52 protein-coding genes, 2 tRNA genes and 1 pseudogene (2 of these 55 running past the window's edge) are annotated in these 57,671 nt (G+C 68.3%); 25 read left to right on the top strand and 30 right to left on the bottom strand.

Annotation, left to right across the window (positions count from 1 at the left end; translation table 11 throughout):
- Nucleotides 1-262 carry the 3' portion of a pyridoxal phosphate-dependent decarboxylase family protein gene (locus GH2_RS14740; protein ID WP_066169491.1) on the top strand. It extends 1,214 nt beyond the left edge of the window, so the window shows 262 of its 1,476 coding nt (coding positions 1,215-1,476); its start codon lies off the left edge, out of view; the stop codon is at nt 260-262.
- A 36-nt stretch (nt 263-298) separates the two neighbouring features.
- Here the strand turns inward: GH2_RS14740 and GH2_RS14745 are convergent, their stop codons facing one another.
- The 3 genes from GH2_RS14745 to GH2_RS14755 form a co-directional block, all read right to left on the bottom strand.
- On the bottom strand, nt 299-1,441 hold the full coding sequence (locus tag GH2_RS14745) for an acyl-CoA dehydrogenase family protein (protein ID WP_066169492.1): 1,143 nt from the start codon (nt 1,439-1,441) through the stop codon (nt 299-301).
- A 258-nt stretch (nt 1,442-1,699) separates the two neighbouring features.
- Nucleotides 1,700-2,896, bottom strand: a complete 1,197-nt coding sequence (locus tag GH2_RS14750) for a L,D-transpeptidase (RefSeq protein ID WP_066169633.1) — start codon at nt 2,894-2,896, stop codon at nt 1,700-1,702.
- Between the two features lie 245 nt (nt 2,897-3,141).
- Nucleotides 3,142-4,422 (bottom strand): NAD(P)/FAD-dependent oxidoreductase, encoded by a 1,281-nt coding sequence (locus GH2_RS14755; protein ID WP_066169494.1) that lies wholly within the window; start codon nt 4,420-4,422, stop codon nt 3,142-3,144.
- A gap of 134 nt (nt 4,423-4,556) precedes the next feature.
- On the opposite strand from GH2_RS14755, the gene GH2_RS14760 reads away from it, so the two are divergent.
- Together GH2_RS14760 and GH2_RS14765 are read left to right on the top strand one after the other, a co-directional pair.
- Nucleotides 4,557-5,417 (top strand): LysR family transcriptional regulator, encoded by an 861-nt coding sequence (locus tag GH2_RS14760; RefSeq protein ID WP_066169495.1) that lies wholly within the window; start codon nt 4,557-4,559, stop codon nt 5,415-5,417.
- Nucleotides 5,418-5,476: 59 nt separating this feature from the next.
- Complete coding sequence (locus tag GH2_RS14765; RefSeq protein ID WP_244885396.1) at nt 5,477-6,487, top strand: iron-siderophore ABC transporter substrate-binding protein; 1,011 nt, start codon at nt 5,477-5,479, stop codon at nt 6,485-6,487.
- A 4-nt stretch (nt 6,488-6,491) separates the two neighbouring features.
- On the opposite strand, the gene GH2_RS14770 is transcribed toward GH2_RS14765, so the two are convergent.
- The 5 genes from GH2_RS14770 to GH2_RS14790 all read right to left on the bottom strand — a co-directional run bounded on the left by GH2_RS14770 (nt 6,492) and on the right by GH2_RS14790 (nt 9,718).
- Nucleotides 6,492-7,505: a hypothetical protein gene (locus GH2_RS14770; RefSeq protein WP_066169500.1), complete on the bottom strand. Its 1,014-nt coding sequence runs from the start codon at nt 7,503-7,505 to the stop codon at nt 6,492-6,494.
- 148 nt (nt 7,506-7,653) lie between these two features.
- Entirely contained in the window at nt 7,654-8,472 is an 819-nt protein-coding gene (locus GH2_RS14775; protein WP_066169501.1) for an SGNH/GDSL hydrolase family protein, read from the bottom strand.
- 13 nt (nt 8,473-8,485) lie between these two features.
- The gene (locus tag GH2_RS14780) at nt 8,486-9,055 is read right to left on the bottom strand and encodes a TetR/AcrR family transcriptional regulator (RefSeq protein WP_066169502.1); all 570 of its coding nucleotides are present in this window, start codon (nt 9,053-9,055) and stop codon (nt 8,486-8,488) included.
- Nucleotides 9,056-9,287: 232 nt separating this feature from the next.
- Nucleotides 9,288-9,360, bottom strand: a tRNA-Lys gene (locus GH2_RS14785).
- Nucleotides 9,361-9,496: 136 nt separating this feature from the next.
- Nucleotides 9,497-9,718 carry a DUF3618 domain-containing protein gene (locus tag GH2_RS14790; protein ID WP_066169504.1) on the bottom strand — a complete coding sequence of 74 codons (222 nt, stop codon included), beginning with the start codon at nt 9,716-9,718 and terminating at the stop codon, nt 9,497-9,499.
- A gap of 116 nt (nt 9,719-9,834) precedes the next feature.
- On the opposite strand from GH2_RS14790, the gene bcp reads away from it, so the two are divergent.
- Both bcp and GH2_RS14800 read left to right on the top strand, forming a co-directional pair.
- The gene (bcp, locus tag GH2_RS14795) at nt 9,835-10,308 is read left to right on the top strand and encodes a thioredoxin-dependent thiol peroxidase (protein WP_066169506.1); all 474 of its coding nucleotides are present in this window, start codon (nt 9,835-9,837) and stop codon (nt 10,306-10,308) included.
- 21 nt (nt 10,309-10,329) lie between these two features.
- A complete protein-coding gene (locus tag GH2_RS14800) occupies nt 10,330-10,965 on the top strand; it encodes a TetR/AcrR family transcriptional regulator (protein WP_066169508.1) in 636 nt (211 codons plus the stop codon).
- Between the two features lie 109 nt (nt 10,966-11,074).
- Here GH2_RS14800 and acpS read toward each other — a convergent pair whose 3' ends face one another.
- Together acpS and GH2_RS14810 are read right to left on the bottom strand one after the other, a co-directional pair.
- Nucleotides 11,075-11,473, bottom strand: coding sequence for a holo-ACP synthase AcpS (gene acpS, locus GH2_RS14805; protein WP_066169509.1), 399 nt, complete (start codon nt 11,471-11,473; stop codon nt 11,075-11,077).
- Nucleotides 11,470-20,730 (bottom strand): type I polyketide synthase, encoded by a 9,261-nt coding sequence (locus GH2_RS14810; protein ID WP_066169511.1) that lies wholly within the window; start codon nt 20,728-20,730, stop codon nt 11,470-11,472. Before GH2_RS14810 ends, acpS begins: the two co-directional genes overlap by 4 nt.
- Before the next feature lie 342 nt (nt 20,731-21,072).
- Here GH2_RS14810 and GH2_RS14815 point away from each other — a divergent pair, with 342 nt between their 5' ends.
- The 4 genes from GH2_RS14815 (at nt 21,073) to GH2_RS14830 (ending at nt 23,579) form a co-directional block, all read left to right on the top strand.
- On the top strand, nt 21,073-21,861 hold the full coding sequence (locus GH2_RS14815; RefSeq protein WP_066169514.1) for an LppX_LprAFG lipoprotein: 789 nt from the start codon (nt 21,073-21,075) through the stop codon (nt 21,859-21,861).
- A gap of 43 nt (nt 21,862-21,904) precedes the next feature.
- Nucleotides 21,905-22,294: a DUF4189 domain-containing protein gene (locus GH2_RS14820; protein WP_066169516.1), complete on the top strand. Its 390-nt coding sequence runs from the start codon at nt 21,905-21,907 to the stop codon at nt 22,292-22,294.
- A 116-nt stretch (nt 22,295-22,410) separates the two neighbouring features.
- Nucleotides 22,411-22,836, top strand: a complete 426-nt coding sequence (locus GH2_RS14825) for an HIT family protein (RefSeq protein WP_066169517.1) — start codon at nt 22,411-22,413, stop codon at nt 22,834-22,836.
- Nucleotides 22,833-23,579: an NAD-dependent deacylase gene (locus GH2_RS14830; protein WP_066169519.1), complete on the top strand. Its 747-nt coding sequence runs from the start codon at nt 22,833-22,835 to the stop codon at nt 23,577-23,579. Before GH2_RS14825 ends, GH2_RS14830 begins: the two co-directional genes overlap by 4 nt.
- Here the strand turns inward: GH2_RS14830 and GH2_RS14835 are convergent.
- Nucleotides 23,572-24,567: an ABC transporter permease gene (locus tag GH2_RS14835; protein ID WP_239588986.1), complete on the bottom strand. Its 996-nt coding sequence runs from the start codon at nt 24,565-24,567 to the stop codon at nt 23,572-23,574. The genes GH2_RS14830 and GH2_RS14835 overlap by 8 nt on opposite strands.
- Nucleotides 24,568-24,673: 106 nt before the next feature.
- Here GH2_RS14835 and GH2_RS14840 point away from each other — a divergent pair, with 106 nt between their 5' ends.
- On the top strand, nt 24,674-25,285 hold the full coding sequence (locus tag GH2_RS14840; RefSeq protein ID WP_244885397.1) for a TetR/AcrR family transcriptional regulator: 612 nt from the start codon (nt 24,674-24,676) through the stop codon (nt 25,283-25,285).
- Nucleotides 25,286-25,673: 388 nt separating this feature from the next.
- Here the strand turns inward: GH2_RS14840 and GH2_RS14845 are convergent, their stop codons facing one another.
- Nucleotides 25,674-27,452, bottom strand: coding sequence for a DEAD/DEAH box helicase (locus tag GH2_RS14845; RefSeq protein ID WP_066169520.1), 1,779 nt, complete (start codon nt 27,450-27,452; stop codon nt 25,674-25,676).
- Nucleotides 27,453-27,593: 141 nt separating this feature from the next.
- Here GH2_RS14845 and GH2_RS14850 point away from each other — a divergent pair, with 141 nt between their 5' ends.
- From GH2_RS14850 to GH2_RS14860, 3 genes are all read left to right on the top strand, one after another.
- The gene (locus tag GH2_RS14850; protein WP_174545350.1) at nt 27,594-29,381 is read left to right on the top strand and encodes an AMP-dependent synthetase/ligase; all 1,788 of its coding nucleotides are present in this window, start codon (nt 27,594-27,596) and stop codon (nt 29,379-29,381) included.
- Between the two features lie 84 nt (nt 29,382-29,465).
- Complete coding sequence (gene opgC / locus GH2_RS14855; protein ID WP_084247519.1) at nt 29,466-30,704, top strand: OpgC domain-containing protein; 1,239 nt, start codon at nt 29,466-29,468, stop codon at nt 30,702-30,704.
- Nucleotides 30,643-31,884, top strand: coding sequence for a trans-sulfuration enzyme family protein (locus tag GH2_RS14860; protein ID WP_372434584.1), 1,242 nt, complete (start codon nt 30,643-30,645; stop codon nt 31,882-31,884). Before opgC ends, GH2_RS14860 begins: the two co-directional genes overlap by 62 nt.
- 270 nt (nt 31,885-32,154) lie before the next feature.
- Here the strand turns inward: GH2_RS14860 and GH2_RS14865 are convergent, their stop codons facing one another.
- Nucleotides 32,155-32,379 (bottom strand): hypothetical protein, encoded by a 225-nt coding sequence (locus GH2_RS14865; RefSeq protein ID WP_066169525.1) that lies wholly within the window; start codon nt 32,377-32,379, stop codon nt 32,155-32,157.
- Between the two features lie 114 nt (nt 32,380-32,493).
- Nucleotides 32,494-33,996 (bottom strand): DUF7782 domain-containing protein, encoded by a 1,503-nt coding sequence (locus GH2_RS14870; protein WP_066169528.1) that lies wholly within the window; start codon nt 33,994-33,996, stop codon nt 32,494-32,496.
- A gap of 32 nt (nt 33,997-34,028) precedes the next feature.
- Here GH2_RS14870 and GH2_RS14875 point away from each other — a divergent pair.
- The 3 genes from GH2_RS14875 (at nt 34,029) to GH2_RS14885 (ending at nt 34,969) form a co-directional block, all read left to right on the top strand.
- Nucleotides 34,029-34,111, top strand: a tRNA-Leu gene (locus tag GH2_RS14875).
- Nucleotides 34,112-34,340: 229 nt separating this feature from the next.
- Complete coding sequence (locus tag GH2_RS14880; RefSeq protein ID WP_066169529.1) at nt 34,341-34,550, top strand: hypothetical protein; 210 nt, start codon at nt 34,341-34,343, stop codon at nt 34,548-34,550.
- A 14-nt stretch (nt 34,551-34,564) separates the two neighbouring features.
- Nucleotides 34,565-34,969 carry a Rossmann-fold NAD(P)-binding domain-containing protein gene (locus GH2_RS14885; RefSeq protein WP_066169531.1) on the top strand — a complete coding sequence of 135 codons (405 nt, stop codon included), beginning with the start codon at nt 34,565-34,567 and terminating at the stop codon, nt 34,967-34,969.
- 343 nt (nt 34,970-35,312) lie between these two features.
- On the opposite strand, the gene GH2_RS14895 is transcribed toward GH2_RS14885, so the two are convergent.
- The 3 genes and pseudogenes from GH2_RS14895 to GH2_RS14905 all read right to left on the bottom strand — a co-directional run bounded on the left by GH2_RS14895 (nt 35,313) and on the right by GH2_RS14905 (nt 37,537).
- Nucleotides 35,313-35,972, bottom strand: coding sequence for a pentapeptide repeat-containing protein (locus GH2_RS14895; RefSeq protein ID WP_066169533.1), 660 nt, complete (start codon nt 35,970-35,972; stop codon nt 35,313-35,315).
- Entirely contained in the window at nt 35,921-37,120 is a 1,200-nt protein-coding gene (locus tag GH2_RS14900; RefSeq protein WP_066169534.1) for an RNA polymerase sigma factor, read from the bottom strand. The genes GH2_RS14895 and GH2_RS14900 overlap by 52 nt, the downstream gene beginning before the upstream one ends.
- An 11-nt stretch (nt 37,121-37,131) precedes the next feature.
- Nucleotides 37,132-37,537 (bottom strand): annotated as a pseudogene (locus GH2_RS14905) (YciI family protein).
- Nucleotides 37,538-37,719: 182 nt separating this feature from the next.
- Between GH2_RS14905 and GH2_RS14910 the strand changes: the two are divergent.
- Genes GH2_RS14910 through GH2_RS14920 form a run of 3 tightly spaced genes read left to right on the top strand, consistent with a single transcriptional unit; the run spans nt 37,720 to nt 40,459 of the window.
- Nucleotides 37,720-38,361, top strand: coding sequence for a phosphatase PAP2 family protein (locus GH2_RS14910; RefSeq protein ID WP_157086101.1), 642 nt, complete (start codon nt 37,720-37,722; stop codon nt 38,359-38,361).
- A 2-nt stretch (nt 38,362-38,363) separates the two neighbouring features.
- Entirely contained in the window at nt 38,364-39,080 is a 717-nt protein-coding gene (locus GH2_RS14915; protein ID WP_066169537.1) for a response regulator transcription factor, read from the top strand.
- Nucleotides 39,077-40,459 carry a sensor histidine kinase gene (locus GH2_RS14920; protein WP_066169539.1) on the top strand — a complete coding sequence of 461 codons (1,383 nt, stop codon included), beginning with the start codon at nt 39,077-39,079 and terminating at the stop codon, nt 40,457-40,459. The genes GH2_RS14915 and GH2_RS14920 overlap by 4 nt, the downstream gene beginning before the upstream one ends.
- A gap of 117 nt (nt 40,460-40,576) precedes the next feature.
- Here the strand turns inward: GH2_RS14920 and GH2_RS14925 are convergent, their stop codons facing one another.
- Together GH2_RS14925 and GH2_RS14930 are read right to left on the bottom strand one after the other, a co-directional pair.
- Nucleotides 40,577-42,304 (bottom strand): ABC transporter ATP-binding protein, encoded by a 1,728-nt coding sequence (locus GH2_RS14925; protein WP_066169541.1) that lies wholly within the window; start codon nt 42,302-42,304, stop codon nt 40,577-40,579.
- Nucleotides 42,301-44,865 carry an ABC transporter ATP-binding protein/permease gene (locus GH2_RS14930; protein ID WP_066169543.1) on the bottom strand — a complete coding sequence of 855 codons (2,565 nt, stop codon included), beginning with the start codon at nt 44,863-44,865 and terminating at the stop codon, nt 42,301-42,303. Before GH2_RS14930 ends, GH2_RS14925 begins: the two co-directional genes overlap by 4 nt.
- A gap of 136 nt (nt 44,866-45,001) precedes the next feature.
- Here GH2_RS14930 and GH2_RS14935 point away from each other — a divergent pair, with 136 nt between their 5' ends.
- Nucleotides 45,002-45,394 carry a transcriptional regulator gene (locus GH2_RS14935; RefSeq protein WP_066169545.1) on the top strand — a complete coding sequence of 131 codons (393 nt, stop codon included), beginning with the start codon at nt 45,002-45,004 and terminating at the stop codon, nt 45,392-45,394.
- A 29-nt stretch (nt 45,395-45,423) separates the two neighbouring features.
- A complete protein-coding gene (locus GH2_RS14940) occupies nt 45,424-45,795 on the top strand; it encodes a DUF3817 domain-containing protein (protein ID WP_066169639.1) in 372 nt (123 codons plus the stop codon).
- Between the two features lie 7 nt (nt 45,796-45,802).
- Here the strand turns inward: GH2_RS14940 and rdgB are convergent, their stop codons facing one another.
- Nucleotides 45,803-46,417, bottom strand: coding sequence for an RdgB/HAM1 family non-canonical purine NTP pyrophosphatase (gene rdgB / locus GH2_RS14945; RefSeq protein WP_066169546.1), 615 nt, complete (start codon nt 46,415-46,417; stop codon nt 45,803-45,805).
- Complete coding sequence (gene rph / locus GH2_RS14950; RefSeq protein WP_066169548.1) at nt 46,414-47,172, bottom strand: ribonuclease PH; 759 nt, start codon at nt 47,170-47,172, stop codon at nt 46,414-46,416. Before rph ends, rdgB begins: the two co-directional genes overlap by 4 nt.
- 225 nt (nt 47,173-47,397) lie before the next feature.
- Between rph and GH2_RS14955 the strand changes: the two genes are divergently transcribed.
- The gene (locus tag GH2_RS14955) at nt 47,398-47,676 is read left to right on the top strand and encodes a helix-turn-helix domain-containing protein (protein WP_084247520.1); all 279 of its coding nucleotides are present in this window, start codon (nt 47,398-47,400) and stop codon (nt 47,674-47,676) included.
- A 177-nt stretch (nt 47,677-47,853) separates the two neighbouring features.
- Here GH2_RS14955 and GH2_RS14960 read toward each other — a convergent pair whose 3' ends face one another.
- The 9 genes from GH2_RS14960 to clpS form a co-directional block, all read right to left on the bottom strand.
- Complete coding sequence (locus GH2_RS14960; RefSeq protein WP_066169552.1) at nt 47,854-48,627, bottom strand: cyclic nucleotide-degrading phosphodiesterase; 774 nt, start codon at nt 48,625-48,627, stop codon at nt 47,854-47,856.
- Nucleotides 48,628-48,732: 105 nt separating this feature from the next.
- Nucleotides 48,733-49,536 (bottom strand): glutamate racemase, encoded by an 804-nt coding sequence (gene murI / locus GH2_RS14965; RefSeq protein ID WP_066169554.1) that lies wholly within the window; start codon nt 49,534-49,536, stop codon nt 48,733-48,735.
- The gene (locus tag GH2_RS14970) at nt 49,533-50,162 is read right to left on the bottom strand and encodes a rhomboid family intramembrane serine protease (protein WP_066169557.1); all 630 of its coding nucleotides are present in this window, start codon (nt 50,160-50,162) and stop codon (nt 49,533-49,535) included. The genes murI and GH2_RS14970 overlap by 4 nt, the downstream gene beginning before the upstream one ends.
- Before the next feature lie 22 nt (nt 50,163-50,184).
- Nucleotides 50,185-51,171 carry a PLP-dependent cysteine synthase family protein gene (locus GH2_RS14975; protein WP_066169559.1) on the bottom strand — a complete coding sequence of 329 codons (987 nt, stop codon included), beginning with the start codon at nt 51,169-51,171 and terminating at the stop codon, nt 50,185-50,187.
- 4 nt (nt 51,172-51,175) lie between these two features.
- Entirely contained in the window at nt 51,176-51,448 is a 273-nt protein-coding gene (locus tag GH2_RS14980) for a MoaD/ThiS family protein (protein WP_066169562.1), read from the bottom strand.
- Between the two features lie 14 nt (nt 51,449-51,462).
- On the bottom strand, nt 51,463-51,918 hold the full coding sequence (locus tag GH2_RS14985; RefSeq protein WP_066169563.1) for a M67 family metallopeptidase: 456 nt from the start codon (nt 51,916-51,918) through the stop codon (nt 51,463-51,465).
- Nucleotides 51,919-51,971: 53 nt separating this feature from the next.
- Complete coding sequence (locus GH2_RS14990; protein WP_066169565.1) at nt 51,972-53,057, bottom strand: P1 family peptidase; 1,086 nt, start codon at nt 53,055-53,057, stop codon at nt 51,972-51,974.
- 3 nt (nt 53,058-53,060) lie between these two features.
- Nucleotides 53,061-53,708 (bottom strand): oxidative stress transcriptional regulator AosR, encoded by a 648-nt coding sequence (gene aosR, locus GH2_RS14995; protein ID WP_066169567.1) that lies wholly within the window; start codon nt 53,706-53,708, stop codon nt 53,061-53,063.
- Nucleotides 53,708-54,010, bottom strand: coding sequence for an ATP-dependent Clp protease adapter ClpS (clpS, locus tag GH2_RS15000; protein ID WP_174545351.1), 303 nt, complete (start codon nt 54,008-54,010; stop codon nt 53,708-53,710). The genes aosR and clpS overlap by 1 nt, the downstream gene beginning before the upstream one ends.
- Between clpS and GH2_RS15005 the strand changes: the two genes are divergently transcribed.
- The 3 genes in view from GH2_RS15005 to GH2_RS15015 are tightly spaced (each overlapping or abutting the next) and all read left to right on the top strand, a layout consistent with a single transcriptional unit that may run on beyond the window.
- On the top strand, nt 54,009-55,367 hold the full coding sequence (locus GH2_RS15005; RefSeq protein WP_066169570.1) for a nicotinate phosphoribosyltransferase: 1,359 nt from the start codon (nt 54,009-54,011) through the stop codon (nt 55,365-55,367). The two genes, clpS and GH2_RS15005, sit on opposite strands and share 2 nt — an antisense overlap.
- Nucleotides 55,364-55,960 carry an isochorismatase family protein gene (locus tag GH2_RS15010; protein ID WP_066169571.1) on the top strand — a complete coding sequence of 199 codons (597 nt, stop codon included), beginning with the start codon at nt 55,364-55,366 and terminating at the stop codon, nt 55,958-55,960. Before GH2_RS15005 ends, GH2_RS15010 begins: the two co-directional genes overlap by 4 nt.
- On the top strand, nt 55,957-57,671 hold the 5' portion of the coding sequence (locus tag GH2_RS15015; protein WP_066169573.1) for an ATP-dependent DNA helicase. It continues 286 nt past the right edge of the window; the window shows 1,715 of its 2,001 coding nt (coding positions 1-1,715); its start codon is at nt 55,957-55,959; its stop codon lies beyond the right edge, outside the window. Before GH2_RS15010 ends, GH2_RS15015 begins: the two co-directional genes overlap by 4 nt.

Raw genomic sequence — 57,671 nt, forward strand, 5'->3', positions numbered from 1 at the left:
GACCGCGTCCGCAGCCGACGCATTGCGCGAGCTGGGCGCTGCGTTCGCGTCGGGCGCGGTCTCGGTCGCCGACGCGCTCGCCCTGGACTCGGCGACGACCGAAGCGGTGCTGGTCAGCGCGGGAATCGATCCGCACACCGATCCCGCCGAGGCGTCCGACGCCCTCGACATCGGCGCGGTGATCGCCGCGATCGATGTCCTCCCCCGACCCGTCGCCGCGAAGATGCTCGCCGAGTTCCTGGCGGCGTTCACCAATCCCTGATGGTGCGAGAACCAACGTGCCGCCAGGAGTCGATCGTCACAGCGAGCGCGAGATGATCTCCTTCATGATCTCGTTGGTACCGCCGTAAATCATCTGGACGCGGTTGTCCGCCCACATGCGAGCGATCGGGTACTCGTTCATGTAGCCGTAGCCGCCGAACAGCTGGAGGCAGGTGTCGGCCACCTGCATCGCGCGCTCGGTGGTCCACCACTTCGCCATCGCGACCGTGGGGATGTCGAGCTCCCCGCGCAGATGCTTCTCCATGCAGTCATCGAGGAAGGTACGGGCGACGCGCGCTTCGGTCGCGACCTCGGCGAGCTTGAACTTGGTGTTCTGGAACCCGAACACGGGGCGACCGAACGCGGTGCGCTCCTTGGTGTATTCGAGGGTCTTCTCCAGCGCTACCTCCATGCCTGCGACCGAGGCGACGGCGATGATCAGGCGTTCCTGCGGGAGCTGGTTCATCAGCTGAGCGAAGCCCTGGCCCTCTTCGGTTCCGAGCAGGTTGGCCTGGGGCACACGAACGCCGGTGAAGTTCAGTTCCGCGGTGTCCTGGCCTCGCATGCCGACCTTGTCGAGGATGCGGCCGCGGCTGAACCCCTCGCGCTCGGTCTCGACGAGGATCAGTGAGATCCCCTTGGCGCCTTCGGAGGTGTCGGTCTTGGCGACGACGATCACCAGGTCGGCCTGGCCGCCGTTGGTGATGAAGGTCTTGGAACCGTCGATGACGTAGTCGTCCCCGTCCTTGACCGCCTTCGTCTTGACGCTCTGCAGGTCCGATCCGGTGCCGGGCTCGGTCATCGCGATGGCGCCGACCACGTCACCGGACGCCATCTTCGGCAGCCACTGCTTCTTCTGCTCCTCGGTGCCGTAGGCGAGGATGTAGTGGGCGATGATGCCGTTGTGCAGGCTCTGTCCCCAGGACGAATCGACGATGCGCGCCTGCTCCTCGATCAGCACGGCCTCGTGCGCGAAGGTGCCGCCACCGCCGCCGTATTCCTCCGGGATCGACATGCACAGCAGGCCCACCTCGCCCGCCTTCTTCCAGAGCTCGCGGTCGACGTGATGCTGTTCGATGTAGCGTTCGGTGCTCGGAGCAACCTCTTTCTCACAGAACGCGCGCGCCATCTCGCGCAGCGCGGTGAGGTCGTCGGTCTCCCACGAAGGACGTTGTGCCATGTGTTGCGCTACCTATCTCGTATGTCAGTCAACGATGGAAGTCTTTCCACTTCTCCCGTGACTATACAGTCGTATCGGAGTTGTCTGTCCGGCGAGCTTACCATCGGCCGATGGCATCGTCGCGACGACTCCGTCGCGCACACCGCACAGCAGAACGCACCGCTTCCGATTCGCAGACTCGGTGCGGACCGAGTGCGAGATCGAAAGCGGTGCGTACTTGTTTGAAGCGGGTGCCGACTCCAGCGAGAGCCGATCAGATCAGGCGTTGCCCTTCGACCACGTCGACCACGGGATGTTCCAGTCACCGAGGCCGTCGGTGCCGGGCAGATCCGGTCCGATCGTGTTCTTCACCGTGACCGGGTCGCCACGCAGAGTGTTCTGCATAACCCAGAGAGCGTTGTCCGGGCTGAGGTTCAGACAGCCGTGACTGGTGTTCGTATTGCCCTGGGCCCAGACCGACCACGGTGCGGAGTGCAGGTAGATGCCGCTGTAGGACATCTGCGTCGCGTAGTCCACCGGTGTCCGGTAGCCGTCGGCCGAATCGGTCGGCACGCCGTACGTCGACGAGTCCATGATGATGTGCTCGAGGCGGTCACCGATGATGTAGACACCGTTGTCGGTCGGCGCAGCCTCCTTGCCCATCGACGTCGGCATGCTGCGGACCACCTTGCCGTTCAGTTTGACGGTCACCATCTTGGTGTTGTCGTCCGCGAACAGTTCCATGTGACGACCGACGGTGAACGACGACGACACGTCCTTCTGGCCGAACAGTCCGTCGCCCAGGTCTATGCCGAAGGTCTTCACCTTGACACTGACCTTGGTGCCGGGCTTCCAGAAGTTCTCCGGACGCCAGCGGACCTCGCGGTCGCTGATCCAGTAGAAGGCACCCTTGACGTTGGGCGTGGTGGTGACGGTGATGGCATCCTGTGCGGCCTTGCGGTCCGGAATCGACTCGTCGAATCGAACGCCGACCGGCTGCGCCACACCGACGGTCGCACCGTCCGGCGGGCTGATGTACGCCATCGTGACGTTGTTCGGCGCACGCGTCCGGAAACTCGTGGTGCTGCTCGTCTTGCCGCCCACGCCGATCGCGTCCGCGGTGACCGAGTACTGCTTGCCGTAGCCGAACGGCTCAGCGCTGGTCCACTTGGTGCCGTCCTCGCTGTAGGTGCCCTTGATCGGGGTGCCGTCCGAGGTCGGGATGTTGACGTTGGAGATGGCACCTTCGGTCGCGGTCACCACCACCGAGCGACCCGGCTGGACACCGACCTCGCCCTTCGTGAGCGGGTTGCCCGCATCGTCGGTGATCGCGATCGCAGGCTTGATCATGTCGCCGAACTCGCCGTTGGCGTGAACGGTCTCGTCATATCCGCCACTGCACGACGAGAGCAGCACGATGGCAGCCAGGAAAGCGAAGAGCGTCGTAAACTTCGCCCCCACTCGGCGACCACGCATCTGACGAAAACGCATTGTTCTCCCAAGAATTCACTCATCAGGCCCGCCACAAAGCGGACCCAGTTCCGTTTCGATTGTACGGAACACGGTCACCACGCTCCACATCGACGCGTGTGGAGCGACACACATCATTCACGCGAACGACCCGATCGCCGGAAACCGCAGGAGACTCGCCCACAACGCCGCACGCACCGACCCTGAACGTGCAGTTCAGAGTCAGTGCGTGTCCAGCGCCCAACGCGATCTCAGGCGGCCGTCGTCTGCGCTTCACCGTGATCGTCCTCACCCACGGCCATCGCGTCCACAGGTACGGTAACGACCTCGTCGAATCCCGGACGAGCCGTGCCCAGGAACGACCGGCACCACGAGACCACGGCGCCGACGCGGTTGCGAAAGCCGACCAGATAGAACAGGTGGACGCCCAACCACGTGAACCAGCCGAGAATGCCGGTCAGCTTGATCCCGAACGGCGCATCGACGACGGCGTTGTGCCGGTTGACGACAGCCATGCTGCCCTTGTCGAGGTAGCGGAACGCCGTGCCGCGCGGCGTGGCGCCGCGCACCATGTCGGCCGCGTGCCGTCCCTGCTGCATGGCGACCGGGCTCTGCCCGGGGTAGTTGTTGAGGCTGGTCATGTCGCCGATCGCGAATACATCGGCACAACCTCCGACCGTGAGGTCGGGATTGATGAGCAGGCGCCCGGCCCGATCGGTTTCACAGCCGGTCGCTTCGGCGATCACGCCGGCCAGCGGCGTCGCCTTGACTCCGGCCGACCACACGACGGTGCGTGCGTCCAGGACACGCTGCTGCCCGTCGACCGATCGAACGGTGACCGAGTCGGTCTCGATGTCGGTCACGAAAGTATCGGTGAGGACGTCCACGCCCGCCTTCTCCAGGGTCTTGCGCGTGAACGTCGACAGGCGTCCGCCGTAGACGGGCAGGAGATCGCCCGCACCCTCCACGAGGTAGACCTTCGCGGGAGCGTCGGTGAAGTAGCGGGCACCGAGTTCACGGATCTGGCCGGCCACCTCGACGCCGGTGGCGCCGCCGCCGACGACGACGAACGTGTGCGCCGCCTCGTCCGTCTGAGTGGTGAAGCAGTCGAGGAGGTGCGCCCGCAGGGCGACAGCGTCGTCGAGCGTCTTCAGCGAGAACGTGCGGTCGGCCCATTCATCGTGACCGAAGTAGCCCTGGTTCGCGCCCGCTGCGACGATCAACGACTCGTAGCGCACCTGCTCGTCGCCCTGGTCCGTCTCGACGGTCAGCACCTTGGCAGCGGCGTCGACCGCGGTCACCCGACCGTGCATCACGCTCACCGACTCCTTGTCGGCCAGCACGTCGGCGATCGGCGGGGCGATCTCGTCGGCGGAGAGGACGCCGGTCGCGACCTGGTAGAGAAGCGGCTGGAACAGGTGTTCCGGGGTGGCAGAGATCAGAACCGTCTCCACCTCCGACTTCGCGAGTTGCTTGGCAGCGGCCAAGCCGCCGAATCCCGAGCCGATCACGACAACGTCGGTGGTGCGCATGTCTCTCATTCCTTCTCGATGCAGGTCGCAGTGGTTGCATCAATTACTGTGCCAACTGCAACCGACGTCATCAATCCCGTTGACCACCGGTTTTCAGATCATATTTATCTGTTTCTCTCATATATAGTGGGAACGTGGAGTTTCGTCAGCTCGAATACCTCTCGGCCGTCGCGGAGACCGGGAGGTTCTCCAAGGCCGCCGAGCGCTGCTTTGTCTCACAGTCGGCGATCAGTCATCAGATCGCCGCCCTCGAACGCGAGCTCGAGGTGGTGCTGTTCGACCGATCCACGCGCCGGGTGGAGCTGACCCAAGCCGGCGAGATCCTCCTGCCCCGCGCCCGGGAGCTGCTCCGGCTGCGCGACGACGCCGTCGCCGCCGTGCGCCCACAACCCGATCGCGTCCGCATCGCCGCCAACATGTCGTTCGCCAACGCCGCACTCACCGCGGTGTCGGCGATCCGCGATCGCCATCCCGCCGCCGAGATCGACTTCTTGATCAAACCCTTCGCACAGCGGATCGACGCGGTCGCGACCGGCGAGGCCGACCTCGCATTGATTCGGGGACGCCTCGAGTTCGACGGCCTGTATCTCGACCCCCTGTGGATCGAGCAGCCGGTCGTCGCCTTCAGTCCGCGCCACCCGTTGAGCAAGCTCGGTCGCCCGCCGACACCGGCCGAGCTGGCGCACTACCCGTTGATCCTGCCGCCGGTGGAAACGCAGCGGCTGCTGCACAATCTCGTCGACCGCGTGTTTGCCAAAGCCGGGGTCACCGCCGTTCTCGGTCCGGAGATCCGCGAAGGGCACCCGGTCTCGTTCGCACTGATCAACAACACCGAGTCGTGGACGCTGCTGTACGACGATCTGAAACAGCCCGGCATCATCTGCCGCCGCAATCCCGCCTTCACGCTGACCGTCTCAGCCGCCCTACGCGTCGACGCCGCGCCCAATCCCCTCGTCGCCGACCTGCTGACCGAACTGTCGGGCGGCTATCGCTGAACACTTAGGCCAGGTTAACCTTTCTTTGGATCTGCTTTCCTAAGGAAGGAATACGTTTCGTGAGAATCACGAAGGCCGCGGCCGCACTGATCACGCTCGTGATCGCCCTCACCGCGTGTGGCGGCGGGGGTACCGACTCCGGAGCCGACGGCGACGCCGACGCCGGTTACCCCGTGTCGATCACCTCCGCACTCGGAACCACGACCATTCCGTCGAAGCCCGAACGCGTCGTCACCCTCGGCTGGGGCAGTACCGAAGCCGCTGTCGCGCTCGGCGTGGTGCCCGTCGGCATGCGCGACATGAGCTCCGACAGCGGGACCGTCGACGGCATCCTCCCCTGGGTCAAGGACGAGTTGAAGGGGCAAGAACCCACGCTGCTCGCCGAGAAGAGCGACTCGATCCCCTACGAGCGGATCGCCGCCCTGCGCCCGGACCTCATCCTGTCGGTGCAGTCCGGACTCACCGCCGACCAGTTCGCGCGTCTCACCGAGATCGCACCGACGGTCGCACAACCGGGCAAGGCCTGGCAGACCAGTTGGCAGGATCAGACCACGATCGTCGGTCAGGCACTCGGCAAGTCCGACGAGGCCGCCGAGCTCGTCACCGAAGGTGAGAAGCGCCTCGCCGATGTGAAGGCGGCGCATCCGGAGTTCGCAGGGAAGACCGTCGCGTCGGTCAGCGTCACCGCCGCCGGCAGCGTCGGCTACTACTTCGACACCGATCCCCGGGTCAAGATGCTCGCCGCCATGGGCTTCGATCCCCTTCCCGCGTTGACGCAGCTCCGCGAGTCCGCGCCGGAGGGCACATTCGCCGCACAGGTCAGCTGGGAGAACGTTCCGAAGTACTCCCCCGACGTGCTCACCGCGTGGTTCCTGGACAGCGGAATGCAATCCGACGCGGAGGGCAACCCGGTATTCCGCAACCTCCGCGCGGTGCAGCAGAGTTCCTACGTTCCGATCGTCGATCCTCCGTTGGTCTTCGCCGTGAGTTCGCCCAACGTCCTCAACCTTCCGTGGATGCTCGACCGCTACGTCCCGAAGCTGTCCGACGCCGCGAAGGCCGTGCGCTGACCCGCTAGGCTGCGTCGACGCGCTGTACCGCTCGTCGACGTCGCCACGACACGGCGCCCCAACCGAGGGCCGCGGCCGCGAACAGACCCAGCGCGGTCGCGGCCGCGGCGACGACGCCTCGACCGATCCGGTTCGCGTGGTCGAAGACGTACGCCGGTTGCGCATTCTCGGTGATCAGCGAGTCGTCGGCCGAGGAGAGATTGTTCGAGACGGTCGCGAGCGCGATCTTCAACTGCTTGACACCACCGCTCATCGACGCCGCCGCTTTCTCGGTATCGCTCTTCGCGGCCGACAACTTCGTCAAGCCTTCGCTCAGCTGGTTCGCAGCCGTGCGAGCCTGCGCGATGGCACCGTCGATCTCCCGCGCCGCAGGTCCCGTCGCGTCAGTCGCCGCCTGCAGTTCGGTGCGCAGCGGGCCGAGGTCGCCCAACTGCGCCGCGATGTCCCGGCTCGCGGCCTGGAGCGATCTCAACTGCGCGATGGTCTTGTCGGCACCGGGTGCCTTGCTATGGGTGAGACCGTCGATCACGGGTGTCACCAGTTCGTCGATGTTCTTCGCCGAATCGGCGAGCTTCGCCGCCTCGTCGAGCCCCTTGGTGACACTGCCGCCCAACTGCTGGATCTGCGTGGCGGCCGTCTGGAGCTGTGGTGCACCGGACAGCCCCGTCGACATCTGCTTCGCTGCCGTCGCAGCGGTGTCGATGGACCGGAAGGTCGGTTCGATGCTCGAGATCACCGTGGCGATGCCTGCGGTGCTGCTGTCGACCGCCGTCGACATGAGATCGATCATCGTCTTGGCCGACGCGACCGAGTCCTGCGCCGACGCCACTTGGTCCGGGCTCAGGTCCACCGCGGGCGGTCGCACCGTGGGCGCGGTGTTCAGGAACACCACGCCGCCGGCGAGAACACCGATCAACAGGGCTGCGACGACGGCAACGCCGCCCAGAATCCACCGACCGCCGCGGCGCGGCGAGTCTCGGCCGGGTTCGTCGACCGTCTCCGATGGATCCTCGCTCATCGATTCCGCTCCTTCGCCAGCCATCAGCGGCCCGCCGGGCGGCAAACCGCCGCCGACACTATCGAGGCAATCTGAGGATTTCTGGCAGCCGAGCTGAGAGAAGACCCCTGTTCGACGGTGCCGGGCGGGCGGGCGGACTGTCGTGCCGCTACGCCTTCGCGGCGAAGGCCTCAGCGATGAGACCGGCCGAGTACTTGCGGCCTGCGATGGTCGGATGCATGGCCAACGCCTCGTCACCGGGGCCGATGCCGAGCACGGACACATGGCGCTTGCCGTCGGGCGCACACATCGAGTTGGTTCCGTCCTGCCACTTGTTCACCATCGTGAACCCCGCACGGTGCGCAGCCTCGGCGACTTCGTCGTTGAGCCGGTACTGAATCTCGTTGCCGAAATCAACGGCGTCCTGTCCCAGCGTCGTCTCGACGAAACAGCCCCGCGCCTTCTGCGGATACAGGCGCAGATAGCCCAGCACGACGACGTGGGCGTTGGGCGCCGCCCGTCGGACCGCGGCGTACACCTCGTCCAAATGACCACCGAGCTCGTCGAGCTTGGCGTGCGCAGCCCGGCGAGCCGCCGGCGTGCACGTCGCCGAGGTGATGGTGCAGTTCGTGATGAGGTCTGCGTAGAAGTCGTTGTCGTTGCCGCCCGTTGAGATCGAGATGTACTTGGTCGCAGGCGACAACTGCCCTGCGGCCTTCGTCACCAGGTCCGACGACGTGCCGCCGCAGGCGAGGTCCTTGAACGTGGTGCCCGGCATCTGTCGAGCCACCAGATGTCCCACGTCGTCGGTCGCCTGAACGCAGCCGGTACCCATCGCGGTCGTCGTGTACGAGCCGACAGAGATGAACGAGTCACCGAGCGACACGTAATCGGCCGGATCAGCGGCGGACGTCGGCGCGACGACGAGGGTCGTCACTACTGCCGCCACGGCCGCGACTGCCGCGAACGCGATCTTGCGAATTCTCATGATCTCTTCCTTCTCACTGGTGGGGTTGCGGGGCCGTGATGGCCGCCTGAATGCGGACAAGTCGCTCGATGAACGCCGCCGGGTCGGGCGCATCGTCTCCGGCCTCGACCAGCCAGCGCACCGCCGCTGTCGTCGTGGCATCGGTGAAGTAGTCGGCGACCTCGGTCTCCGTTGACCCGACCGCGCCGAACTGGGCATTCGCCGCTGCGGCGCTCGCGGAGCGGAACAACTCGCACACCGCGTCGTGTGCCGAGTACGCGCACGAGCCGGTCAGGAGCGCCCGATAAAAGCGGTGATGCTCGGCGAGGTGACCGGCCGCCGCACCCATCGACGTCAGTGGCGCCGTACCCGCCTCGACGCCCTGCGGATCGAGCACGTCGGCAATCGACCTCGCAAGCAGATCCACTGCCGCCGCGACGAGCAGTTCGTCCTTGTCGTGGAAGTGCTGGTAGAAGACGCGGCGACTCACGTCGGCCGCGTCGACGAGATCACCTACCGGAACATCGGTCGATCCGCGCTCCGACACGACGGCGACCGCAGCACTCAGCAGCGCGGCACGGGTACGCCGTACCCGTCGATCCATCGGCGACGGGCCTCGCTGCGATTCAGTTGCTTGTGTCACAGCGAACACAATTGCACATTTATGCACTATTGCACAAGCGTGCACTATCGACATCACCATAACGCTCCACCGCCGTTTGTGACCCGGAGCGGGTCACAAACGGCGGTGGAAGAAGACCGATAGGGTCAGTCGATGACGAGAACGCAAGAACCCCCGCCGGACCAGGTGGTCCGGCGGGGGTCTGTACAAAGAGTGCGCCATCAGGGACTCGAACCCCGAACCCGCTGATTAAGAGTCAGCTGCTCTGCCAATTGAGCTAATGGCGCATGATCGCTGTGCGCACCCGGGATTGCCGGGCCGCTGCGGCCTTGCGGGGAAAACATTAACACCCTGATCACCCAGATGAAAAATCGGCTGGTCAGCGGTGCTCCAGGTGTCCTTCCCGCAACGCCCGGGCGACGATCAGCGCAAGATCTTGCGAACGATCACCACGGCGACGAGAGCACCGACGCCGATGAGTCCGTACTTGACCGGCGGCTGGTTCACGATCGCGACCACGCGGACCTTGGCGTCCCCCGCCAAGCGCTGAGGGTTCGCGCGGACGACGAGCTGGTCGAGAGTTCCGGCGAGCTCTTCTCGTGCCTTGGCGATCTCGTCCTCGATGCGTTTGGTTTCGTCGGCCACTACGATCCTCCGTGATGTCTTCGGCGGCGTATAGAGGCCTATACACCGCACGCGTATGTGCAACGCTTCGAGCGTACTTCAGTCGTACCCCCGTGCGAATCGGATAGCCTGGCCCCATGTCTGCGAATGGACGACTCACGGTCGGCGACAAGGCCCCTGCATTCACTCTCCCCGATGCCACGGGCGAATCAGTCTCACTCGCGGACTACGCGGGGCGCAAGGTGATCGTGTACTTCTACCCCGCTGCGATGACCCCGGGGTGCACGAAACAGGCGTGCGACTTCCGCGACAGCCTCGCCGAACTGAACGGTCAGGGCATCGACGTCATCGGCATCTCGCCGGACAAGCCTGCCAAGCTCGCCAAGTTCGTCGAACGCGACGAGCTGACGTTCCCGCTGCTCTCGGATCCGGAGAAGGAAGTCCTCACCGAGTGGGGCGCCTTCGGCGAGAAGAAGCTGTACGGCAAAATCGTCAACGGTGTCATCCGCTCCACCTTCCTGGTGAACGAGGACGGCACCATCGGCGCGGCGCAATACAATGTGCGCGCCACCGGGCACGTCGCGAAGCTGCGGCGCGACCTGTCCATCTGAGAGGACGTCGACCCGCCACTCATGTCCGACACCACTTCGACCGCGCCGCTCGTCCCCCGCAAACGACCGACGCAAGAGCGCAGCAGGCGCACGTTCGAGTCCATCCTCAACGCCGCACGCGAAGTGCTGATCGACGTGGGCTTCGAATCACTCACCTGCGAACAGATCGCGACCCGCGCTGAACTGCCGATCGGCACCATCTACCAGTACTTCGCGAACAAGTACGTGGTGGTGTGCGAGCTGGATCGGCAGGATTCGAGCACGGTGAGCGCCGAACTCAACGAGTTCGCCTCGGAGATTCCGTCGCTGGAGTGGCCCCAACTGCTGGAGAAGTTTCTCGATCACCTCGCCGACCTGTGGCGCACCGACCCGTCGCGTCGTGCGGTGTGGCTGGCCGTCCAGTCGACGCCTGCGACGCGCGCGACCGCGGTGATCAACGAGCGCATCCTCGCCGATCAGGTGTCGCGGGCCCTCGCTCCCCTGACCCCGGATCAGCGGGAACGTCGCGCGATGATGGCGGACGTGCTGGTCCACACCGCGTTCTCCCTGCTGAGCTTCTCCGTGCAGGACGGTCACGACCACGAGCGGACCGTGCACGAGTTGAAGCGGATGCTCGGCGGCTACCTGATGCTGGAAGAGGTCTCCCGCGACGCGTAACGCCCGCGTGAACGGCTGAACATCGACGAAGACGCCGTGGGCGTCGATGTTCGCTCAGGGTTGAAACCTGTGCGAACCTCGACGCCCACGGCGTTTGTTCGTGCGGGGACTACCCGTCCACGTCCTCCAGGACCGCGACGGCGGCGGCCATGTCGCCGTCGTGCGTCAACGAGATGTGGATCTTCTGGCCGGCCAACGCTTGCGCGATGTCCCCGTGCAGTCGGATCCGCGGACGCCCATGGGCGTCGGTCTGCACCTCGACGTCGTTGACGGCCGTCTCGGGCAGCAGTGGCGCCGCGCCGAACCGACTCGACGACCACGCCTTCACAACCGCTTCGCGAGCCGCCCAGCGGGCCGCGAGGTGACGCGCTTCGTCGCCTGTCCGCTCCGCCACGTCCCGACGCTCGCCCACCGTGAAGCGGGCGCCGAACGTCGAGCCCGGCTTGCGGAGTTGTTCAGCGAACTCGGTCACCGACACCATGTCGATTCCGACTCCCACGATGCTCATCGGCCGCAGCCGATCTGGGGGTAGGCGTCACCGTCGAACCGGCTCTCCGGATCCAGCAGCATGCCGGCCTCGATCGTGTGCTCGTCGCCCTCGCCCATCCGACGGTCGGCCGGACGCTGGTACGCCGCGTCGCCGCCGCACATCGCCTGCAGGAGGCGCTGCTTGCCGTCGCGCAGACGCGTGGCACTGGCCGTGCGGTAGGTCTCGCGCTCCGCCTCGTCGAGCGACGCGATGAACGCCTCCGGGTGGACGACGGCGATCAGACCGGACACGTGGCCGAAGCCGAGTGAGGTCAGCAGACCCGCCTTCAGCGGGAACCGGCCGCCCATGTGCAGCGCTTCGCGCGGCCACACCAGGTGCGAGTACTCGCGCATCTTGTCGTCGACGCAGTCCAGGCTGCGGTTCGGCGGGATCACGCCGTCGCGGAGCACCTGGCACAGTCCGATCAGCTGGAATGCGGCGGCGCCGCCCTTGGCGTGACCGGTCAGCGCCTTCTGCGAGACGACGAACAACGGAGCACCGTCGCCGCGACCGATGGCGCCGGCCAACCGCTCGTGCAGTTCGGCCTCGTTCGGGTCGTTGGCGCGCGTCGAGGTGTCGTGCTTGGAGACCACGGCGACGTCGTCCGGGCTCACGCCCAGGCTCGACAGCGCGGTCGCCAGCGGCGACGACTTCTGGCCGCGAGCGGCGCCCAGTGCGCCGATGCCCGGTGCCGGGATCGACGTGTGCACGCCGTCGCCGAAGCTCTGCGCCCAGGCCACGACGCCGAGGACCGGCAGACCCAGCTGCGCTGCGACATCGCCGCGAGCCAGCAGGACGGTGCCACCGCCTGCGGACTCCACGAAGCCGCCGCGACGCCGGTCGTTGGCGCGGGAGAACCGACGATCGTCGATTCCGCGCGCCGTCATCTTCGCCGAGTCGGCGGTGGCCGACATGTCGCCGAAGCCGACGATGCCTTCGATGCCGAGGTCGTCGAAGCCGCCCGCGACCGCGAACAGCGCCTTGCCGACGCGGATCTTGTCGACGCCCTCCTCCACCGAGACGGCGGCGGTGGCGCATGCGGCGACCGGGTGGATCATCGCACCGTAGCTGCCGATGTACGACTGCACGACGTGCGCGGCGACGACGTTCGGCAGGGCTTCCTGCAGGATGTCGTTGGCCTTGGACTCACCGAGCAGCGTGTCGACGTACAGCGACCTCATGGAGGTCATGCCGCCCATGCCGGTGCCCTGCGTGTTGGCGACGAGACCGGGGTGCACCCAGCGCATCAGTTCCGACGGCGAGAAGCCCGCGGTGATGAACGCGTCGACGGTGGCGACGAGGTTCCACAGGGCCACGCGGTCCACCGACTCGACCATGTCGGGCGAGACGCCCCACCGGACCGGGTCGAAGCCGGTCGGGATCTGGCCGCCGACGGTGCGCGACAGCTTGGCGCGACGCGGGACGCGGATCTCCGTGCCCGCCAGTCGAGTCACGGTCCAGTCGCCGGTCTCGGCGTTGGGCGCGATCCGGGTGCGCTCGGGATCGGCCGACGCGAACTCGCGGGCGGCCGCCTCGTTGGGCACCGAGAAGGTCAGATCCTTGTCGAGGAAGACCGACTCCAGCAGCGGTGAGGTGTTCTCGACCATCGCACCCTCGTCGGCGTAGCGGCGGATGCCGACACGCTCGAGGACGATGTCGTGGTAGCGCTCGGCGATGTCGGCCTCGGCGACCGGGTCGCCGGACTCGACGTCGTACCAGCCCGCCTTCGGGGTCTCCTCCCAGACCACCAGGCCGGTGGTCCAGGCGAGTTCCAGAACGCCTGCGGCCGACAGCTTCTCGTCGACCTCCATCTCGAACCGGGTGCGTGCCGAGCCGTAGGGGCCCACCTCACCCGCACCGACGATGACCACGAGGTCCTCGGGGCGCGAGTCGAGCTCCGGCCAGGCGTGCTGCAGAGGCAGATCGGCGCGAGCCGGTGCAGGCAGGGCTGCGACGGTGACGCCGGCCGTCTCGTCGGCGACCTCAACCTCGTCCTCGGCGGCAGGAGCCTCCGCGGCAGCGGTGGCCAGCGCCTTGAGATCGATCTTCGTCGGATCCAGACCCGCGGTCAGGTCGGCGATCACCGGCTCCGCCAGTGCGCTCTCCCGCGCCTGGACCGAGCAGAGTCCGACGAGAGCGTCGGCCATCTCCGGGGTGCTCCAGGTCTTGACTCCCGCGGCCTCGACCGCGTCGACCAGACCGTCGTTGTGGCCCATGAGGCCGGTTCCGCGGACCCAGCCGATGAGGGCGTGTGCGAGGGTCGTGCGCTTGTTCCACGAGTCCTCGGCGCCCCAGCGGGTGACGAGTGCGTCGAGTGCAGCCTTGGCTTCGCCGTACGCGCCGTCGCCGCCGAACATGCCGCGGTTCGGCGAACCGGGCAGGACAACGTGCAGGCGGGCGCTGATGTCGTGGTCCGCGCCGATCGCCGACAGACCGGCGATGAGCCGCTCCACCGACCACAGCAGGACCTTCATCTCCATCTCGGCGCGAGCGCCTGCGTCGGTGAGATCACCGGCGACGCGCGGAGCGGCGAACGGGAACAGCAGGGTCGGGCGCATCACGGGCTTGATGACCGCGGTGCTGGCGCCGAGGTTCTCGGTCTGCTCGGTGCCCAACCACTCGATCACGGCGTCCACGTCGCCGTACGACGCGAGGTTGGCCGGGATCACCCACAGCGCGGCGTCGTGCCGAGCGTGCGTGCGGTAGAGCTCCTTGTAGAACGCGAGTCGCTCGCTGTTGAGACGCGACGTGGTCGCGACCACGGTGGCGCCGCCGGCGAGCAGGCGGCCGACCACGGCTGCGGCGATCGAGCCCTGCGAGGCGCCGGTGACGACGGCGATGTCGTCGGCGAACTCGCCGGGTTCGGGCTGCTGTGCGGCGTGTGCGATCGCCGCGTACGCGGTCGCGTGCTCCTGGTAGCCGAGCGCGAGAGCCTTGCCCTGCCACCAGGTGGCGTGCTCGGCGACCTCGGTGCCCGCGCCGGTCAACGAGTGCGTGAGCGACGGATGACGATCGTGCACCTCGTCTTCCGGCAGCAGCCAGACGCGTGCCAGATCTTCGCGGGCACTCGCCCACCGGTCGTCCAGCAGCACCGCTCGCTGCTCGTCGAAGGCCGGTGCGACGGTCCGCTGCCAGTCGGAGCCGAGCTCCGCGCTGACCAGATCGGCGAGGGCCGCGTTCGGGTCGGCCTCCACCGCGGAGGCGTCGACGACGTCGCTGAGGCCGAGCTGATCGAGGATCGTGTGGGCGGCCGTCGCGAGGACGCCGTCGGGTCCGGTGATCTGGTCGGTGAACTCGCCGAGCGCCGCGGCGTCGACGGTGCCACCGGCAGACGAGGCTGCCGCGGGCAGTTCGACGGCGATGCCGCGGGCGGCGCCGACGCTGCGGACAGCGCGGTCGATCACCGCATCGAAGTCGGCTGCCGAGCCGACGCCGCCGTCGAGCAGGTCGCCGAGATCGCCGCCGCGGACGCTGGCGCCCTCGCGGGATCCGAGCGCCACCGCCACGAGCGTGTGGCGTCCCCAGCCGTCGCCGAGCTGCCAGGCGCTGGTGACCCGGTCGGTGATGTACGAGGCACGCTTGCCGATCGGACCCGCGACCTTGCGGATCTGGTCTGCGACCGCGTCGCTCAGGACGTCGCCGAGCGGCTTGTAGCCGCGCGCCAGGGTGCTGACGGTGGTGGCGAGTGCCCCCATGTCGGCTTCCGCTGCGCCGTCGATCGCTCCGAGACCCAGCTCGGTGCCGATGTCGAGCAGCAGCTGGTTGCGGCGCGACGAGACGCCGTCACACAGCGACTCGATGGTGTCGGCCGGGCCGATCTGCGCGGGAGTCATCTTGGTCCACAGCGCGATCACGGCGCGCACCGCGTCGGCCGGGCCGAACGCGATGTCGTCCGGGCGGGGCCCTGCGGCCGCGGCCGGAACCGGTGCGGGGGCCGCCGCTGCGGGGGCGGCGGCAGCAGCAGTCTCCGCCGGCGCCTCCTCCACGACGTCGTCCTCGACCGGCTCCGGCGCGGAGTCCTCCGCGCGCAGCACCGCTGCGTCGGACTCCACATTGAGGACCTCGGCGCGCGCGGCGCCGTAGTCCGGCAGCTTGAGCGTGTTGCGGGCCAGGCCGCACAGCGTCGGTGCGTTCTTCACACCGACCTCGACGAACCGATCGATGCCGAGTCCGCCGTCAGCGACCGGGGTGAACAGCAGATCCTGCGTCTCGATCCAGCGGACCGGGCTGGCGAACTGCCAGGCCAGGAGCTCGATGAGGATCACGCGGGTCAGCTCCGACGGGCGTGCGGCCCACGAGTCCCATTCGGCGAGCACGGCGTCCAACGGATCCGACGGCACCAGGCCTGCGATCTCGGTGACGAACTCGCGGCTCAGGTTGAACAGGCGCGGCACCAGGTTCGGGATATACCGACCGACCAGGATGTCCGGGTCGATGTCGGCGGGCAGCAGGTCTTCCAGCTTGCCGCGGAACTCCGGCACACCGGCGCGCAGGACGGTGGAGTGGAACGGGACGTCGATGCCCGGGACCAGGATGAAGGCCCGCTTGCCGCCGAACTCGGCGACGCGACGCACGATCTCCGACTCCAGAAGCTCCAGCCCACGGACGGTGCCCGCGATGGCGTACTGCGAACCCAGCAGGTTGAGGTTGACCACCTCGAGGAACTCGTCGGCGTCGCGGCCGATCGACGCGACGAAGTCTTCGACGTCGGCGTCCTTGAGTCCGAACTGGCTCGGGCGGATCGCGGCCATCCGGTAGTCGGAGCGGCCCTTCTCGTCACGCGGAACCAGGTGGTGCATGGCGGAACCGCGCTGGAACACGACCTCGAGGACGGCCTCGAGCGGGAGCACCCCGGCGCAGGCGGCGAGCGCGTTGTACTCGCCGACCGAGTGGCCGCAGGTGATGGAGCCGTCGACGAACGATCCCGACTCGCGCAGCTCCGCGATCTGGGCGACGCCCAGAACAGCCATCGCGACCTGGGTGAACTGCGTCAGGAACAGGACACCGTCCGGGTGGTGGTAGGTGGTGCTGCGCTGATTCGCCCCGCTCGCTTCGCTCCCGGCGGCGGCAGCGACCAGGGTGGTCGGATTGTCGCGGACGACGGCGAGGATCGAGAAGCCGAGGGCCTCGCGGGTGTGCTTGTCGGCGCGGTCCCAGATCTCGCGGGCCGCAGCCGAGCGGGTGCGGGCGTCCAGGCCCATTCCCTTGTGCTGGATGCCCTGGCCGGGGAAGGCGTAGACGGTGCGCGGGGCCTCGAGCAGTGCGGTGGCGGCCATGACGAGCTCGCCGTCGACCTTCGCGGTCAGCTCGACGGTCTCGCGACCGGTGTCCATGCCGACGCGGTCGACGCGGATGTCGACGGTGTCGCCGAGGCGGACCATGCCGAGGTACCGGGCCGTCCAACCGCGGATGGCACGGGGTGCGGGCACCGGGTTGTCGCCGTCGGCGGCGGCCAGCACCTGCTGTGCGGCGGCCGAGAGCCACATGCCGTGAACGATCGGATCGCCCAGTCCGGCGAGCCGTGCGGCGAGCGCGTCGGTGTGGATCGGGTTGCGGTCGCCGGAGACGACGGCGAAGCCGTTCATCCGGGTCGGCGCGACGACGGTGGCGGAACGGACGAACTTGCGGGTGCCCGCATGCTCGTCGACGGTGGCGCCGCCGGCCCGAACCGGGTCGACGAGGTCGGCGTCGCCGAGACGTCCGCGGATGGCGAAGCGCTCACGGAGCACGGCGATCACACCGTCCGCGGTGCGGACGTCGACGTGAACCTCCACGACGCGTCCGGCCGAGGTGTCGGTGACACCGATCAGACGGGCGACCACGGTCAGTTCCGTGTCGACGGCGGGGATCTCGCCGGTCAGCTCCACGGCGTGGTCCAGGTGGACCAGATCGAGCAGCCCCTCCACGACGGGCAGACCGTCGACGGTGCGCGCGGAACCGATGACGCTGAACACGCTCGGCCAGCAGGCCACGACGAGGGTGTCGGGCACGGCGAAGCCGTTCGGCGACGCCGGCGTGGTCGGGATCAGCGTGCTCGGCAGTGCGGAGGCGGTGGCACCACTGTGGTCAGCGACCGAGTGGGCCTTCCACGCGACGGTGGAGGTGACGACGCCGGCGACCGACTCGGCGAGTTCGCCACCCGCGGCGACGGTGAGCAGTTCGCGCATCGCGTCGGCTGCTCCGCCGGTGGTGATGCGGGGGCTGCCGCCGTCGATGGCGCGGAGATCACCGGTGAACGGGATGCGCAGGACGGAGCCGGCGACCGGGACCACCAGGTCCAGGCGGATCTCGTCGTCAGCGGTCACGGCGTCCGGAACAAAGGTGACCATCGCACCGCTCGGGTGCTCGGCGTACTCGCCGTCGTACAGCTTCCACGCCTCGCGGTCACCGAGGAGCGCGATCGGGTTGCGGACCTGACGACCGGCCCACAGCACGTCTTCGGCCTCGAGGAGGACGCTCAGCGGTCCCGTGGCGGGAACGATGTCGCGGTGACGACGGGCGGCGACGACCTCGGCCTGCTCGCCCGCGGTCTTCAGATCAGCGGTGATCTGGGCCTCGAACCGGTTCAGCAGGTCGCCGACCGGCTCATCGACGCGGGTGATGCCTGCGACCGACACGGTGCCGGGGATGATGCACACCTGATCGGCGCTGTAGCGGGCGTCGTGCGCCTGCCACAGCGAGTCGCTGCGGTACCAGCGGCGGACGTCCTTGTCGATGACGGGGACGAAGTTGACCGGCTTGCCGGGCGTGCGGCACTGGTCGAGGAAGAACGCGACGTCGGCCGGGTGCAGGACGTCGACGTCGACGGCCGGGTACAGCGCGGCCAGCTCGGCGACAACGGCGTGCGGATCCGGGATCCGGTCGCCGAAGGCGGAGACGAACTCACCCGAGTCGAGGCTGTTCATGCGGGCCTCGGTGCGGTGCAGCATCTCGACGAAGCGCTGTTCCCAGGTGATGTCGGCCCAGCCGAACTCGCCTGCGGCTCCGGTGCCGAGCTCGGCGTACCGGCCCAGCCACTCGCGGTAGGTCATGGTCGCGACGTCGCCGAAGTACGGCTTGGCGGTGCCTGCGAGCGCGGCGATGATCTCGTCACGACGCTCGGCGACGGCCTCGGCGTCGCCGGCGACCTCGTCGAGGAGGCGACCGGTGCGCGACGCGGCGTTGTCGATCTCGTGGATGTCGGCGCCCAGCTGGCTGCGGCCCGACGCCATGCCCGCTTCTGCGTGGCCGGCGCCGATCCAGGTGTCGCACCCCTCGGTGTCGACGAGCAGCTGCTTCACCTCGGGAGCCGTGGTGGCTTCCAGGGCGGCCATCGCGGCGGTTCCGACCAGGATGCCGTCGAGCGGCATCACCGGGTAGCCGTAGGCGCTCGCCCAGGTGCCGGTGATGTACTCGCTGGCACGCTCGGGCGTGCCGATGCCGCCACCGACGCACAGGACGGTGTTCGGGCGGTCACGCAGTTCGGCGTAGGTGGCGAGGAGGAGGTCGTCGAGGTCCTCCCACGAGTGGTGACCGCCTGCGCGGCCGCCCTCGATCTGCACGATGATCGGGAAGTGCGGGACCTGCAGGGCGATGCGGATGACCTGACGGATCTGGTCGACGGTGCCCGGCTTGAAAGCGACGTAGTGGAGGCCTGCCTCGGTGAACTCGTGGACCAGGTCGACGGCCTCGTCGAGCTCGGGGATGCCTGCGGTGATGATGACGCCGTCGAACGGGGCGCCCTTGGCGCGGGCCTTCTGCACGATCTTCTTGCCGCCCAGCTGGAGCTTCCAGAGGTACGGGTCCAGGAACAGTGAATTGAACTGCACCTGGCGACCGGCGTCGAGCAGCTCGGTCAGGCGTGCGACGTTGGACTCGAAGATCTCTTCGGTCACCTGGCCACCGCCTGCGAGCTCGGCCCAGTGGCCTGCGTTGGCGGCTGCGGCGACGATCGCCGGGTCGACGGTGGTCGGCGTCATGCCTGCGAGCAGGATCGGCGACCGGCCGGTGAGACGGGTGAACGCGGTGTCGACGACGGTACGACCGTCGGGCAGGCTGACCAGGCGCGGTGCGAAGACCGACCAGGGACGGGAGACTTCCGGCGCCGAACCGGGCACGAAGAGGTTGCGCTGACCGCCGCGCGTGGCCGCGGCGACCACACCGACACCCTGACCGCGCAGCGACGGCGACGACAGCCGCGAAGCGAGGTCGGACGGTCCGAAGTCGATGACCCAGCGAGCACCGGAATCGACCGCATCGCCGACCATCTCGACCCAGTTGACCGGATCGACGAGGACGGCGGAAGCGTAGCGCTGGACGAATTCGGCGTCGAAGCCGCAGCGCACAGCCCACTCGGTGGCCAGCTCGACGGCCGACGCGAGGTCCGGGTGGTGGAACGGGACAGTGACGTTGAGGTCCTCGATGACCGGTGCGAACGGGGTGCCGCCGGTGACCTTGCGCTTGCGGGCGTCGGCCTCGGCAGCGGCGCGCAGTTCGGCGAGCGCGCTGAACGACGCGAGGTGGCGCGGCGCACCCGACAGGACGATGGTGCGACGCGAGTTGATGATGGCGACGGTCGGCAGACCGGTGGTGTCGGCGGGCTGACCGGCCGCGTATTCGGCGAGAAGCTCGTCGATGATCGCGGCGTTGGCGCCGGCGATGGAGATCATCGGAGCGGCGTCGCGGGTGCCGAGGAGACCCGAGCGACGCGCGACGACGGTCGCGGCGGCGCCGATCAGCTGGGCGATGGCGAGCAGGTCGGCGTCGCTGACGGTCGGAGCCTGACCGTCAGTGGCGACCGCTTCGGTGGCGAGGATGCCCTGCGAGTGGCCGATGACGGCACTCGGCGGGAGTGTGGCGGTGTCCAGGCCCTGCTTGGCGAGGTTGGCGACAGCGGCCAACTGGCTGAGGAGAATGCCCGGAAGGGAGACGAGCGCGTCGGCGAGCTGAGTCTCGCTCGGCACCGGCAGTTCTTCTTCGTGGGCGCGGATCCACTCGAGGGGCTCGAAGCGGTCGCTGCCCGCGGCGGCGAGTTCGTCGGCGATCGGCGCGAGCGTTTCGCGGCTCTGCGCGACGATCGCTGCGATCGCCTGCCCGAGGTCTGCGTCGGCCACCAGTTCGGTCAGGGTCGGCAGCCAGGCGCCGCCTTGCCCGCCGAAGCAGATCGCGTAGCTCTCTCCGGCCGACAGCCGGTCAAGCAGGCCCGAGGAATCAAGTCGTTCGTTGTGCTGGCCGGTGCGGTGCTGGTCGAGGGTCACAAGCTCTCCTGTCGGTGCGTCACGTCGGGTCTAGCCGTCGCTGGGACGAGATCAATGGTGACACAGGAACATGAGGCTTCCCTCATGTTTTGCGGTGACCGTGAGGTATACCCGCTGGTAGACCCGCGGGTAACCGCCCCAGCCAGCGGCGAAGAAAAAATCGTGAATGTGGTCACACGTGGCGCGCCGGAACACCCCGCCCACGCCCGGCGGTCATTCCGTCAATCGACGACGCAACTCGCGAACCGCCCGGTCACGGTAAGTTCCCAGACAGGATTAGCGCGGCGGACCATCCGAACCCTCCGATGGCGCCGCGGCCAGACACAGGAGGATCCCAGTTCAATGAAACGTTCCAAGCGCTTCGCGATCGTCGCCGCGGTTGCCGCCGTCGCCGCAGCAGTCGCACTGACGGGGTGCTCGAGTGACGGCAACACGGACGCCCCGGAGTCCGACGCCGCCGCGACGACCACGTTGAACGCCGCCGCAGACAGCGCCGCCGCGCTCACCGGCGCCGCGGTGGTCCTCGACATCGAAGGCTCTTTGCAGGGCGTCAACGCGTCGAAGGTCGAAGCCGACGTCGCCACCAAACCGAAGGTCGTCGGTGAGGGCACCGCGACGCTCACCATGGGCGACAAGTCGGTGTCCGCGCCCTTCGTCTACGTCGACGATCACATGTACGCCAACGTCGACGACAAGGGCTACCTCGATTACGGCGACGGCCGCTCGATCTACGACGTCAGCAAGATCCTCGACGCGGACAAGGGCGTCCCGTTCGTCCTGCGCAGCATCGAGGGCGCCAAGGAGGACGGCACCGAGAACATCGACGGGGTCGAGACCACCAAGATCACCGGCACCGTCCCGGCCAAGGATCTGTCGGGCCTGACGGGCGCGTCGCCGGAGGCCAAGGGCCTCGACTCGACCATTCCGGTCACCGTGTGGATCACCAAGGACGGCGAGAACAACGTGGCCCGCGTGCTGGCCCAACCTGCTGAGGGCGCGTCCATGACCATCACGCTGAGCGACTGGGGCAAGACCGTCACCGCCGAGAAGCCCGCCGACGTGAAGTCGCCGAGCGTCAAGCCCACCACGGCTCCCAAGTCCGGCGAGCCGACCCGTCAGCCGGTCGGCTGATCGCAGATCACCCGAGCCGACAGACAGCAGAGAAGAGAAGACCATGAAGATCCGTAAGCGTCTCGCTACCGCCGCCCTTGTGGCGGCCGGGGTCGGCAGTGCCTTGACCGTCCCCGCCATCGTGGCCCCGGCCCCGGCCGCCGCCGCGAACTACTACGGCGCCATCGCGCTCTCACCGAGCACGGGCGCCACCGGTCGAGCCCTGGACTACCCGGACTGGACCAGCGCATCCAACGCCGCGCTCTCCTGGTGCGGCTACACCGACTGCAAGGTGGTCGTCCAGATGCGCAACGCCTGCGGCGCGATCGCCAAGAGCAGCAGCTACTGGGGCTACGGCTGGGCCGCGGACCTGTACACCGCGCAGTCGAACGCGCTGTACTACTCCGGTGGCGGCTACATCCACGACTGGGCCTGCACCTCCGGCCACTCCTGAGTCACCTCTCCTAGAGGTTCGTTCCCGCACGACGCCGGGGCATCCGATCACGGATGCCCCGGCGTCGTGCATCGCCGTCCAGCAGTCGACGACGGGACGGATTAGGCTCGGGAAGCATGTCCGACTGTGTCTTCTGCGCGATCGTCTCAGGCACCTCGCCCGCTCACGTCGTCTACTCCGACGACGACGTCGTCGCCTTCCTCGACATCGCGCCGATCTCCGCGGGTCACACCCTCGTCGTGCCGCGGCAGCACTCCGCCGGCCTGGCCGATCTGGATCCGATGATCGGCGGCAAGATCTTCGCCGCCGGACAGCGCATCGCCGCGGCCATGCGCGCGGGCGCCATCTCCGCCGACGGCGTCAATCTGGCGATGAACGACGGCCGCGCCGCCTCCCAGACCGTGTTCCACTCCCACCTGCACGTGGTGCCGCGGCACTCCGGCGACAAATTCAGCGTCGCCAAGGGTTTCCTCACCAGGCGGGCCCGCGATCTCGACTCCGTGGCCGCCATGGTGCGCGAGGCGTTGGAAGTCCTGCCATGAGCGCGCTCACGCCCGACCGTGTCGCGCACGCGGCGCGACTCGCTGCCGACGCCCGCCACGTGTGCGTGTTCTCGGGCGCCGGCATGTCCGCGGAGAGCGGGATCCCCACCTTTCGCGACGCCCTGACCGGTCTGTGGGAGAACTACGACCCCGCCGATCTCGCGTCGCCCGCCGGATGGCGGCGCGATCCCGATCTGGTCTGGGGCTGGTACCGCGAGCGCGCCGCAGCCCTGCGCGCCGTGGCGCCCAACGACGGCCACGCCGCGATCGCGGCGCTCGGTCGCCGCAAGGAGCGTGACGGCGGTCGCGTCAGCATCGTGACCCAGAACGTCGACGATCTCCACGAGCGCGCCGGGTCGGTGGTCGACGCACATCTGCACGGCAGCCTGCTCGGCCCGCGCTGTGAGGCGTGCGCGTTCCGCGGCGATCCGGAGTTGTCGTTGGCGATCGACCGGCCGCGCTGTCCGCAGTGTGCAGCGAGCCTGCGCCCCGACGTCGTCTGGTTCGGCGAAGTCCTGCCCGAGTCCGCATGGGACACCGCGGTGGCCGCGGCTTCCGCGTGCGATCTGATGATCATCATCGGCACCAGCGGCGTCGTGCACCCGGCCGCGAGTCTGCCGACGATCGCCGCCGACAGCGGCGCATCGATCATCGAGGTGAATCCGGAGCCGTCCGCATTGACGCCGCTGGCGACGGTGTACCTGGAGTCCACTGCCGCCGCTGCGCTGCCTGCGATCAGTTGAGCGCAGGCACGCGGCGCGGCTCCTCCGCGTCGACGTCGTCGGACTCTTCGGAGGTTCCCGTCTCGCGCCGGATCTGCATGAGGCCGTAGCCGACGACGGTCCATCCGATCAGGATCGCGAACGCGGTGCCTGCCCCGGCGCCGATGAGACCGGACGGGTTGAAGAACGCTGCGCTCCGCAGTGCCGTGCCGGTCGCGCCCAGCGGCAGCCACTGCCCCAGCGTGCCCCAGAACGACGGTAGGAACTCCGGCGGAGCCGAGATGCCCGCGAGCGGCATGCCGACGAGCATCACCACCAGTGCCACCACGCCCGCACCGGCCGAACCGATCGCTGAGACCGCGCCGGCGACCAGCGAGCCGATGGCCAGGATGCCGACGGACATCGCCAACCACTGACCCCAGAATCCCCCGCCCAGAACGCCGATTCCCATGGCGACGCCGATCGCCGTGGCACCGACGACCGCCGCACCCACCGGCAGCATCACCGCCATCACCCAGCGTCGACGACCGACCAACGCGGCCGCCATGCCGAGCGCCATCGCGGTCATGAACACCGGAAGCACCATGGAGCCGAAGCCGCCGCCGCGCGGATCGTCCGCCGTCGGACCGGCGACGTCGATCACCGGCCCGGAATCAGGCAGGGCGGTGCCGATCTGGGTGAGCATGGAGGCGACGGCCGGACTGCCTCCGGTCGCAATGACGGTCTGCGACGGCGGGCCGACCACGAATCCGCCGTAGACCTCGCGATCACGGGTCGCCGCCTGCAACTCCTCGCTCGTGGCGAACCCGGTGACCTCGAACGCTCCGGGCTGTTGCTTCTCCAGCATCGCCGAGACCTGCTCGATCGCCTGCGACGGCCCCGCCACCCCGATCGGCAGATCGTGCGGTGCGGCGCGGGACGCGGGCGTGATGAACATCAGCAGGACCAGTGGGATGACGATCGCCAACCCGGCGACGACGCCGATCAACTTCTTGGTGGTGGACGACATGGCGATCTCCATTCGTATTTCAACACTTGTTGAAGTGAACGGTAGAACGGCGATCGTTGCATGTCAACAGTTGTTGAAATAATCGGCGGTGGATAGGATCGGGCCCGTGGCCACCGACATCCCCTCCCCCGACGCGAGACCTGCGCGCAGCGGTCGGCGCAGCGGCGACAGCACCACGCGCACCGACATCCTCGTGGCAGCGCGCACCCTGTTCGGGGAGAACGGCTTCACCAAGACCTCGATGCGGGCGATCGCCGCGGAAGCCGGCGTCGACGTCGCCCTGGTCTCCTATCACTTCGGCAACAAGCGCGGACTGTTCAGCGCGGTGATGGAGATCCCCGGCGATCCGGTGCTGCGTGTCACCACCGCCGCAGCGGGACCGCGAGAAGACCTGGGCCGCAGGCTGATCACCACATTCATCACGCTCTGGGAGAACGACGACACCGGTGTCGCGCTGCGTGCGATGCTGCGCTCGGCAGTCAACGACGAGGGCGCGGCCACCGCATTCGGCGATTTCGCCTCCGGCGCGATGATGCCCGCGATCGCCACGACCACCGGCCTGTCGACGGAGACGGTCCGCGCCATCGGCAGTTGCATCTTCGGCCTGGCAGTGATGCGCTATCTGATCCGAGCCGAAGCCTTCACCGCACTAACGACCGACGACGTCATCGAGCAGTTCGGCCCCCGCCTCCAGGCGATCGTCGACGCCGATACGTAGCTGCTTGCCGGCGCCGCTGACCCTTCACCCTCCACGCCGGCCGAGCACCGCCCACCCTCACGCCGATCGAGCACCGCCCACCTCCACGCCGACCGAGCACCGCCCACCTCCACGCTGGTCGAGTGCCCGCACCACCCCCCCACGCTGGTCGAGTGCCGCCTGCGAGCGCAGCGAGCACGCGGTTTATCGAGACCGCCAACCACGCTCAAGCCGACGCACCACTTCGCGTTCTCCCGCACCACTTCTCCCTCCCGCACTGGGTCGCGACCGAGTGCGGGAACCACAAGTGGTGCGGCTCGACGACAAGTGGTGCGGCTCGACGACAAGTGGTGCGCAATGCACGACGGCTCCCGACGCCGCAGCGTCGGGAGCCGTCATCGCTGTGCGATCAGTAGTTGTCGCGGCCACGGCCGGCGACGCGCGCCGGACGCTTGCCGAACTTGTCGCCGCCCTTGCGGTAGCCGCCGCCCTTGCGCCGGTCGTCGAACCCGCGCGAGCCACCACGACCACGCGGCGGACCCATGTCCGGGCGGATGTCGATCGGGTTCTTGCCGATCTTGGTGTGCTTGAGCATGCCGAGGGTTTCGGCGTCGAGATCGTTCGGCAGCTCCACGAGGCTGAAGTCGTCGCGGATGCTGATGTTGCCGAAGTCGCCGCGAGTCAGGCCGCCCTCGTTGGCAATGGCGCCGACGATCGCCCCGGGCGACACCTTGTGCTTGCGTCCCACCGCGATGCGGTAGGTCGCGAAGTGACCGCCGCCGCGCGGAGCGCGATCGCGTCGCTCGGCGCGTTCCCGGCGCTGGCCTGCAGGCGGATCCGGCGCCATGAGGAAGCCGCCGTCGCGCGTCTCCAGTGCCAGGGCAGCCGCGATGTCGGCCATCGTGACGTCGTGGTCGCGGGCGTAATTCTCCACCAGCCCCCGGAACAGGTCCAGATTGTCCGACGCGAGGTTCGCGGTGATCGAATCGGCGAACTTCGCCACGCGCTGGGCGTTCACATCGTCGACGCTCGGCAGATCGATCTCTTCGAGGTCCTGCCGCGTGTGCCGCTCGATCGACCGCAGCAGGTGCCGCTCGCGCGGGGAGACGAACAGCAGCGCGGTGCCCGACCGTCCGGCACGACCGGTACGACCGATGCGGTGCACGTACGACTCCACGTCGTGCGGGATGTCGTAGTTGACCACGTGCGAGATCCGGTCGACGTCCAGTCCGCGGGCGGCGACGTCGGTGGCGACCAGGATGTCGAGCGAACCGTCCTTGAGCTGATTGATGGTCCGCTCACGCTGGGCCTGCACCATGTCGCCGTTGATCGCCATCGCGCTCAGTCCGCGCGCACGCAGCTTCTCAGCGAGCTCTTCGGTGGCCGATTTGGTGCGGACGAAGATGATCATCCCGTCGAACGTCTCCACCTCGAGCACGCGCGTGAGGGCGTCGAGCTTCCGATGGTGCGAGACCTGCAGATACTTCTGCGTGATGTTCTGCGCGGTCGCCGTCTTGTTCTTGACGGTGACTTCCTGCGGATTGTTCAGGTACTTGCGCGCCAGTCGGCCGATCGCCGACGGCATGGTCGCCGAGAACAGCGCGACCTGCTTCTCGTCGGGGGTGTCCGCGAGGATCCGCTCCACGTCTTCGGCGAAGCCCATCGTCAACATCTCGTCCGCCTCGTCGAGCACCAGGTACTCGAGTTCGGAGATGTCGAGGGTGCCCTTGTCGAGGTGATCGATCACGCGACCCGGCGTGCCGACGATGACCTGGGCGCCGCGGCGCAGCCCCGACAGCTGGATGCCGTAGCTCTGGCCACCGTAGATCGGCAGGATCTTCACCTCGGGCAGATACGTGGAGTAACTGCCGAAGGCTTCCGCCACCTGGAGCGCGAGCTCACGCGTCGGCGCCAGCACCAGCGCCTGCGGCTTGCGGGCCGAGGTGTCGAGTCGAGTCAGGATCGGCAGCGCGAATGCGGCGGTCTTGCCGGTACCGGTCTGCGCCAGGCCCACCACGTCGCGCCCCTCCATCAGAGGCGGAATGGTCGCGGCCTGGATCGGCGACGGGGTCTCGTAGCCGATGTCGTCGAGCGCTTTGAGAACTCGGGAGTTGATGCCGAGGTCGGCGAATGCGCCGGGGCCGTCGACCGGTGTCGCGGGAGTGCTGCTGTTTTCTGATTCGCTCATCGGCGAACATTCATAGTCATCGGCTGTAGATAATACCTCGTCCACACCCTGTGACACCGCTCACTCGTACTGTGCGGTACCGTTCGATGCACTCGGGTCTATAGACGGATCGAGACATTCGTATCGCAAGGGGACATCATCATGCAGGAGTTCACAACTCCCTCCATCACGACGGTCGATGCCAACGCCACCACCATCACAACTCTCCAGCGCTACCGCAAGGAACGGCCGACGTTGCCGTTGTTCCGCAAGCGCGCCGACTCCGGACAGTGGGTCACCGTCACAGCCAGCGCGTTCGGCGACGAGGTCGACGCCGTCGCCAAGGGATTGATCGCGTCCGGTGTGAACCCCGGAGACCGCGTCGCACTGCTCTCCTCCACCCGATACGAGTGGAGCGTCGTCGACTACGCGATCTGGCGTGCGGGCGCCACCACCGTCGCGATCTACGAGACCTCGTCGTCCGACCAGGTGGAATGGATCCTCACCGACTCGGCGACCTCTGTCCTCATCGTCGAGACCCCCGCACATCGTGCCGCCCATCAGGCGATCATCTCCAGCGCTCCGTCGCTCAACGAGACCCTGGTGATCGACGAAGACGCGATCAACGTCCTCCGCAAGCGCGGAGCCGATCTCCCCGACAGCGTGCTCGACGAACGCGAGGCGAACGCCAAGTCGTCCGACGCCGCCACCCTCATCTACACCTCCGGCACCACCGGTCGCCCCAAGGGCGTCGTCCTCACCCACGAGAACTTCCTCGAGGAGACCGCCGCGACCGCCAAGGCCGTCGGCAGCGGCATGGAGGAGGGCAAGTCGACCCTCCTGTTCCTGCCGCTGGCGCACGTCTTCGCGCGCGTCGTCGCCGTCGCAGCGCTCGAGAACGCCGTCGTTCTGGGCCACACGGCCGACATCCCGAACCTCATCGCCGACCTGGACGTGTTCAAGCCGAACTACGTCTTGTCGGTCCCGCGCGTGTTCGAGAAGGTCTACAACACCGCGGAGCAGAAGGCGATCGACGGCGGCAAGGGCAAGATCTTCGCGCTCGCCGCCGAGACCGCGATCGCGTACAGCAAGGCCCTCGACGACGGCGGTGCCGGCCTGCTGCTGAAGGTCAAGCACACCGTGTTCGACAAACTGGTCTACGGCAAGCTGCGCGCCGCGCTGGGCGGCAACTGCGAGGGCGCGATCTCCGGCGGAGCACCGCTCGGCGACCGTCTGGGCCACTTCTTCCGCGGCGCGGGCGTGCCGGTGTACGAGGGCTACGGCCTGTCGGAGACCACCGCGGCCGTCACCGCGAACAGCCAGGAGCACAGCCGCATCGGTTCGGTGGGTCGCCCGGTCCCGGGTGTCACCGTGAAGATCGCCGAAGACGGCGAGATCCTTCTCAAGGGCGGCATGGTCTTCTCCGGCTACTGGCAGAACGAGCAGGCCACCGCCGACTCGATCGTCGACGGCTGGTTCCTGACCGGCGACATCGGTCGACTCGAGGACGGCTACCTGTTCATCACCGGCCGCAAGAAGGAACTGATCGTCACCGCCGGCGGCAAGAACGTCTCGCCCGCGCAGCTCGAGGACACCATCCGCGCGCACCCGCTGGTGAGCCAGTGCCTCGTCGTCGGCGACAAGAAGCCGTTCATCGCCGCGCTCATCACCATCGACCCGGAAGCCGCTCCCGGGTGGCTGGAGCGCAAGGGGCTGCCGGCCTCGACGCCGATGAAGGAACTGATCGCGAACCCCGACCTGCGCGCCGAGATCGACGCGGCCATCGCTGCGGCCAACAAGACCGTGTCGAAGGCCGAAGCCATCAAGAAGTATGAAATCCTCGATACCGACTTCACCATCGAGAGCGGCGAGCTGACGCCGACGATGAAGCTGAAGCGGAACGTCATCCACGACACCTACCAGCAGGCGATCGCGGAGCTGTACTCGTAACAGAGGAGGGACGGGAGTGTGACGGCGGTTTCTCAGTCGCATCCCCCTTCCCCGTCCGACGACGGCGCATCGACCCCCGGGTCGATGCGCCGTCGTTCGCATTCGGGCCGCGATCGCGCGATCGACGCCACCCGCGGCCTGGCGATCTGGAGCATGATCAGCCTCCACTTCGCCGCCGGCACCGTTGTCGCAGCGCCGACCCACGCGTTCCCGTATGTCGACGGGATGAGCGCCTTCGTGCTGCTCTCGGGACTGGTTCTGGGAATCGTCTACCAGCGGTGGGTCACGGCTCACGGCCTCACGTACGCGCTCCGTCGGCTCGTGAGGCGGGTCGCGACGTTGTATGCGTGCCAGCTCTTCCTGTCGTTGGTGGCGGTCGCCGCGGCGCAGGCGATCGCCCCTCGTACCTTCCGCAGGCTCGCACACCTGCCGCCCGACGCCGATCCCGCCACCCAACTCGAGTGGGCCGCCACCCTGCGCTATCTGCCGAGCGGCGGCAACATCCTCGCGCTGTACCTACTCCTGATGGCGGCGGCGCTGGCTGTGGTGCCGCTGCTCGCGAAGCGCCTGTGGCCGGTCGTTCTCGGCGGTTCGTTGGCGCTGTTCGCGGCGACGATGATCTGGCCGACCGGACCCCACGGCACCAGTGCTCTGACGATCACCGCGTTCCCCGGCGGGCCGCCGGTTCAGAACTGGGCGGCGTGGCAGGTGCTGTTCATCCCGGCCATCGTCATCGGCTGGCGGTGGGACGCGTGGCGGGTGCCCGAACGCATCGATCGCCGGCTGGGGTTGATCATCGCGATCACGATCGTCGTCGGTCTGACGGTCGACGACGCCCTGATGTCCGACGATCTGCGACCCCACCTGGTGCTGCTGATCGACAAGGTGGACCTGGGGCCGGCGCGCGCCCTCCTGTCCTTCCTCGTGGTGACCTGCGTGTACGGAACTTTTCGGGCAGCCTTACGCTGGATGCGTCGCGATCTGCTGCGTCCGCTGGTGGTCACCGGCGCGCGCAGCCTCGACTCCTACGTGGTGCAGGCGGTGTGCCTGCTCGCGATCCCGATCCTCGTCGTGGACCGCCCGTGGAAGCCGTCGCTCGCCATCGTCATCGCGCTGGCGGTGTTCGCGGCGTGCTGGGTGTGGGCCGAGCTCCGGACCCGGTGGGGCGTCGACAAGCTGCATCGCGCACCGATGCTGCTCGCGGCCTCGGTGAAGAATGCGTGGGCGGCACGGCAGGCCCGGAATGGAGAGCGAGAGACAAGTGAGCGACAGCGCGAAGGCGGCGAGCAGGCCGGACAAGAAGCGTCCCGACTCCATCGGTGAGCAGACGCTGAGCGTCCACGGCGGCAATCACGCCGACGGCGAGAGCGCCGCGATCCGCGTCCCGATCATCATGGCGAACTCGTATCACCTGCCGCAGGACCCGTCCACGATGGACTGGTCCAATCCCGAGCACCTCACGTACACCCGGAACACCGGAATCAACCAGATCGCGTTGCAGGACAAACTGTGCGCACTGGAGCACGGCGAGGACGCCGTCGCACTCGCCTCCGGCGTCGCAGGGCTGCACGCGGTGTTCTTTGGCCACGTGAACGCGGGCGATCACGTGGTCGTCTCCGACACCACGTACGAGGCCACCTACAAGCTGTGGACCTCGCTGCTCCCCCGCAAGTACGGCATCGAGGCGACGTTCGTCGACATCACCGACCTCGACGCCGTGGTCGCCGCCATCAGGCCGAACACCAAGTTGATCGCCACCGAGGTCATCGCCAACCCGACCACCAAGGTCGCCGACGTCGCCGCGCTCGCCGAGATCGCCGACGCTCGCGGCATCATCCTGATGGTCGACTCCACGTTCACCCCGCCGCCCCTGTACCGGCCGCTCGACGACGGCGCCGGACTCGTCGTTCATTCGCTGACCAAGTACATCAACGGTCACGGCGATGCGATGGGTGGTGCGGTCATCGGTCGCGCCGACCTCGTCGACCCGATTCGCTCGGAGGCGATGGTCGACGTCGGCGGCGTCATCTCACCGTTCAACGCCTGGCTGATCATGCGCGGGTCGGTGACCCTGCCCCTGCGGCTGCGGCAGCACCAGGAGTCGGCGTTGGAACTCGCCCGCTTCCTCGAGGCCGACGATCGGGTCGCCTATGTGGCGTATCCGGGCCTCGAGAGTCACCCCCAGCACGCACTCGCCAAGCGACAGTTCGGTGACGCCGGCCGCGGGATCGGCGGGTACGGCGGCATCATGGCCTTCGCGCTCAAGGGCGACCCGGACTTGCAGAACCGCTTCGTCAACGACCTGAAGGTCGTCACCTCCGCCGTCTCGGTCGGTCACGACGAGTCGCTGATCGTGCACGTCGGCACGTCGGGTCCCCGCGTCGCCGCCTACCCAGAGGGGTTCAAGACGTACGGGCACCTCCGCTTCTCCGTCGGCCTCGAAGACGTCGCCGACATCAAGGCAGATCTCGCCGCGGCGCTGGATTCCGCGACCGGACGCTAGCTGCTTGATTCCCGGTGATGGTCGTCCCCACGTTGGTCGAGTGCTGCCTGCGAGCGGAGCGAGCACGCGGTTGATCGAGACCGTCGTGACCTCCGCCGGCATCGCGGCCTTCCGCCGCCATCATGCGGTGATCCCGGCAGTGCTCCGACTGATCGCAGCTGAGAACTGCCCGCTCAGGCGCTTCCGCCGGAATATTGCCGCCGGAGGGTGCTGAGCAAGCAGTTCTCAGCACCATGTGACAGCAGGCGGTCCGTTTCGCAGTACCCGAACTCAGCTCAGCTGCAGTTCCGGGCCCTGCGTGCCGCGCAGCCACCCGATGACCGGCGCGACCACGAGGACGATGCCGACGGCGGAGAAGCGGATCACATCGGTGTCCGCGGCGAGGATGGTCGCCAGCGAGGCGACCAGTGCGAGGATCAGCACTGCGCGCACCGTCGGATCGAGCACATCCCACTTCCGCAGCCGAATCTGCTCTTCCACCCGGTCGATGGTCATCTGCCGCCCGCCTCTCGTCCCACTCCGAAAGCGCGCCGCTCCGGAGGTCTATGACTCTGCCGTGCTCATCACCACACGTCGACGATTTCTCTCACGGAGAATCTTATTGTGGGCTCAGTCGGCGCGATACAGGATCCCGCGCCCGATCGCCTCGCGAATCGAGGGCAGGGCCGCGTGCGCGAGAGCGTCGGCGTCGACCCCGTGGAAGTCGGCGATCAACGAGAGCAGCGCGGCCAGCGGGACCTCGCCGCGGCACCCGGCGAACAGTGCGGTCAACACCTCGTCCACCGGGAGGACGGCCCCGGGACCACCGGGGCGGGTCACTGCGGCGCTCACCTGCTGCCACCCCTCGTCGCCGGGCAGCGACTGCGTCTCGAGAAAGACCGGCGCCGTCGAGAGCCTGGCCGCCAGCAGGTCGGCATCGGAGTTCTCGCGCAGGAAGTCCCGCCGCGACCAGAACGCCTGCGCTTCGAAACCGGTGACCTCTTGCCCGGCAGCGGTGATCGCTTCGACGACGACGTCGGCCGCGCGGGGCTCGGCGGGTTTGCGGAAGGTGATCGACCCCATGCCGATGGCGACGATCTCCTCCTCCTCGAACCAGTCCAGCCAACGGGCGCCCCGTTCAGCGGCGTCGACCACCGACTCCCCGGCGTCCGACACCCACAGCGACACGTAGCTGATCGGGTCGGCGAGTTCACGCTGCACCACCCACGCGTCCAGACCCGTCGCCTCGACCCATTCCCGGGCCCGCTCGTCCCAGGCGTCGACGTCGCGCACCACCCAGTTCGCCAGGATCTGGGCGATCCCGCCGGGGTTCAGGTGATCGCCGATCCGCTCGATCAGTGCGCGGCTGATGCCGTCGCCGACCATCCCCGAATCGCGGTAGATGTAGTCCTGTGCGCCGGTGCCGACGACGAACGGCGGATTGGAGACGATGAGATCGAACGTCTCGGCGCCCACCGGATCGAAGAGACTTCCGCTGCGGAGGTCCCAGTCCAGGCCGTTGAGTCGCGCCGTCGCCGAGGCCAGCGCCAACGCACGACCGTTGGTGTCGGTCGCGACGATCTCGTCGCAGTGCGACGACATGTGCAGCGCCTGCACTCCGCATCCGGTGCCGAGGTCCAGCGCGCGCCGGAACGGCGTCCGGATCACCGCCTGCGCCAACGACATCGACGCGCCGCCGATTCCGAGCACGTGGTCGTGCCGGACCGGCCCCGGCCGCATCGACGCGTCCTGGTCGGCAACCACCAGGTAGTCGGCGGCGTCGCTGCCGTGCGGCCGGATGTCGAGGATCGCGCGCACGCCACCGTCGGCGGCTTCGATCACCTGTTGGTCGAGCAACGCCTCCACGCCGACCTCGGGCAATGCCGCCGCGACGTCGTCCACCGGTTCGGTGGAGCCGAGCAGAAACAGTCTGATCAGCGTGGCGAGCGCAGTCTCGTCGTCATCGGCACGTCGCGTCTGTCGGAGCGCGGGCCACCACACTCCCCCGACCAGCGCCTGGCTCGCCTCGGGTCCGAGCAACGCGTCGATCCCGGCCGACGAATAGCCGGCAGACCGCAGTCCTTCACCCAGCGCGTCGACGATGTCCGGAGCATCCAGAGGGTAGCGAATCACCGTCTGAGCCTACCGGTACAGTGGCACTGCACGCGCGAGTGGCGGAATTGGCAGACGCGCTGGATTTAGGTTCCAGTACTCGAAGAGTGTGAGGGTTCAAGTCCCTTCTCGCGCACTCATCGAACATGCAGGTTGTCGCGGTTTTCAGCTTGTGACCTGCGGTTTCTCCTCAACCCTATTCGAGTGTCTTTGAGTATGTTCAAGGCTGTTTCAGGGGCAAGTGTGGGCAAAATGTGGGCACGTCACCGTCTCGGTCGAGGTGGGCAGATCAGTCGGCCCCTAAACACCAACATCTTCTGTCTACTCACTTGACTAGAAAACAGTCTAGCGAGTAGACTATAGTTGTGATCGCAAGCGAACCAACCCGGCTGACACTCAAGCGGCTGCGCGACGCGGGCTTCACCGGACGCAACGCCAAGGGCAGCCACGCCCTGTGGCGCTGCCAGCACGGCACCGTGACCGTCCTGGTCGCCTCGGGCCACAAGCAGACCTCTCCCGCGCTGGTCCGCAAGGTCAACAAAGCGATCGCCGAGTGCGCCGACAACTGCGAGTGAAAGGAACGAGGCCAATGACCATGTACAAAGTCAACGTGCACCGCGAAGACAAGTGGTGGATCATCCACGTCCCCGAACTCGACGGCATCAACGGCGTCGACGAGTGTGTCGGGCAGTCCCGCCGCCTCGCCGACGTCGAGAACGACGCCCGCGACATCATCGGACTCGTCGCCGACGTCGCACCATCAACCATCGACCTCAGAATGCGGATCTCTGTGGACGGTATCGGCGACGACCTCGCCGACGTCCTCAGTCACATCGCCGAAGACCGGGCGATCGCGAGCGAGGCCGAACAGCGCGCGATCGAAGCATCACGCGCAATTGCACGGCAGATGCGTGACCACGGTGTGCCGGTGCGCGATATCGCCACCGTGACCGGTGTTAGTTATCAGCGGGCGCAACAGCTAGTCAGTAGCTAGATTTTGCCTGCACGCCAGGTGGAGATGAATCACCCCAGGTTTGATGCCGCTCCTTTCTGAGTCCCATCGGGAAGGAGCGGCAGAAAACCTGGGGTGATTCACTCCGACGAACTATCCTCTTCGCGGCGATCTCGCCAGTGTGACGCGGAACGGGCAGACTCACGACCGCTGGCAGCACAAGCCGACCTCCAAGTGCGACGCACGCATCTGGTCCTACGTGCACGACCGCACGGTGTTCTTGGAGCAGGTGCACACCAACCATCCGAACGCGACCAAGTAACTCTCGGCGCGCGCACCCTCGACGACGCCGACCGCGTCGTCCTCGACGCGCAAGGCGTGACCGCTACTCGACCCGCACCCCGAGATGCGCCGCGAAGTGAGCGGCGAAACGGACCACCTGGTCACTGTCGATGGTGGCGCCGCGCAATCCGTCGGGATGACGGATGGTGTCGATGTCCAGTCCCCGGAGATCGACGTCGCTGAGTGCTGCGTGCAGAACCTCGAGGCTCGCGACACGGCAGTTCTCGAAACTCATGCGCGCGACGGTCGCCTCGCTCAGGTCCAGTTCGTCGATGAGGCAGTCGCGGAACACGACGTCACGGACGTCGCTGCCCCGCAGATTCACCAGCCCCAGCTTGGAGTCGGAGATTACCAGCGACCGCACCTTCCCCTCGAACAGATCGAAGGCGCCGATCCGACTCCCGGCGATCCGCACGTTGCGGACGAATGCACGCGGCAACGACATCCGCGGCGCGTTCACCGCGGTCAGCGCCGTGTCGAAGATCCGACTGCCGCCCCATTCCACATCCTCGAGCGCGACGGTCGTCAACTCGCAATCAGTCAGCGTGATGCCCGACAGGTCGGCGCTGTCGAGCTCCACATCGGTGAATCGACCGAACTCGATCGTCTCGAACGCCGCCAGGACGTCGGCGTCGAAGTCGTCGAGCCCGCTCAGTGCGAGGCTGTCGATCTTGGGTGGTCGGGTCCGTTGTTCGGTGGCCATGACCGCGACTGTATCTGTTCCCTGACGCGCGCCGCCTGAGTGATCAGATGGTTCCGCTCCGCCAGGTTCCGCGACCGGTCCGCGGCCTCGGCGTACAACTGCGCAGCCATCGCGAGCTCACCGGAGCACTCGTGCAGATAGGCCGCGACCGCCGCGTACCGCGGCACTGACGGATCCAGTTCCGACAGTGCGGCGAGCCCGGCCTGCGCGCCGTCGGCCTCCCCGACGGCGACCACCCGATTCAACCGGGCCACCGGGCTGTCGGTCAGGGCGACGAGCTCGTCGTACCACTCGACGATCTGCACCCAGTCGGTCTCCGCCGCCGTCGGCGCATCGGCGTGGAGCGCCGCGATCGCGGCCTGCGCCTGAAACTCGCCCAGTCGGTCGCACGCCAGCGCCGCCTGCAGCACGTCGATCCCTTCGACGATCAACGTCCGGTCCCAGCGTCCGCGGTCCTGCTGCGCCAGCGGAATCAAGCGACCGTCCGCAGTGGTGCGCGCCTCTCGACGCGCGTGGTGCAGGAGCATCAGCGCCAGCAGCCCGGAGACCTCCGGGTGGTCGACCGCCTCCTGGAGGCCGCGCGTCAACCGGATCGCTTCGGCAGCCAGGTCGACGTCGCCCGAATAGCCCTCGTTGAACACCAGATACAGCGTGCGGAGAACGGTCGCGACATCGCCCGGGCGGGTGAACCGCTTGCCCGACACCGTCTTCTTCGCACGACTGATCCGCTGCGCCATCGTCGCCTCCGGCACCAGGTACGCCTCGGCGATCTGCCTCGTCGTCAATCCGCCGACGGCGCGCAGCGTCAGGGCGACGGCCGACGACGGGCTCAACGCCGGATGCGCGCAGAGGAAGTACAGCAGCAGGGAGTCGTCGGCATCGACGACGTCGCCGGTCCCGGGTTCGGCGGCCGTCGCCTCCTCGCGCCGTCGACGCGCCGTTTCCGACCGCGCGGCGTCGACGAACTTCCGCCACGCCACGGCGACGAGCCATCCCTTCGCATCGTGCGGCGGACGGTCCGACCACTCCGTGAACGCCGCCGCCAGCGCTTCTTGGACGGCATCCTCCGCCGCGGCGAAGTCGGCCCCGCGGCGCAGCAGGATCGCCAGCACCTGGGGTCCCAGCGTTCGGACCAGATCGGGGTCCACCGGGGCGCCGATCAGACCTGCGATCCGGGAACGTTCTCCAGGAACGGGCGCAGCTCGAGCCACTCGTGCAGTGGTCGGCCGCCGGCCCCCGGCGCCGCCGACAGCTGTCCCGCCAGTTCGACGGCTCGCTCATAACTGTCGACGTCGATCACCATCCACCCGGCGATGAGGTCTTTGGTCTCGGCGAAGGGTCCGTCGGTGATCGGCGGCCTGCCCTCGCCGCCGAACTGCACCCAGGTGCCCTCCGAGGCGAGCGCCTGCGAGTCGACGAACTCTCCGGAGGAGACGAGGTCGGCGGCGAAATCATTCATGTACTTCACGTGCGCGCCGATCTCGTCCGCGGTCCACTCGGACATCGACGTCGTTGCGGGCAGCGGGCGCACCGCGGTAGTGCTTCAGCATCAGATACTTGGCCATGGTGACTCTCCTGTTGAGTGCGGCCGGGTTGGTCGCGTTCACACCTGGGACGGAGCCGCGGGTCGATTCTCGACATGGCACCGCCGACATATCCGCCCCGCACTGATTCTGCGACACGACTGCGACCCGTTCGCGACGAATCGGAGCAGGCGCTGGGAAATCGTGTCGACAGCATGGATTCCATGAAGAACCGAGCCGTCCCGTTCATGGTCGTGGTGAGCGCCCTCGCCGCGATGGTCGTCGTCTACCGATTGCTCGTCGTGTCGTACGCCGGACAGGTCGCCGACCAGGACGCGATGCTCACGCTCGGCGCGATGATGGGAAACGACGTTCCGACCTACGGGCTCCTCGGCCGCATCCAGATCCCCGTGCTGTTCGCCGTGGCGGCGACGATCGCCGCGGTGTGCATCGCCCGCCGCTCGACCCGACTGTTCGCCTACGCGTGCCTGGTCGTGCTCAGCACGACGATCGTGTCCATCGTCCTGCAGGCGGGGCTGCTTCGACCGGCGCTCGGCATCGGTCAGCTGAACTCGTTCCCCTCCAAGACCGTGGCGGCGTTCGCCGCCGTCGGGATCGCGGTGTGCGCCGTGGTGCCGCGGCGGATGCTGCCCGTCGCGGGCCCAGCCGTGCTGGCCGGGTTGGCCGCGGTGTCGTTCGGGGTGGTCAGCCTGCTGTGGCATCGACCGTCCGACGTCATCGGCGGTATTCTGCTCGCGGTCGTCTGTGCCGCGGTCGCCGAATGCGCGCTGCCCGTGTGGAGGCGGCCGGATCCGCGACTGCGGGCGGCCCGTGTGCCAGACTTGCGACAGCCCGTGCACTCCTGACGATGCGCACAGCCCCAGAGCAGAAGGGACCGACGCCGGTGAAGCTGCTCTTGATCGAGGACGATCCGGGCATCGTCGCCGCCCTGGAGATGTCGCTGGCACGCCTGGGCTACACCGTCACCACCGCCGACCGCGATCCCGGCGACGCCCTCGCAGCCATGGTCGACGACGCCGACGCCGTGGTCCTGGACATCGGACTTCCCGGCGAGGACGGATTCGCCGTCTGCCGACGCATCCGCACATTCGCCGCGGTCCCGATCGTGATCCTGACTGCCCGCGGCGACGACATCGACATGGTCGCGGGCCTGGAAGCCGGTGCCGACGACTACGTCGTGAAGCCGGTGAGTCCGCGGGTACTCGACGCCCGGATCAAAGCGAACGTCCGGCGCGCGGGGACGTCGCCCACCGCGGCGCGCAGCGCCTCCCCGGAGACACTCGGCGATCTGGTGCTCGACCGCGACGGCGCCGATGTGCTGCGCAACGGCGTCTCCCTCGGTCTGAGCCCTACCGAGAAGCGGCTGGTCTATGCGTTCGCCGACCATCCGGGTCAGGTCCTCAGCCGCGACCAACTGCTGCGCCTCGCGTGGGACCAGACCTTTCTCGGCGATTCCCGCCTCGTCGACAACGCTATCCAACGTCTGCGCGCGAAGCTCGACGTCGCGCATCGTGAGAGTCGTATCGAGACGGTCCGCGGTTTCGGCTACCGGTTCGTCCTGTGATCGGTCGGATCCGGTCCAGCCTCACCCTCCGCGTGCTGCTCGGCATCGTCGTGACCGTGGTGCTGACCGCAGGCGGCGTCGGCGCCGCGCTGACCATCACGGCGCGGTCGTGGGTCTATCAGGATGCGCAGGAGCAGGCGCTCGCGACGTTCACCGACGAGATGACGAACGCCGGCCGCCTGCGGTCGTCCCCGGCCGAGACGTCGACCACCGACACCGACTCCACCGACGCCTACCCCGACGATGCCATCGTCACCGTCGACGGCCGAGTTGTCCGCGATCAGTTCCACCGCGCGGCCGACGTCCCCGCCGACATCCGCGCGGCCGTCGACCGCACCCCCGGCCTGTACCGCTTCTCCCGCATCTCCGACGGTCGCGTCGCGATCGGTTATCAACCGTCTTCGGGCGACTCCGCCGGGGTGGAGAGCGTCTTCGTGGTCCGATCCCTCGGTTCGGTGAGCGACCGGATCGCGCATCTGTTGCGGCTCTCGGCCATCGCCATCGCGATCGCCGCCGCCGTCGGCCTGCTGGCCGGTCTCCTCGTGATGCGCTGGGTGCTGCAGTCGTTGCGTCGTGTCACGCGCACGGCCGGCGCGGTGGCCGCCGGTGACGAGAATCGCCGCATGCCGGACACCGGCATCCGCGAACTGCACGACCTCACCGTCACGTTCAACCACATGCTCGACCGGCATCAGGAGTCGCTCGCCGTGCTCAGTGAACAGGAGCAGCGGGCCCGACGCTTCGCCTCCGACGTCTCCCATGAACTCCGGTCGCCACTCGCCGCCCTGGTTCCGGCGGCCGAGGTGTTGGAGGAGGAACTCGCCGACGATCCCGGAGTCCGCGGCCGCGCCGCGCGTCTCGTCGGCTCGGAGGTCACCGGGCTCTCGTCACTGGTCGAGGACCTGTTGGAGATGGCCCGCCGGGACGCGGGCACCGCCGAGATCCGCACGGAGAGGGTCGACGTCGTCGAGTTGGTGAGCGCTGCGCTTCGTCAGCGCGGATGGCAGCGCGTTCCGGTGACGGCGGACGACGGGACGCCTGCACTCGTCACCGATCCACGACGAATGACCGCAGTGGTGACGAATCTGGTCGGCAATGCGCTCCGCCACGGCGACGAACCGGTCTCGGTCGAGGTCGCGACCGCCCCCGACGGCATCACCGTGACCGTCACCGACCGCGGCGCAGGCATCGCGCCCGAGCACCTGCCGCACATCTTCGAGCGCATGTACAAGGCCTCCGATGCCCGCACCCGCACCGGCGGCGCCGGGATCGGCCTCGCTATCGCCCGCGAGAACGCCCGCCTGTTGGGCGGGGACGTCGTCTACTCGCGCGAGGACGGGCTCACCCGGTTCGTCGCCACCTTCGCCGACGGGGCCTAGCCTGTCCCACGTCGGTCGAGTGCTGCCTGCGAGGGAAGCGAGCACGCAGTGATCGAGACCGTCGTGACTGCCGCTGGCATCATGGGGCTGTGCGCCGCCGGGCTCGCGGTATCGGCCTCAGACCTGCCAGCCCTCGGATTCCCGCCACCGCTGCCAGAGATCGGCGAAGACGCCGCCGCGAGCCAGCAGGTCGTCGACGGCGCCGGAGTCCACCACGCGACCGCCGTCGAGAACGATGACCGAGTCGGCGAGCGCGACCAGCGCCGGGCGGTGCGTCACCGCGACCACCGTTCGCGTGCCGCGGATGCGCCGCAGCGAGTCGGCGACGGCGCGCTCGGTGATGACGTCGAGCGACGACGTCGCCTCGTCGACCAGCAGCAGCCCGGCAGGCTTCGCGAGCGCGCGCGCCAGGCCGACGCGCTGCCGCTCGCCGCCCGACAGTGCGTTGGCACCGTCGCCGACGCGTGAATCCCACCCGTTCGGCAGCGCCTCCAGGACGGTGTCGAGCCGGGCCAGATCGGCCACCTCCAGCAGATCCGGTTCAGCCGTCGTGACCACGTTCTCGCGGAGGGTGCCCGGACGCAGCGACGTGGTCTGGAAGACGACGGAGCCGCGGCTGAGTCGTTCCTGCGCCGACAGCGGTGCGCCGTCGACCACGACGTCACCCATCGTGGGCTCCCGCAGTCCGGCGAGGACGTCGAGCAGCGTCGACTTGCCGGATCCGGAAGCACCGACCAAGACGGTGATCTCGCCGGGTGCGATGTCGAGGTCGACGCCGTTCAGCGCCTGAGTGCCGTCGGGATAGCGGTAATCGAGTTCGGTGAGGCGCACGGCGGGCGGGCGGACGCCGGACGGATCGACGACGCCGGGCGCGATGTCTGCGGGGCGTTTCTCGTCCTCGTCGACGAGGCCCCGGAGTTCATCGAGGAGTCGTTCGACGCCGGCGATCGGCGTCGCGAGGAGCGAGAGCGAACCGGTCGTCTCCACCACGCGCAGCAGCACCACGATCATCGCGGCCGCGGTGATGCCGGACAGGTCGTCGTTCAGGTACAGCGCCCCGGTCGTGACGCCGAACGCGAGCAGCACGAGTTGACCGACGACGGTGAAGAGGAGGTCTCCGGGCACCTGCCAGGCGAGGAGCCGGAAGCCGCGACTGCGTGAGTCGGCGACCACGTGATCGACCGTTCCGGTGCCGACGCCTGCGGCGCGGAGGGTCGGCTGGGCCCAGCCGAACTCGAGCATGCGGTCGTCGAGGGCGCGGCCGGACTCGGCGAAGGCGTCCTCCGCCTTCGCGACGGCGGCTCGCCCGGCATAGAACGCGACCAGAAGTGCGACGCCGCCGACGAGCGCGACCGCGGCGAGCTGCCAGGACACGAACAGCAGACCGATCGCCAGCATCGGGATCAGCAGTGCCGCGTGGATCAGCGGCGAGAACAGCAGCGGGACCGCGGAGACCGAATCGGGCCCGGATTTGGTAACGAGTCCGCGGAGTCGGGATGCGCGGTCGCCGTGCAGATCGGCGGTGTCGAGATGGCGGATCGCGGCCACACCCGCGCATTCGGACGCTTCGATCAAGCCGAAGCCGACGCGCACTCCGGCGCGCGTCGCGACGATGTCCGACACCCATCCGGCGGCGAGCGTCACCACCATCGCGCCCACCCACGTCCACGCCTGCGACGGGGTGTCACCGAACAGGGCCTCCAACAGCGGCACCGCCAGCAGGATCGCAGCGGCCTGCAGCGCTGTCGAGAGCGTGGTGAGGACGTAGAACTGCGTGCGGGCGCCGCGCGCGGCGTCGCCGGTGATGGCGCGAACGTCGGAGAAGATCGTCGGGACGAGTGTCATCGGAGTGCCTCCTGAGCCTGAGCGGTCATGGCCGCATACATTCCGCCTGCCTCCAGCAGCTGCGCGCCGGTCCCCTGTTCGACGATCCGCCCGCCGTCGAGCACGACGATCTGGTCGGCATCGGCGATGGTGTGCAGGCGGTGCGCGATCACCAGGACGGTGCGGCCCTGGAGAAGTCGTGAGAGTCCGCGTCGGACTTCCCATTCCGAGTCTGGATCAGCGGCCGCAGTCGCCTCATCTAGGACCACCAGGCGGGGGTCGCCGAGCAGGGCTCGCGCGATCGCCAGGCGCTGGCGCTGTCCACCGGACAGGCTGTCGCGGTCGACGACGGAGTCGTAGCCGTCGGGCAGAGCCTCGATGACATCGGCGATGTACGCCGCCCGGGCCGCGTCCTCGATCTCCGCGCGCGACGCGCCGGGGACACCGAGTGCGATGTTGTCGGCGATCGTGCCGCGCACCAGTTGAACGTCCTGCAGGACGACGGCGATGCGTCGTCGAAGATCGTCCTCGCCGATGTCGCGCAAGTCCACCCCGTCGAGCAGGATCGCTCCCTCGTCCGGGTCCCACAGCCTGGCCACCAACGCGGCGACCGTCGACTTGCCTGCCCCCGACGGGCCGACCACCGCGGTGGTCGTGCCCGCGGGCAGATCGAGGTGAATGCCTTGCAGCACCGGCCGGCTCGGCAGGTATCCGAACGTGACGCCGCGCAGCTCCACTCGCGCCGGACCCGATGCCGCAGCGTCGGCGCCGGCGTCAGCCCGCTCCAGTTCGGCGGTGGCGAGGAGGAGGTCGAGCGAGGTCTTGCCGTTCATGCCCTCACGCAACCCGCCGATCGCGAACGACGCCGCCAGCAGTCGGTCGCCGAACGACGTGCCGAGGATGAGGAACGGGAGGATCGCGACCGGATCCATCGAGTCGGTGGTGATCAGCGCGGTGCCCGCGAGCGCGACCACCACCATCGACGTGGTCGGTCGGTTCAGTTGCAGGACCAGCGACTTCATGTCGATGGTCGCGTGCTGCCAGTCCTTGATGAAGGCGGTGAGGCGGCGCAGTTGGCTCGGGAGGTCGGTGGTCGCGCCGTCGCCGAACACGCGGCTGACCTGCTGACCGGCGATGAACCGCTCGGCGTCGCCGGGCAGGCTCGCGTCCCAGCGCATCTTCTGCTCCAGGCGCGGTTTGTCGGCCATCGCCATCCGACCCATCGCCACCACGTAGGCGATCACCGGGACCAACAGAACCAGGGCGAGCACCCAGTTGACCGAGAACAGGTACCCGAGGATCGCCAACGGCGTGACCACCGCCGCGATCAGATCCGGCACCGCATGGGTGACCAGATAGTGCAGGGCGGAGATGTCCTCCTGCACCAGCTTCTTGACTTCTGAGCTGCGTCGGCCGAGGAACCACCCCAAGGGCAGTCGGGTGAGCTTGCCCAACACCCGGCGTCGCAGAGTCGCGGCATACGCCTGGTCGTAGAAGTGCAGGGCGGTGATCAGCAGCGCACTGCCTGCCGTGCCCACGCCGAGCACGATCAGGGCGATCAACGCGACATCGACCAGTTCCTGCCGCTCCGCGCCCTCGACCAACAGCCGGGCAAGTTCGGCGAACAGGATCAACGGCACCACCGCCAGGAGCGACAGCACCACCGCGAACAGTCCGGCCAGGACCATCGCAGGCCGGGCCGGCTTCAGAACCGGTTCAACAGGCTCCGCAGGCCGCGCTGGGCGAAAGGACGGCAGTTCCGCCACCACCGCTCCCGAGTTCTCCTTGATGGTCGACGGCGCAGGCACGTCGGTGGTCTCGGCGCCGGTGTCGACCTGCTTGCCCATCGCGCGCCCGGCCATCCAGTAGGCCTGCGCGTGCATGGTGACCTTGTTCTGCTCGTGTTCCAGGGTCAGCAGCCCCTTCGCCAGACGCATCGCCTTGGTCTCGGCGGTCACCCAGGTGCGCCAGCCGCGATAGTCGCCGTCGCCGATCGCGTTCACCAGCGCGCGACGATCGGGAGTCGACGGAACCCAGTCGACCACCAGGCCGTCGTGCTCGGGCAATGGCAGGTCGCGATCGTCGTCGTGGGTGTATTCGATGACCACGCGCACCGGGACACCGTCGGGGACGGCGTCGACCAGTGTGGTGAAGGCGGGCCACGAGGCCACATCGCCCAGGAAGAGATAGCCGAGCGGGCTCTCCTCCGCAGGCGCGACATCGTGACCGTCTCCGCCGAGACGCGTCATCAGGAGTTCGTCGCCGACCTGCGCATCACGCGCCCACGCCGACGCCGGACCGGCGGGTTCGTGGACGAGGAAGGCGAGGCCGAACGTACCGGCCGCGGGATCGGCGTCGAGCAGCGTGTACGCCCGCTGATGGAATTTGGCGGGGTTCTCGATGTCGGGGAACCACGCGCGGATCCAGGCCGAAGGCTTCTCCCGGTCCTCATGGAGGATCTCGTCGCAGTGGAAGTCGAGACGGATCATGTGCTCGGTGAGCCACCGTGTGCCGGTCACCGTCGCCGCATGATTCTTCGCTCCGAGCGCGCGCAACATCGCGCCCTGGAATCCCTTGCCCATTTCAATCCAATCGTCGGGAACAGGCTCGTAATAAGATTAGGCTAGGCTAATTTGTAGCAGATTCGTGGTCAACGGCACACGGTGGGCGTCGTTCGCGCTTTCCGGGAACACCCGGCGACCGGGTACCGTCGATTGTGTGGACCACTCCCCGACGCCGACTCGACGCCACCGCCCCGCCTTGATCGCCCTGGTGGTCGTCGCCGCGTCGGCGTGCCTGCTCCTGGCCTGGTGGCAGTGGGACCGATTCGAGTCGGCGTCCGGCACCGGGCAGAACCTCGGCTATGCGTTGCAGTGGCCGGCGTTCGCCATCGCCGTCGTCTACGCGTACCGACGTTTCGTCGTGATGGAGGCCGACCCCGAGGCGGAACGGTCGGCGGAGCCGACCGAGATCCCCGAGGGGGTCCTGCCCCCGCGGCCGACGGCGACGGATCCCTCGGTGTCGGCCATCGTCGACGCCGCGCCCGACGACGAGGCCGCCGCCTACAACAGGTACCTGGCCGAGCTCCACCAGCACCCGACGCACGATTGATCGCCGCACGATACATGAAGGACTCCGACGTGACCGAGACCGCCAAGTCGACCGACGACGCCACCAAGGGCACCGTCACCGCCACCGTTCCCCAGATCCGCAGCGCGCTGGTTCGCTACCGCGCGCTGGCGTGGATCACCGGCGTGTGGCTGCTGCTGCTGGTCGTGGAGATGGTCGCGAAGTACGGCTTCGACGTCGACGGCTACGGCTGGGTCGGCATCGCGCACGGCTGGATCTACTTCGTCTACCTCATCTGCACCGTCGACCTGTCGATCAAGGTGCGGTGGCCGGTCGGCAAACTGGTGCTGACCGCCCTCGCAGGAACCATTCCGTTCCTGTCGTTCTACTTCGAGCACATCCGGACCCGCGAGGTGAAGGCGGAGTTCCAGCTCGACCAGTAGCGCTCGTCTACTCCGCCGCCAACGCCCGCAACGCGGGCACCAACTGCGCCAGCGCCTTGCCCCGGTGGCTGAGCGAATCCTTCTCCGCCGCCGTCAGTTCCGCTGAACTGCGGCCGGCGGCGAGGTCGTCGTCCGGGATGAACAGCGGGTCGTAGCCGAAGCCGTTGGCGCCGCGCTCCTCCCGGGCCAGCGTCCCGCGCCACTCGCCGCGCACCACGGTCTCGGATCCGTTCGGCAATACCAGCGCGCACACCGACACGAACGCGGCACCGCGTCGTTCGTCGGGGACGTCGCCGAGCTGAGCCAGCAGGAGCTGGTTGTTCGCCGCGTCGCCGTGCCCGCCGCTCCACCGCGCCGACAGCACGCCCGGCATGCCGTTGAGTGCGTCGACGGCGAGGCCGGAGTCGTCGGCCAACGCCGGGAGACCCGACTTCTCCGCCGCGATCCGCGCTTTGATCAACGCATTGTCCTCAAATGTGGCCCCGTCTTCGACGGGCTCCGGGTACGGCTCCACATCGGCGAGCCCGAGCACGTCGAGTCCGATGCCTGCGGCGTCGACCACGCGCCGCAGTTCCGCGAGCTTCTTGCCGTTGTTCGACGCCAGGAGGATCTTCGCGGTCACTGCTCGGCGCCGGGCAGGACGCCGGGGTACGGCTCGGCGAGAACCTCGCGCTGCGCCGCGACGATCTGCTCAATGGCCGCGCAGGCCACGTCGAGCATCTTGTCGAGGGTCGCGCGCGGGAAGGTGGCGCCCTCACCGGTGCCCTGCACCTCGACGAGGGTGCCCGCGTCGGTCGCGACGACGTTCATGTCGACCTCGGCACGCGAATCCTCCTCGTACGGAAGGTCCACCCGGACGCGGCCGTCGACCACGCCGACGCTGATCGCGGCGATGATGCACGACAGCGGCTGCGGATCCGCCAGCTTGTCGGCGGCGGCCAGGTAGGTGACGGCGTCGGACAGCGCGACGTAGGCGCCGGTGATCGCGGCAGTGCGCGTGCCGCCGTCGGCCTGCAGGACGTCGCAGTCGATCGCGATGGTGTTCTCACCGAGTGCGGCGAGGTCGATGCAGGCGCGCAGCGCCCGGCCGATCAGGCGGCTGATCTCGTGGGTGCGGCCGCCGATCTTGCCGCGGACCGATTCACGCTTGGACCGCTCGTGCGTCGACGACGGCAGCATCGAGTACTCGGCGGTGAGCCAGCCGAGGCCCGACCCGCGGCGCCACGACGGCACACCCTCGGTCACCGAGGCGGTGCACATGACGCGAGTGTTGCCGAACTCCACCAGCACCGACCCTGCCGGATGCGAAGTGAAACCGCGGGTGAACTTGATCGGCCGGAGTTCGTCGTCGGCCCTGCCATCTGCTCGTGAAGTCACGACCTCGACTTTACTTGACCCCGCGATTCGTGCAGCGCGCCGACGACCGCGCCCATCCGCTCGCTTCAGCGAGATCCGCGTGCCTCCTCGACGCCTGCATACGCGGATCTCGCCGACGTCCGCGGATACACAGAACGACGACATCCGGATGACCCCACCATGTAAACAAGGTTTCCCCATGTATGCATGGTGGGCATTTCGAGGCCGCGCCGAGACCCTTGAGTGGTGACGGAATCCCAGGTCGAGGCGCTGCTGGCGAAGCAGCTTGGCTTGGAGATTGCACGACGCCGTCACGCCAAGAACTGGAGTCAGCAGGCGCTGGCCGAGGCGATCGGGCGCAGCCCGAATCACGTTCAGCTCTTGGAGAGCGGCCTCTCCGACCGCAAGAAGAACACGCCCGCGAATCCGCGGCTGAACACCTTGGTCGCGCTCAGCCGAGCACTGGACGTGCCGCTACCCGAGCTGATCGGGAGCGTCGTCGCCGGGGTGCCGAGCGCGAAGTAGGTGCGTCGGACACCCAGCCCGCGGCGGTTTCGACACGGACCGTGACTCCGTCCCGATCCGGCTCAACCAACGTGAGAGACAGACGCTCAACCAACGTGAGGGATAGAGGCTCTATCGACGTGGGAGACGGAGGCTCAACCAACGTAGGAGCAACGTGAGGGCGGGCGCCGTCGACGCTCAGAGCGGCTTGCGGACCTCGATGATCTGCCCCTGGTGCACCAACTGAAGCGGGCCGGGGTACTCACCGGACGCCTCAGTCATGATGGCGTCGGAATCGGACCACGGGGCCACATGGGTCAGGGCCAGCGAGCGGACCTGGGCGCGGCTGGCCATCTGTCCGGCTTCCACGCCGGACAGGTGCAGCCCGGCGGGCCGGTTCTCGGGGTCGTGGGTCCACGACGCCTCGCAGAGGAACAGGTCGGCGTGGCTGGCCAGTTCGACGACCTCGTCGCAGACCGCGGTGTCGCCGCTGTAAACGAGCACCTCGCCCTCCGGGCCGGTGATCCGGAGTCCGTAGGTCTCCGGCGGGTGGTTCACCTGGAAGGGCTCGATGTGCAGGCCGTGCAGGTCGATGGCCTCGCGATCAGCCCACTCCCGCACGTCGTAGGTGTCGGAGAGATCGTCCACCTGTCCCGGGTATTCGGAGGCGCCTGCGCCGACCCGCAGGGCGGTGCCCGACGGGCCATACAGCATCGACCGCTCCGTCGCCGGCGTCGGCGACCATCGGCGCCAGACGAGCATCGCCGCCAGATCCAGACAGTGATCGGCATGCAAGTGGCTCAACAGCACCGCGACCTCGTTGGGATCCGCGTGCTGCTGCAACTCACCGAAGACGCCGTGCCCACAGTCGATCAGGACCGGCGGATGGCCATCCGCCTGCACCAAGTACCCAGAGCATGGCGCACCGGGACCGTTCACGCTCCCTGAACACCCGAGCACCGTCAACCGCATGGGCCTAACTCTGCCACGTCAGTCTGAAAAACCGGCATCAATCCGCCTACCTGTGATCGGCGACTTCGGCCGACTCTTGCGGTGCGCAAGCCCACAGATCCAGGGTCAGAAGTGCTCGACGTGCCCCACCGAAGGCCCCAAGAAGCGGGTCGAGAGTTTCCGGAACAAGTTGGGATCGCCTGTGGCGGAAAACAATCGACGAGCCTCCCGGTCGGCGTGCGGATGCAGAGCATCCCCTTCGGTCAGCACTTTGAACGTGTCCTTCGCGGTCTCCTCCGCGCTGGACACCAGCGTCACCTCGTCGCCCATCACCAACTGAATGACACCCGAGAGCAGCGGGTAGTGCGTGCACCCGAGAACCACGGTGTCGACGTCGGCCTCCTGCAGCGGTTCCAGGTAGCCCTGTGTCAGTCCCAGGATCTGTCTGCCGCTAGTGACGCCGCGTTCCACGAAGTCGACGAAGCGGGGGCACGCGACCGCGGTGATCTCGACGTCGCGGGCCGCCGCGAACGAGTCCTGATATGCGCGGGAGGCGATGGTCGCCTCGGTTCCGATGACACCGATCCGTCCGGTCTTGGTCGCGACGACGGCACGACGCACGGCAGGCAGGATCACCTCGATCACCGGGATCGGCGCATAGCGTTCCCGCGCATCGCGCAGACACGCCGCCGACGCCGTGTTGCAGGCGATGACGATGGCCTTGACCCCGCGCCGGACCAGTTCGTCGCCGATCGCGAGCGCGTGCTGACGGATCTCGGGGATGGCGAGCGGCCCGTACGGACCGTTGGCGGTGTCGCCGATGTAGATGATGTCCTCGTCGGGCAGCTGATCGATGATCGCGCGTGCGACGGTAAGCCCGCCGACGCCGGAGTCGAAGATGCCGATCGGGCCGGTTCCCTGCTCGGTTATCGCGGGCCTCCCTTGAGTTCAGGACTGGACTGGTGGCGACGGTCGCTCAGCATCCACGCCGCGAGCACGCCGCCGGCGGCGCCGAACAGATGGCCCTGCCACGACACGCTGCCGCCTTGGGGCAGCATGCCCCACAGGAGTCCACCGTAGACCGCGAACAGGACCACGCCGCCGAGGACCTGCCACACGTCGCGGTTGAAGATCCCGCGGACCAGCAGATAGGTGAGCCAGCCGAACACGACCCCGGACGCGCCGATCGTGACCGTCCCGGACGGGCCGGTGAGCCACACTCCGAACCCGCTCACCACCCACACGATCGCGGTGACGCCGAGGAATCGCCCCGACATCAACAGCAGGAAGCCGAGGATCGCCCCCGGGATCAGGTTGCCGATGAGGTGCGCGAAGTCCGCGTGCAGGAACGGCGCCCAGATGATCCCGTCGAGCCCGGAGACCTGGCGCGGCAGAATTCCGTTCTGGTCCAGTCGCCCGTTCATGCCGACGTCGATCGCCTCGATCACGAACAGCACGATGACGATCGCGACCATCGTGATGCCCGACCGTTTCCAGCGAGGCGTCGGCGTCGGCGCGGCGGGCGACGGTTGCGGCAGGGGCACACCGCTGCTCATGGGCAACCCTTTCGGTGAGCGGTCAGGCCCAGAGTTGACCGTCGAGTGCGGCCTGGGCGTCCTCGAGGCTACCTTCGTACGCGCCGGTCGACAGATACTTCCATCCACCGTCCGGCACCACGAAGCCGATGTCGGCACGACGACCCTCCGCCACCGCGCGGCGGCCGATCGCCCGAGCGGCCTGCAGAATCGCGCCTGTCGAGATGCCCGCGAAGACGCCCTCCGCCGCGAGGAGCTCCCGGACTCGCGCGACGGCGTCGCCGCTCTGCACCGAGAACCGGCGGGTGATCACCGACTCGTCGTACAACTCGGGGATGAATCCCTCATCGATGTTGCGGAGTCCGTAGACCTCGTCGCCGTACCGCGGTTCCGCGGCGACGATCTCGACGTCCGGCACGCGCTCGCGCAGATATCGGCCGACGCCCATCAGCGTTCCGGTGGTGCCCAGGCCCGCGATGAAGTGGGTGATCTCGGGGAGGTCGGCCAGCAGCTCCGGCCCGGTCCCCTCGTAATGCGCGTCGACGTTGGCCCGGTTGCCGTACTGGTACAGCATCACCCAGTCCGGATGCTGACGCGCGAGGTCCTTCGCGACGGCGACGGCCGTGTTGGAGCCGCCGGCCGCGGGCGACGAGATGATCTCGGCGCCGTACATGCGAAGCAGTTGTCGTCTCTCCTCGGAGGTGTTCTCCGGCATCACCGCGACCATCCGGTAGCCGCGGGTGCGGGCCGCCATCGCGAGCGAGATCCCGGTGTTGCCGCTCGTCGGCTCCAGGATGGTGGAGCCCGGCTGCAGCAGTCCGTCGCGCTCGGCCTGAACGATCATCCGCAGCGCAGGTCGGTCCTTGATCGATCCGGTGGGATTGCGGTCCTCCAACTTGGCCCAGCACCGGACATGCGGCTGTTCGACGCCGTCGGTGTCGACGCCGTCGTCCCACCGCGGTGACAGCGCCCGCAGGCCGACGAGCGGGGTGTTGCCGACCGAGTCGATGAGGGATTCGAAGCGCGCCACCGCGCTATCCGCCGGCGACGGCGGGCAGAATGGTCACCTCGTCGCCGTCGGTCAACGCGGTGTCCAGACCGCCGGTGAACCGGACGTCCTCGTCGTTGACGTACACGTTGACGAAGCGATGCAGGGCGCCGTCGGCGACGAGCCGGTCGCCGATCCCCTCGTGGTTCGCGTCGAGGTCGCCGATCAGCTCGGCCAACGTGGCTCCGGACGCCTCGACGCGTTTCGCGTCGTCGGTGTACGGCCGCAGGATGGTCGGGATGGACACGGTGATCGCCATGATCAACTCCTGATCTACTCGGAAGACTCTGCTGCGCCGGAGCCGACTGCGTCGGGCGCCGCGGCGCCGTCGATCTGCACCTGCTCTTCGGTCACCACGCCGTCGACGATGCGGTAACTGCGCACCTCGGCGTGGTCGGGGTCACGCGTCGAGATCAGCACGTAGTGCGCCTGCGGCTCCGCCGCGTACGAGACGTCGGTGCGACTCGGATACGCCTCGGTGGCCGTGTGCGAGTGGTAGATGACGACCGGTTCCTCGTCGGCACGCTCCATCGCACGCCAGACCCGCAGCTGCTCACCGGAGTCGAAGCGATAGAACGTGGGCGACCGTTCGGCGTTGATCATCGGGATGAAACGGCTCGGGACGTCGGATCCTTCGGCGCCGGCGATGACCCCGCACGCCTCGTCGGGATGATCGGTTCGCGCATGCGCCACCATCGCGTCCACCAATTCCCGGCTGATCTGCAGCACTGCGCCTCCTGGTCCCAGGGTTCACTCCCTGTCAACCGTCGACGGTCGACCGATTATTCCCCGAACGCGGAGAACAGCACGTCGCGATACGCGGGAATCCCCGCGACGCTGGTCGCCGACACCACCGCCGACACGATGGCGCGCTGCACCACGGTCGCCGCCGCCTCGGCCAGTGCCGCGACGATCGGCGTCTGGGGATCCATCCCGATCGGCATGTCGACGGCTTCGGCCGGGTCGGCCTCCTTCTCGCCGGTCGCGACCGCGAAGAGCGTGTCGCCGTCGAGCGGCGAATGCGCAGGCCGGACCGCACGCGCCAGACCGTCGTGGCCGGACATCGCGATCCGCTTGGTGTTCGCCACCGACAGCGTCGCATCGGTTGCGACGACGCCGATGGTCGTGTTGAGGACGGTGCCCTTGGCCGTGAGCTCGGCGAGTCGCCGAATCTCGAGTTGTTTGGGCGCGTGCAGGCGATGCACGTCCAGATCATCGGCGCCCCAAGGCAATCCGGTGTTCGGATCGATGACGCCGCCGACCGGATTCGCCACCACCAGCGCGCCGACCGTCAACCCCGTCGCCGGGCCCTTCCGGATCGTGATCGACGCGGTCCCGACGCCGCCCTTGAGCGCGCCGGCGCGCGCTCCCACGCCCGCGCCCACGCTGCCGATCGCGAAGTCGTCCCGCGCATCGGCCAGCGCTCGTGCACCGAACTCGGCCGTCGGCCGATTCTCCCAGCGCCCGACGGGCAGGTCGAAGATCACCGCGGCGGGCACGATCGGCACCACGTGGCCCTGGCGGTCCATCGGGAGTCCGGTGCCCGACTCCTCCAACCCGAGCATCACGCCGTCGGCCGCCGCGAGCCCGTACGCGCTGCCGCCGGTCAGCACGATCGCGTCGGCGCCGCGCACGGTGTTCACCGGATCCAGCAGATCGGTCTCGCGGGTGCCGGGTCCGCCGCCGCGCACGTCGACGGCGGTGGCCGTCCCGGGTGGCAGACGCACGACGGTGACGCCGGTGGCCCAGCCTGCGCCCGGCTCGGTGGCCGTCGCGACCGTCGCGTCGTCGTCGAGCCGGTGGTGATGGCCCACCGAGATCCCGGAGACGTCGGTCAGTCGATTACCTGCTGCGGCGGTGATGCTCATCGGTCACCACCCGCCCTGGCCCCACTCGCCGTGCCCGGACTCGTCGTGCGTGGGGTCGTCGGGCTGAGCCCATTCGCCCGCCATCAACGCCTCCACGAGCAGGCCCTGCACCACCGACAGCCAGTCGTACACGTCTTGATGGGCGGCGTTGGGATGGTCGGGCGGCAGCTTCGACGGCTCGTCGGTGATGCCGAGCATCGCTCCGAGCGCCAGCCGGATGTCGGTGAGCGCGGTGAGCCAGCCGTCGGCCTGATCCTCGGTCAACGAGACGTCGCCGCCATTGGACGGGAGCGTCTCGAGCACGGTGCGGGCCGCCGCGAGCTTCGCGTCGATGATGTGCGGTTCGTTGACGCTGCGCAGACCGCCGTTGAGGTCGCCCGCGATCGGTCCGGCCACCAGCTCGGGCTCTTGATCGGGCCGGTGGAAGTCCGGCAGCAGGCGCCCAAGGGTGACGTCGTCGGGAGCGCGGGTGTGTCCGGTGACGATTCCGGTCAGCGCCGACAGTTCGTCCTGCGGCGCCGAATCAGCGCGTTCGGACAGCAGCTCGGTGATCGACTCGACCATCGACGCCAGCAGCTGGCACTCGTAGGTCTCGAGATTCGAGCAGATGCGAACGTCGTCGCCCGCTCCGGTCCGCCGCCAGGTCCGCATCAGGAATCGTGCTGCATGGTCGCCCACAGGCCCGCCGCATGCAGCTTGCGGACGTCGGCCTCCATCTTCGCGCGGTCGCCGCTCGACACGACGGCCTTCCCCTCGGTGTGCACCTGCATCATCAGCGCCTTCGACTTCTCCTCGGAATAGCCGAAGATCTTCTGAAACACATAGGCGACATAGTTCATCAGATTCACCGGGTCGTCCCACACAAGCGTCACCCACGGACGGTCGTGCACCGCCTCGGGTTCTGCCACCGCGGTACCGGTACTCGTACCTGGTGTCGCCTCATCCAGCGCCATGAGTAATAGGGTAGCGAAGGTGACCAGTACCGCGCTGCTGACCGATCAATACGAGCTGACCATGCTGTCGGCCGCCCGCCAGGCGGGAACCGCCTCGCGCCAGTGTGTCTTCGAGGTGTTCGCCCGCCGGTTGCCCGACGGTCGACGCTACGGCATCGTCGCAGGTACCGGCCGCCTTCTCGATGCCATCGAGAAGTTCCGCTTCGGTGACGAGGAGATCGCGTCGCTGCGCGACGTGCTCGACGCCGACACCCTGGCCTGGCTGGCCGACTACCGCTTCAGCGGCGACATCGACGGTTACCGCGAGGGCGAGCTCTACTTCCCCGGCTCCCCGATCCTGACCGTCCGCGGCGGGTTCGCGGACGCGGTGATCCTGGAGACCCTGATCCTGTCGGTCCTCAACCACGACAGCGCCATCGCATCGGCCGCCGCCCGCATGGTCAACGCCGCTGCGGGGCGTCCGATCATCGAGATGGGCGGCAGGCGGACCCACGAGCAGGCGGCCGTCGCCTCGGCACGCGCCGCGTACCTTGCGGGCGTCGACCTCACCAGCAATCTCGAAGCCGCCCGCACCTACGGGGTCCCGAGCGCAGGCACCGCCGCGCACGCCTTCACCCTGTCGTTCGCCCACGCCGACGGCAGTGACGAACGTGCGGCGTTCGCCGCGCAGGTGGAGACGCTCGGCGTCGGGACCACCCTGCTGGTCGACACCTACGACATCACCACCGGCGTCAAGAACGCCATCGAGGTCGCCGGCCCCGACCTGGGCGCGGTGCGCATCGACTCCGGCGACCTCGGAGTCCTGGCCCGGCAGGTGCGTCAGCAGCTCGACGACCTCGGCGCCACCGCCACCAAGATCGTCGTCTCCGGTGATCTCGACGAGTACGCGATCGCCTCGCTGCGCGCGGAGCCGGTCGATCTGTACGGCGTGGGCACCTCGCTCGTCACCGGCAGCGGCTCCCCCACGGCGGGCATGGTCTACAAGCTCGTCGAAGTGGACGGCGTGCCCGTCGCCAAGCGGTCGAGCCGCAAGGAGAGCCACGGCGGCGCGAAGCGTGCGGTCCGTGCGGCACGTGCCACCGGCACCATCGTCGAGGAGATCCTGCTGCGCGAGGACACACGCCCCGAGGAAGGCTCCGCTGCGCAGTCGATTCCCGGTGCCGACGGACTCGATGTCACCGAGCTGCAGATCCCGCTGATCCGCGGCGGCGACCGCGTCGAGGGGCTGCCTACACTGGAGGAGTCCCGCAGGCACGTCGCGCACGGTCTCGTCACGTTGCCGTGGGAAGGTCTGGGGCTCAGCCACGGCGACCCAGCGATCCCCACCCGATACCTGAACGAACCGGAGAGTCGATGAAGGTCCGCGCATTGGTCGTGGTCGACGTGCAGAACGATTTCTGCGAAGGCGGCGCGCTCGCCGTCGCCGGCGGCAGTGCCGTCGCCTCGGCGATCAACGCCCTGACCGACGACTATCCGGTGGTCGTCGCGACGCGTGACTACCACATCGATCCCGGTGCGCACTTCTCCGATCAGCCCGATTTCGTCGACTCCTGGCCGCCGCACTGCCGAGTCGGCACTCCGGGCGCCGACTTCCATCCGGATCTCTCGATGACGCCGATGCAGGAGATCTTCTCCAAGGGCGCCTACACCGCCGCCTACTCCGGGTTCGAGGGCACCACCGCCGACGGCACCGGCCTGGCCGACTGGCTGGCCGCGCGCGAGGTCACCGACGTCGACGTGGTCGGCATCGCGACCGACCACTGCGTCCGCGCGACGGCGATCGACGCCGCGACCGCGCGCTTTGCGACCCGCGTCCTGCTCGACTACACCGCCGCCGTCGCCGAGACGACCACCGCGACGGCCCTGGCCGGTCTGCGTGAGGCAGGCGTCGAGGTGGTCGGAACCCTCGCGCACACGGGCATTCCCGCCGACTCCGACGCCACCAGGTGAGCGTCCCCGACGTCGCCGATCTGCTCGCAGATGCCGTCGCCGCGCTCGGCGGCACCCAGCGCGACGGGCAGGCGGCCATGGCCCGCGCCGTCGGCGAGGCGATCGACGACGAGCACCATCTCGCCGTCCAAGCCGGCACCGGCACCGGCAAATCCCTCGCCTACCTCGTCCCGTCCCTGCGACACGCCGTCGACACCGACGAGACGGTCGTCGTCTCGACGGCGACCATCGCCTTGCAGCGTCAGCTCACCGAGCGCGACCTGCCGCGTCTGACCTCGGCCCTCGCCAAGCCGCTGGGACGCGAACCGTCGTTCGCGATCCTCAAAGGGCGAGCGAACTACCTGTGCCTGAACAAGATCCACTCCGGAGTGGCCGACGAGGATCCGAACGCCGAGCTGTTCGACGCCTTCGACCTCTCGCGTATGGGGCGCGAGGTGACCCGGCTGCGGGAGTGGACCTCGGACACCGAGACCGGTGACCGGGACGACCTCTCCCCCGGCGTCAGCGATCAGTCGTGGCGGCAGGTGAGCGTCTCCTCCCGCGAGTGCCTCGGCGCCAACAACTGCCCGTACGCCGAGGACTGCTTCGCCGAGTTGGCGCGCAAGAAGGCCGGCGCGTCCGACGTCGTCGTCACCAACCACGCCATGCTCGCGATCGACGCGATGAGCCCGGCAACGATCCTCCCCGAGCACCGCGTCGTGGTGATCGACGAAGCGCACGAGCTGGTGGATCGCATCACCTCGGTCACCACCGAGGAGATCTCCGCCGCCGGTGTCACGCAGGTGGCGCGCCGTCTCGGCAAGCTCATCGACGACGAGACCGCCGACGCCCTGGTCGGTGCGGGCGAACAGTTGGAGCTGCTCCTGGAGGACTCCCCGAAGGGCGAATGGACGCGGCTGCCGAACGGGGCGCCGGAGATCCTCGCAGCACTGCGCGACCGCCTGTGGAACGCGCGCAACGCCGTCGGCCCGGCGCCGTCGTCCGGGTCCGATCCGGAGGCCTCGGCCACCCGGCAGATGGCCTTGAGCGCCACCGATTCGCTGCACGACTCCGTCGTCCGCGTCCTCACGGTGTTCGGCGAAGCCGACATCACCAAGCGGCACGACGTCGTCTGGCTCTCGGAGGACCGGTTCCGCAGCACCGTGCGCACCACGCTCCGGATCGCGCCGCTGTCGGTGGCCGGACTGCTGCGGACGTCGTTGTTCACCGAATCGACGGTGATCCTCACTTCGGCGACGCTCACGATCGGCGGCAACTTCGACGCCCTCGCCCGCACGTGGGGTCTGCCCGCCCACGGCGAGAAGGACGCCGACGCCGCGGGCTGGCGCGGCATGGACGCAGGCAGTCCGTTCGACTACCCGCGTGCGGCGATCCTGTACGTCGGCAAGCATCTGCGCGCTCCGGGCCGCGACGGCATCGCCGAAGGAACCCTCGACGAGATGGTGGACCTGATGAATGCGGCGGGAGGTCGGACGCTCGGCTTGTTCTCGTCGATGCGCGCGGCGAAGGAGGCCTCCGAGAAACTGCGCGACCGCGTCGGCTTCCCCATCCTCTGCCAGGGCGACGACGCGACGTCGGCCCTGATCGAGAAATTCGCGGCCGACGAGCCCACCTGTCTGTTCGGCACGCTGTCCCTGTGGCAGGGCGTCGACGTGCCGGGCCCGTCGCTGCGCCTGGTGATGATCGACCGGATCCCGTTCCCCCGTCCCGA

The organism is Gordonia hydrophobica NBRC 16057, from assembly GCF_001592365.1.
Lineage (GTDB): Bacteria > Actinomycetota > Actinomycetes > Mycobacteriales > Mycobacteriaceae > Gordonia > Gordonia hydrophobica.

Coding starts and splice junctions, on each gene's coding strand:
- GH2_RS14745 (WP_066169492.1), bottom strand. CDS start 1,441: ATGGCACAACGTCCTTCGTGGGAGACCGACGACCTCACCGCGCTGCGC.
- GH2_RS14750 (WP_066169633.1), bottom strand. CDS start 2,896: ATGCGTGGTCGCCGAGTGGGGGCGAAGTTTACGACGCTCTTCGCTTTC.
- GH2_RS14755 (WP_066169494.1), bottom strand. CDS start 4,422: ATGCGCACCACCGACGTTGTCGTGATCGGCTCGGGATTCGGCGGCTTG.
- GH2_RS14770 (WP_066169500.1), bottom strand. CDS start 7,505: ATGAGCGAGGATCCATCGGAGACGGTCGACGAACCCGGCCGAGACTCG.
- GH2_RS14775 (WP_066169501.1), bottom strand. CDS start 8,472: ATGAGAATTCGCAAGATCGCGTTCGCGGCAGTCGCGGCCGTGGCGGCA.
- GH2_RS14780 (WP_066169502.1), bottom strand. CDS start 9,055: ATGGATCGACGGGTACGGCGTACCCGTGCCGCGCTGCTGAGTGCTGCG.
- bcp (WP_066169506.1), top strand. CDS start 9,835: ATGTCTGCGAATGGACGACTCACGGTCGGCGACAAGGCCCCTGCATTC.
- GH2_RS14800 (WP_066169508.1), top strand. CDS start 10,330: ATGTCCGACACCACTTCGACCGCGCCGCTCGTCCCCCGCAAACGACCG.
- acpS (WP_066169509.1), bottom strand. CDS start 11,473: ATGAGCATCGTGGGAGTCGGAATCGACATGGTGTCGGTGACCGAGTTC.
- GH2_RS14815 (WP_066169514.1), top strand. CDS start 21,073: ATGAAACGTTCCAAGCGCTTCGCGATCGTCGCCGCGGTTGCCGCCGTC.
- GH2_RS14820 (WP_066169516.1), top strand. CDS start 21,905: ATGAAGATCCGTAAGCGTCTCGCTACCGCCGCCCTTGTGGCGGCCGGG.
- GH2_RS14825 (WP_066169517.1), top strand. CDS start 22,411: ATGTCCGACTGTGTCTTCTGCGCGATCGTCTCAGGCACCTCGCCCGCT.
- GH2_RS14830 (WP_066169519.1), top strand. CDS start 22,833: ATGAGCGCGCTCACGCCCGACCGTGTCGCGCACGCGGCGCGACTCGCT.
- GH2_RS14835 (WP_239588986.1), bottom strand. CDS start 24,567: ATGTCGTCCACCACCAAGAAGTTGATCGGCGTCGTCGCCGGGTTGGCG.
- GH2_RS14845 (WP_066169520.1), bottom strand. CDS start 27,452: ATGAGCGAATCAGAAAACAGCAGCACTCCCGCGACACCGGTCGACGGC.
- GH2_RS14850 (WP_174545350.1), top strand. CDS start 27,594: ATGCAGGAGTTCACAACTCCCTCCATCACGACGGTCGATGCCAACGCC.
- opgC (WP_084247519.1), top strand. CDS start 29,466: ATGCGCCGTCGTTCGCATTCGGGCCGCGATCGCGCGATCGACGCCACC.
- GH2_RS14865 (WP_066169525.1), bottom strand. CDS start 32,379: ATGACCATCGACCGGGTGGAAGAGCAGATTCGGCTGCGGAAGTGGGAT.
- GH2_RS14885 (WP_066169531.1), top strand. CDS start 34,565: ATGACCATGTACAAAGTCAACGTGCACCGCGAAGACAAGTGGTGGATC.
- GH2_RS14895 (WP_066169533.1), bottom strand. CDS start 35,972: ATGGCCACCGAACAACGGACCCGACCACCCAAGATCGACAGCCTCGCA.
- GH2_RS14910 (WP_157086101.1), top strand. CDS start 37,720: ATGAAGAACCGAGCCGTCCCGTTCATGGTCGTGGTGAGCGCCCTCGCC.
- GH2_RS14915 (WP_066169537.1), top strand. CDS start 38,364: ATGCGCACAGCCCCAGAGCAGAAGGGACCGACGCCGGTGAAGCTGCTC.
- GH2_RS14925 (WP_066169541.1), bottom strand. CDS start 42,304: ATGACACTCGTCCCGACGATCTTCTCCGACGTTCGCGCCATCACCGGC.
- GH2_RS14930 (WP_066169543.1), bottom strand. CDS start 44,865: ATGGGCAAGGGATTCCAGGGCGCGATGTTGCGCGCGCTCGGAGCGAAG.
- GH2_RS14960 (WP_066169552.1), bottom strand. CDS start 48,627: ATGCGGTTGACGGTGCTCGGGTGTTCAGGGAGCGTGAACGGTCCCGGT.
- GH2_RS14970 (WP_066169557.1), bottom strand. CDS start 50,162: ATGAGCAGCGGTGTGCCCCTGCCGCAACCGTCGCCCGCCGCGCCGACG.
- GH2_RS14980 (WP_066169562.1), bottom strand. CDS start 51,448: ATGGCGATCACCGTGTCCATCCCGACCATCCTGCGGCCGTACACCGAC.
- GH2_RS14990 (WP_066169565.1), bottom strand. CDS start 53,057: ATGAGCATCACCGCCGCAGCAGGTAATCGACTGACCGACGTCTCCGGG.
- aosR (WP_066169567.1), bottom strand. CDS start 53,708: ATGCGGACCTGGCGGCGGACCGGAGCGGGCGACGACGTTCGCATCTGC.
- GH2_RS15005 (WP_066169570.1), top strand. CDS start 54,009: ATGAGTAATAGGGTAGCGAAGGTGACCAGTACCGCGCTGCTGACCGAT.
- clpS (WP_174545351.1), bottom strand. CDS start 54,010: ATGGCGCTGGATGAGGCGACACCAGGTACGAGTACCGGTACCGCGGTG.
- GH2_RS15010 (WP_066169571.1), top strand. CDS start 55,364: ATGAAGGTCCGCGCATTGGTCGTGGTCGACGTGCAGAACGATTTCTGC.